The organism is Domibacillus aminovorans (assembly GCF_001643235.1).
GTDB classification, from domain to species: Bacteria; Bacillota; Bacilli; order Bacillales; family Domibacillaceae; genus Domibacillus; species Domibacillus aminovorans.
Genome location: NZ_LQWY01000038.1, coordinates 1 through 57,671, shown reverse-complemented (window position 1 = coordinate 57,671; position 57,671 = coordinate 1). Strand labels below are relative to the sequence as shown.

The 57,671-nt window shown below is 39.6% G+C and carries 56 protein-coding genes and 4 pseudogenes (1 of these 60 running past the window's edge); 26 read left to right on the top strand and 34 right to left on the bottom strand.

The genetic code is table 11. The annotated features are described in order from the left end of the window. Positions 1-63: the final stretch of a BMC domain-containing protein gene (locus AWH49_RS13135; RefSeq protein ID WP_063966077.1), read on the top strand. 297 nt of this gene lie to the left of the window's left edge; the window shows 63 of its 360 coding nt (coding positions 298-360); its start codon lies beyond the left edge, outside the window; the stop codon is at positions 61-63. 52 nt (positions 64-115) lie between these two features. After that, the gene (gene mdh / locus AWH49_RS13130) at positions 116-1,051 is read left to right on the top strand and encodes a malate dehydrogenase (RefSeq protein ID WP_063966076.1); all 936 of its coding nucleotides are present in this window, start codon (positions 116-118) and stop codon (positions 1,049-1,051) included. A gap of 77 nt (positions 1,052-1,128) precedes the next feature. On the opposite strand, the gene AWH49_RS13125 is transcribed toward mdh, so the two are convergent. From AWH49_RS13125 to AWH49_RS13115, 3 genes are all read right to left on the bottom strand, one after another. Then, positions 1,129-1,362 (bottom strand): hypothetical protein, encoded by a 234-nt coding sequence (locus AWH49_RS13125; RefSeq protein WP_063966075.1) that lies wholly within the window; start codon positions 1,360-1,362, stop codon positions 1,129-1,131. A gap of 163 nt (positions 1,363-1,525) precedes the next feature. Further along, positions 1,526-3,253, bottom strand: a complete 1,728-nt coding sequence (locus tag AWH49_RS13120; protein WP_063966074.1) for a glycine betaine ABC transporter substrate-binding protein — start codon at positions 3,251-3,253, stop codon at positions 1,526-1,528. A gap of 4 nt (positions 3,254-3,257) precedes the next feature. Continuing rightward, complete coding sequence (locus AWH49_RS13115; RefSeq protein WP_018393028.1) at positions 3,258-4,463, bottom strand: quaternary amine ABC transporter ATP-binding protein; 1,206 nt, start codon at positions 4,461-4,463, stop codon at positions 3,258-3,260. A 377-nt stretch (positions 4,464-4,840) separates the two neighbouring features. Here AWH49_RS13115 and AWH49_RS13110 point away from each other — a divergent pair, with 377 nt between their 5' ends. Beyond that, on the top strand, positions 4,841-5,872 hold the full coding sequence (locus AWH49_RS13110) for a zinc-dependent alcohol dehydrogenase family protein (RefSeq protein ID WP_094777176.1): 1,032 nt from the start codon (positions 4,841-4,843) through the stop codon (positions 5,870-5,872). Positions 5,873-5,921: 49 nt separating this feature from the next. On the opposite strand, the gene AWH49_RS13105 is transcribed toward AWH49_RS13110, so the two are convergent. Then, the gene (locus AWH49_RS13105; RefSeq protein ID WP_063966072.1) at positions 5,922-6,167 is read right to left on the bottom strand and encodes a YkuS family protein; all 246 of its coding nucleotides are present in this window, start codon (positions 6,165-6,167) and stop codon (positions 5,922-5,924) included. A gap of 180 nt (positions 6,168-6,347) precedes the next feature. On the opposite strand from AWH49_RS13105, the gene AWH49_RS19300 reads away from it, so the two are divergent. Beyond that, positions 6,348-6,476: a YuzL family protein gene (locus AWH49_RS19300; protein WP_018393031.1), complete on the top strand. Its 129-nt coding sequence runs from the start codon at positions 6,348-6,350 to the stop codon at positions 6,474-6,476. A 331-nt stretch (positions 6,477-6,807) separates the two neighbouring features. On the opposite strand, the gene AWH49_RS13100 is transcribed toward AWH49_RS19300, so the two are convergent. Next, positions 6,808-7,236, bottom strand: a complete 429-nt coding sequence (locus AWH49_RS13100) for a VOC family protein (RefSeq protein WP_063966071.1) — start codon at positions 7,234-7,236, stop codon at positions 6,808-6,810. Between the two features lie 314 nt (positions 7,237-7,550). Then, the gene (locus tag AWH49_RS13095) at positions 7,551-7,913 is read right to left on the bottom strand and encodes a winged helix-turn-helix transcriptional regulator (RefSeq protein WP_063966070.1); all 363 of its coding nucleotides are present in this window, start codon (positions 7,911-7,913) and stop codon (positions 7,551-7,553) included. Between the two features lie 338 nt (positions 7,914-8,251). Here AWH49_RS13095 and AWH49_RS13090 point away from each other — a divergent pair, with 338 nt between their 5' ends. Further along, a complete protein-coding gene (locus tag AWH49_RS13090) occupies positions 8,252-9,085 on the top strand; it encodes an aldo/keto reductase (protein ID WP_063966069.1) in 834 nt (277 codons plus the stop codon). Between the two features lie 215 nt (positions 9,086-9,300). On the opposite strand, the gene AWH49_RS13085 is transcribed toward AWH49_RS13090, so the two are convergent. After that, positions 9,301-9,855, bottom strand: a complete 555-nt coding sequence (locus tag AWH49_RS13085; protein ID WP_063966068.1) for a helix-turn-helix domain-containing protein — start codon at positions 9,853-9,855, stop codon at positions 9,301-9,303. A gap of 108 nt (positions 9,856-9,963) precedes the next feature. On the opposite strand from AWH49_RS13085, the gene AWH49_RS13080 reads away from it, so the two are divergent. The 3 genes from AWH49_RS13080 to AWH49_RS13070 all read left to right on the top strand — a co-directional run bounded on the left by AWH49_RS13080 (position 9,964) and on the right by AWH49_RS13070 (position 13,933). Further along, complete coding sequence (locus AWH49_RS13080) at positions 9,964-10,548, top strand: LysE family transporter (protein ID WP_063966067.1); 585 nt, start codon at positions 9,964-9,966, stop codon at positions 10,546-10,548. A 196-nt stretch (positions 10,549-10,744) separates the two neighbouring features. Beyond that, entirely contained in the window at positions 10,745-11,710 is a 966-nt protein-coding gene (locus tag AWH49_RS13075; protein WP_063966066.1) for a cation diffusion facilitator family transporter, read from the top strand. A 114-nt stretch (positions 11,711-11,824) separates the two neighbouring features. Then, positions 11,825-13,933 carry a sensor domain-containing protein gene (locus AWH49_RS13070; RefSeq protein ID WP_063966065.1) on the top strand — a complete coding sequence of 703 codons (2,109 nt, stop codon included), beginning with the start codon at positions 11,825-11,827 and terminating at the stop codon, positions 13,931-13,933. A gap of 21 nt (positions 13,934-13,954) precedes the next feature. Here the strand turns inward: AWH49_RS13070 and AWH49_RS13065 are convergent, their stop codons facing one another. After that, positions 13,955-14,254 carry a hypothetical protein gene (locus AWH49_RS13065; protein WP_018393037.1) on the bottom strand — a complete coding sequence of 100 codons (300 nt, stop codon included), beginning with the start codon at positions 14,252-14,254 and terminating at the stop codon, positions 13,955-13,957. A gap of 196 nt (positions 14,255-14,450) precedes the next feature. On the opposite strand from AWH49_RS13065, the gene AWH49_RS13060 reads away from it, so the two are divergent. After that, entirely contained in the window at positions 14,451-15,029 is a 579-nt protein-coding gene (locus AWH49_RS13060; protein ID WP_063966064.1) for a spore coat protein, read from the top strand. Positions 15,030-15,109: 80 nt separating this feature from the next. On the opposite strand, the gene AWH49_RS13055 is transcribed toward AWH49_RS13060, so the two are convergent. Next, on the bottom strand, positions 15,110-15,700 hold the full coding sequence (locus AWH49_RS13055; protein WP_063966063.1) for a YitT family protein: 591 nt from the start codon (positions 15,698-15,700) through the stop codon (positions 15,110-15,112). Between the two features lie 91 nt (positions 15,701-15,791). Here AWH49_RS13055 and AWH49_RS13050 point away from each other — a divergent pair, with 91 nt between their 5' ends. From AWH49_RS13050 to AWH49_RS13000, 11 genes are all read left to right on the top strand, one after another. Further along, the gene (locus AWH49_RS13050; protein WP_063966062.1) at positions 15,792-16,040 is read left to right on the top strand and encodes a spore coat associated protein CotJA; all 249 of its coding nucleotides are present in this window, start codon (positions 15,792-15,794) and stop codon (positions 16,038-16,040) included. After that, positions 16,033-16,296: a spore coat protein CotJB gene (locus AWH49_RS13045; protein WP_063966061.1), complete on the top strand. Its 264-nt coding sequence runs from the start codon at positions 16,033-16,035 to the stop codon at positions 16,294-16,296. Before AWH49_RS13050 ends, AWH49_RS13045 begins: the two co-directional genes overlap by 8 nt. A gap of 24 nt (positions 16,297-16,320) precedes the next feature. Continuing rightward, positions 16,321-16,890 carry a spore coat protein CotJC gene (gene cotJC, locus AWH49_RS13040; protein ID WP_063966060.1) on the top strand — a complete coding sequence of 190 codons (570 nt, stop codon included), beginning with the start codon at positions 16,321-16,323 and terminating at the stop codon, positions 16,888-16,890. A 188-nt stretch (positions 16,891-17,078) separates the two neighbouring features. Further along, positions 17,079-18,110 carry an FUSC family protein gene (locus tag AWH49_RS13035; RefSeq protein WP_034284585.1) on the top strand — a complete coding sequence of 344 codons (1,032 nt, stop codon included), beginning with the start codon at positions 17,079-17,081 and terminating at the stop codon, positions 18,108-18,110. 125 nt (positions 18,111-18,235) lie between these two features. Beyond that, positions 18,236-19,090 (top strand): dimethylarginine dimethylaminohydrolase family protein, encoded by an 855-nt coding sequence (locus tag AWH49_RS13030; RefSeq protein ID WP_063966059.1) that lies wholly within the window; start codon positions 18,236-18,238, stop codon positions 19,088-19,090. Between the two features lie 275 nt (positions 19,091-19,365). Then, a complete protein-coding gene (locus tag AWH49_RS13025; RefSeq protein WP_063966058.1) occupies positions 19,366-20,553 on the top strand; it encodes an acyl-CoA dehydrogenase family protein in 1,188 nt (395 codons plus the stop codon). 631 nt (positions 20,554-21,184) lie between these two features. After that, a complete protein-coding gene (locus tag AWH49_RS13020) occupies positions 21,185-21,388 on the top strand; it encodes a DUF1657 domain-containing protein (protein WP_018393045.1) in 204 nt (67 codons plus the stop codon). 98 nt (positions 21,389-21,486) lie between these two features. Beyond that, positions 21,487-21,966, top strand: coding sequence for a stage V sporulation protein AC (gene spoVAC, locus AWH49_RS13015; protein ID WP_018393046.1), 480 nt, complete (start codon positions 21,487-21,489; stop codon positions 21,964-21,966). Then, positions 21,966-22,976: a stage V sporulation protein AD gene (gene spoVAD / locus AWH49_RS13010; RefSeq protein WP_063966057.1), complete on the top strand. Its 1,011-nt coding sequence runs from the start codon at positions 21,966-21,968 to the stop codon at positions 22,974-22,976. Before spoVAC ends, spoVAD begins: the two co-directional genes overlap by 1 nt. Before the next feature lie 74 nt (positions 22,977-23,050). Then, on the top strand, positions 23,051-23,257 hold the full coding sequence (locus AWH49_RS13005; RefSeq protein WP_018393048.1) for a DUF1657 domain-containing protein: 207 nt from the start codon (positions 23,051-23,053) through the stop codon (positions 23,255-23,257). A 33-nt stretch (positions 23,258-23,290) separates the two neighbouring features. Then, positions 23,291-24,151: a DUF421 domain-containing protein gene (locus AWH49_RS13000; protein ID WP_063966056.1), complete on the top strand. Its 861-nt coding sequence runs from the start codon at positions 23,291-23,293 to the stop codon at positions 24,149-24,151. Positions 24,152-24,216: 65 nt separating this feature from the next. Here the strand turns inward: AWH49_RS13000 and AWH49_RS12995 are convergent, their stop codons facing one another. Then, a complete protein-coding gene (locus AWH49_RS12995) occupies positions 24,217-24,900 on the bottom strand; it encodes a DUF421 domain-containing protein (RefSeq protein ID WP_063966055.1) in 684 nt (227 codons plus the stop codon). A gap of 139 nt (positions 24,901-25,039) precedes the next feature. Here AWH49_RS12995 and AWH49_RS12990 point away from each other — a divergent pair, with 139 nt between their 5' ends. Next, on the top strand, positions 25,040-25,669 hold the full coding sequence (locus tag AWH49_RS12990; protein ID WP_063966054.1) for an MBL fold metallo-hydrolase: 630 nt from the start codon (positions 25,040-25,042) through the stop codon (positions 25,667-25,669). Positions 25,670-25,900: 231 nt separating this feature from the next. Here the strand turns inward: AWH49_RS12990 and AWH49_RS21305 are convergent, their stop codons facing one another. After that, a complete protein-coding gene (locus AWH49_RS21305) occupies positions 25,901-26,044 on the bottom strand; it encodes an IS3 family transposase (RefSeq protein ID WP_157723727.1) in 144 nt (47 codons plus the stop codon). Positions 26,045-26,147: 103 nt separating this feature from the next. Here AWH49_RS21305 and AWH49_RS12985 point away from each other — a divergent pair, with 103 nt between their 5' ends. Continuing rightward, complete coding sequence (locus AWH49_RS12985; RefSeq protein WP_063966053.1) at positions 26,148-27,107, top strand: aldolase catalytic domain-containing protein; 960 nt, start codon at positions 26,148-26,150, stop codon at positions 27,105-27,107. 844 nt (positions 27,108-27,951) lie between these two features. Here the strand turns inward: AWH49_RS12985 and AWH49_RS21455 are convergent. From AWH49_RS21455 to AWH49_RS12940, 10 genes and pseudogenes are all read right to left on the bottom strand, one after another. Further along, positions 27,952-28,522: pseudogene (locus tag AWH49_RS21455) on the bottom strand (PEP-utilizing enzyme); the annotation flags it as partial. A 115-nt stretch (positions 28,523-28,637) separates the two neighbouring features. Further along, positions 28,638-29,993, bottom strand: a pseudogene (locus AWH49_RS12975) (IS1182 family transposase). A 102-nt stretch (positions 29,994-30,095) separates the two neighbouring features. After that, a complete protein-coding gene (locus AWH49_RS12970) occupies positions 30,096-30,998 on the bottom strand; it encodes a sulfite exporter TauE/SafE family protein (RefSeq protein WP_063966051.1) in 903 nt (300 codons plus the stop codon). 18 nt (positions 30,999-31,016) lie between these two features. After that, complete coding sequence (locus tag AWH49_RS12965; protein ID WP_034284567.1) at positions 31,017-31,637, bottom strand: precorrin-2 dehydrogenase/sirohydrochlorin ferrochelatase family protein; 621 nt, start codon at positions 31,635-31,637, stop codon at positions 31,017-31,019. Next, positions 31,622-32,371, bottom strand: a complete 750-nt coding sequence (locus tag AWH49_RS12960) for a sirohydrochlorin chelatase (protein WP_063966050.1) — start codon at positions 32,369-32,371, stop codon at positions 31,622-31,624. Before AWH49_RS12960 ends, AWH49_RS12965 begins: the two co-directional genes overlap by 16 nt. Beyond that, positions 32,368-33,144 (bottom strand): uroporphyrinogen-III C-methyltransferase, encoded by a 777-nt coding sequence (cobA, locus tag AWH49_RS12955; RefSeq protein ID WP_018393062.1) that lies wholly within the window; start codon positions 33,142-33,144, stop codon positions 32,368-32,370. Before cobA ends, AWH49_RS12960 begins: the two co-directional genes overlap by 4 nt. A 118-nt stretch (positions 33,145-33,262) precedes the next feature. Next, the gene (locus AWH49_RS21290; RefSeq protein WP_157723733.1) at positions 33,263-33,373 is read right to left on the bottom strand and encodes a DUF3906 family protein; all 111 of its coding nucleotides are present in this window, start codon (positions 33,371-33,373) and stop codon (positions 33,263-33,265) included. Positions 33,374-33,386: 13 nt separating this feature from the next. Then, positions 33,387-33,980 carry an adenylyl-sulfate kinase gene (cysC, locus tag AWH49_RS12950; protein ID WP_063966049.1) on the bottom strand — a complete coding sequence of 198 codons (594 nt, stop codon included), beginning with the start codon at positions 33,978-33,980 and terminating at the stop codon, positions 33,387-33,389. Between the two features lie 14 nt (positions 33,981-33,994). Continuing rightward, complete coding sequence (gene sat, locus AWH49_RS12945; protein WP_018393064.1) at positions 33,995-35,134, bottom strand: sulfate adenylyltransferase; 1,140 nt, start codon at positions 35,132-35,134, stop codon at positions 33,995-33,997. Positions 35,135-35,196: 62 nt separating this feature from the next. Then, positions 35,197-35,910 (bottom strand): phosphoadenylyl-sulfate reductase, encoded by a 714-nt coding sequence (locus AWH49_RS12940; protein WP_063966133.1) that lies wholly within the window; start codon positions 35,908-35,910, stop codon positions 35,197-35,199. 205 nt (positions 35,911-36,115) lie between these two features. On the opposite strand from AWH49_RS12940, the gene AWH49_RS12935 reads away from it, so the two are divergent. Then, a complete protein-coding gene (locus AWH49_RS12935; protein WP_063966048.1) occupies positions 36,116-37,738 on the top strand; it encodes an ABC-F family ATP-binding cassette domain-containing protein in 1,623 nt (540 codons plus the stop codon). A gap of 119 nt (positions 37,739-37,857) precedes the next feature. On the opposite strand, the gene AWH49_RS20080 is transcribed toward AWH49_RS12935, so the two are convergent. The 11 genes from AWH49_RS20080 to abc-f form a co-directional block, all read right to left on the bottom strand. Next, complete coding sequence (locus tag AWH49_RS20080; protein ID WP_157723726.1) at positions 37,858-38,070, bottom strand: hypothetical protein; 213 nt, start codon at positions 38,068-38,070, stop codon at positions 37,858-37,860. 475 nt (positions 38,071-38,545) lie between these two features. Continuing rightward, a complete protein-coding gene (locus AWH49_RS12925; protein WP_063966046.1) occupies positions 38,546-39,601 on the bottom strand; it encodes an NAD(P)/FAD-dependent oxidoreductase in 1,056 nt (351 codons plus the stop codon). Positions 39,602-39,858: 257 nt separating this feature from the next. Continuing rightward, entirely contained in the window at positions 39,859-40,827 is a 969-nt protein-coding gene (locus AWH49_RS12920; RefSeq protein WP_063966045.1) for an ABC transporter substrate-binding protein, read from the bottom strand. A 65-nt stretch (positions 40,828-40,892) separates the two neighbouring features. Further along, entirely contained in the window at positions 40,893-41,873 is a 981-nt protein-coding gene (locus AWH49_RS12915) for an ABC transporter substrate-binding protein (RefSeq protein WP_063966044.1), read from the bottom strand. 81 nt (positions 41,874-41,954) lie between these two features. Continuing rightward, positions 41,955-42,791, bottom strand: a complete 837-nt coding sequence (locus tag AWH49_RS12910; RefSeq protein WP_063966043.1) for an ABC transporter ATP-binding protein — start codon at positions 42,789-42,791, stop codon at positions 41,955-41,957. A gap of 75 nt (positions 42,792-42,866) precedes the next feature. Next, positions 42,867-44,582 (bottom strand): ABC transporter ATP-binding protein, encoded by a 1,716-nt coding sequence (locus AWH49_RS12905; protein ID WP_063966042.1) that lies wholly within the window; start codon positions 44,580-44,582, stop codon positions 42,867-42,869. Positions 44,583-44,612: 30 nt separating this feature from the next. Continuing rightward, entirely contained in the window at positions 44,613-45,647 is a 1,035-nt protein-coding gene (locus AWH49_RS12900; protein ID WP_063966041.1) for a FecCD family ABC transporter permease, read from the bottom strand. After that, positions 45,648-46,706, bottom strand: a complete 1,059-nt coding sequence (locus AWH49_RS12895) for a FecCD family ABC transporter permease (protein WP_063966040.1) — start codon at positions 46,704-46,706, stop codon at positions 45,648-45,650. Between the two features lie 161 nt (positions 46,707-46,867). Then, the gene (locus AWH49_RS12890; protein ID WP_063966039.1) at positions 46,868-47,824 is read right to left on the bottom strand and encodes an ABC transporter substrate-binding protein; all 957 of its coding nucleotides are present in this window, start codon (positions 47,822-47,824) and stop codon (positions 46,868-46,870) included. 122 nt (positions 47,825-47,946) lie between these two features. Further along, entirely contained in the window at positions 47,947-49,443 is a 1,497-nt protein-coding gene (locus tag AWH49_RS12885) for a helix-turn-helix domain-containing protein (protein ID WP_169815998.1), read from the bottom strand. 680 nt (positions 49,444-50,123) lie between these two features. Next, a complete protein-coding gene (gene abc-f / locus AWH49_RS12880; RefSeq protein ID WP_063966037.1) occupies positions 50,124-51,752 on the bottom strand; it encodes a ribosomal protection-like ABC-F family protein in 1,629 nt (542 codons plus the stop codon). 675 nt (positions 51,753-52,427) lie between these two features. Between abc-f and AWH49_RS20790 the strand changes: the two are divergent. Beyond that, positions 52,428-52,600, top strand: a pseudogene (locus AWH49_RS20790) (IS6 family transposase); the annotation flags it as partial. Between the two features lie 142 nt (positions 52,601-52,742). Here AWH49_RS20790 and AWH49_RS12875 read toward each other — a convergent pair. Next, positions 52,743-53,636, bottom strand: a complete 894-nt coding sequence (locus AWH49_RS12875) for a DMT family transporter (protein ID WP_063966036.1) — start codon at positions 53,634-53,636, stop codon at positions 52,743-52,745. A gap of 865 nt (positions 53,637-54,501) precedes the next feature. After that, positions 54,502-55,083: pseudogene (locus AWH49_RS12870) on the bottom strand (MFS transporter); the annotation flags it as partial. 38 nt (positions 55,084-55,121) lie between these two features. Here AWH49_RS12870 and AWH49_RS12865 point away from each other — a divergent pair. Beyond that, a complete protein-coding gene (locus AWH49_RS12865) occupies positions 55,122-55,829 on the top strand; it encodes an IS6 family transposase (protein ID WP_063966035.1) in 708 nt (235 codons plus the stop codon). Between the two features lie 663 nt (positions 55,830-56,492). Next, entirely contained in the window at positions 56,493-57,620 is a 1,128-nt protein-coding gene (gene solA, locus AWH49_RS12860; protein ID WP_063966034.1) for an N-methyl-L-tryptophan oxidase, read from the top strand. Positions 57,621-57,671 lie beyond the last annotated feature (51 nt).

Below are 57,671 nucleotides of genomic sequence, written 5' to 3'. Positions count from 1 at the left end.
TTACCCGCAAAACGAGGGCCTCAGACAGGTACGCAGGCAGACAAAAAATCGGATAATGAGTAAACGTAAACAGTCCGTTATTCTCAGCTGAAAAGCGTGAAAGGAGGAATTGGTTTTGGCTTTTCGAAGAAACAAAATTGCGGTCATTGGAGCTGGTTATACTGGTGCAACCGTAGCATTGATGACAGCACAAAAAGAATTAGGTGATGTCGTGCTACTTGATATCCCTGACCAGGAGAACCCAACAAAAGGGAAAGCACTCGATCTGCTGGAAACCGGCCCTGTTCAGCGATTTAATGCGAAAATTACCGGTACGTCCAATTATGAAGATATTGCGGGTGCGGACCTTGTTATTATTACAGCAGGCATCGCAAGAAAACCGGGTATGAGCCGGGACGACCTCGTTACGACGAATGCAAAAGTGATGAAGCATGTAGCCGAGCAAGTAAAAAAACACGCGCCGGAAAGCTATATTCTAGTTCTTAGCAATCCAGTCGATGCGATGACCTATGTTTGTTATAAAACGACAGGTTTCCCGAAAAATAGAATTATCGGCCAATCAGGCGTTCTCGATACGGCTCGTTTTAACACATTTGTCGCAGAAGAACTGAACATCTCAGTAGAAGATATTTCCGGTTTTGTTCTTGGCGGACATGGTGATGATATGGTTCCGCTCGTTCGCTACTCGTATGTAGGCGGCATCCCAATCGAGAAAATTATTTCAAAAGAGCGTCTTGATGCAATCGTTGAACGTACGCGAAAAGGCGGCGGTGAAATCGTAGCTTTGCTAGGCAATGGCAGCGCTTATTACGCCCCCGCTGCAGCGCTTGTTCAAATGGCGGAAGCCATTGTCTATGATAAAAAACGCATTTTACCATCCATCGCTTATTTAGAAGGCGAGTACGGTTACAATGATTTATATTTAGGTGTTCCGACCGTTATCGGCGGTGATGGCATTGAGAGTATTATTGAATTGCCATTAACACCAGATGAAAAAATAGCGCTTGATCAATCGGTTCAATCCGTCCGAAGCGTGATGAGTATCCTATAAAAAAACGGTCCAAACACAAATTAGGAGATTAAAAGTGATCCATGCACTTTAATCTCCTTGTTTTTGTTTCTAAAGAATTATTTGTTTGCTATTGAAGAAATAGTTTCATATTCAGATTTTTTTACAACACTCGTGTGTTGACGTTCCTCTTTATCTTTTTTTTGAATCGATTGGTTAAGTAAGCCTTGAATCCCCATGATAAAGGCTAATTCCACTTTTGGGCTAAGTCTTCCTCCAGATACAATAAGATCGTTTAATTCCTCCGACTTGTCCAACATAATATCCCTAATAAATTCAAGATCTTCTTTCAAACACATCAGCTCTCCTTCATACGTAAATTATGTTTGATCTATAATCATCAAGTATATGCAGCTCCCCATAAATATATGCAACAAAACGAATGAACTTTGGTGTAGCATGAGTTTTGTCTGCAATAGGAATCCCCCACTTTAGCACTAGCTAAGTGGGGGGAGTTCAATTCAAGTCTTCAATTGAATCAATATCGACATATTCAGGTACAACTAATCCATTCTTCGTTCCCTGAAGGTTTGCTCCAAGGTCAACGATGTCGTCCTTATAAGTATTATAATATTCGAGATGGGTACCGGGCAGCCATGCAGCTACCATTGCATCTGCACTGCCGTTGGCAATACCTGCAAACATTGGGCCAACTTCAACTTGCCTCAGTGTAACAGTGTAGCCATTCTGCTCAAGAACCTTGCCAATGACATTTGTACTGGCTATTTCTGTGTCCCAGGCAACATAGACAAGGTTGATACTTTCACCATTCCCTGCTTGGGCACCCTTTGTCCATTGGACTACTTTGTCCTGATGTGCGTCTATCCATTTCACAGCAGCTTCGGATGGGTCCATGCCGTCTGCTATATCGACCATCACTTCTTCCATGTCACTCGTTTCCCAGGAGAATTGATCAAGGATTTTATAAGCTCCAGGAGCATCCTGTTCAAGTCCTTTTCGAACGATTGTATGAATATCTTCAGATCCACCAAAAGAATTATTCGGGTCTTCAAGATATTTTAAATTGAATGAGGAGAACATCCAATGCGGGGACCATCCAGTTACAATAATTGGTTCTTGATTATTATAGGCTTTCCGCAATTCAGCAACCATTGCTGCTGAAGAGCCTTCAATAAGCTGCCAATCATTTAGTCCGTAATCTTTAATCGCATCCCTAGTTAACTTCATCAATCCTGCTCCTGGTTCAATCCCAATGATTTCATAATCGGTTTGGGAACCGATTCCATTAGCATTCTCTTTCACAGTATTTTCTTTTGTAAACCCTAAAACGAGCGCAGTGATCACCACAAGCATAGCTAAAATTGAAAAAACAATTTTTCGATTAACGATATGCTCATAGGCTGGCTTGCGTAAGTTTTGCGTGATACGGTCGAGAATGATCGCAATGAAGACAATGGATAATCCAGCTTCAAAGCCTTGCCCCACATTAATTTGACTGACAGCTCGATAAACATCTGCTCCAAGTCCAGGTGCTCCAACTAATGAAGCAGTAACAACCATAGATAGAGCAAGCATAATACTTTGGTTAACCCCGGCCATAATCGTTGGAGTTGCCAAAGGTAATTGGACTTTGAACAATTTTTGCCTGCTACTTGAACCGAAAGCATTTGATGCTTCAATTAAATCTTTAGGTACTTCCTGAATTCCAAGATTGGTCATGCGGATTGTCGGAGCAATCGCAAAAATAAACGATGCAATAATCCCTGGTACAACTCCTATTCCAAAAAATAAAATGGATGGGATTAAATAAACAAATGCAGGCATGGTTTGCATAAAATCTAAAATGGGAGTAATGATGTTTCGTACCGATTTTCTTTGTGCACACCATATTCCGATTGGTACCCCTATTACTATGGTGAGCAATCCTGATAATATAACGATGGCAAGTGTTTGAATACTTGATTCCCAATAACCAAGATTATCAATCAACAGTAAGCTAACTATCGTAAAAATTCCTAATGGCCATTTGCTGGTATATGTAACCAAAAGGGCTAAGATAATCATTAATACGATAGGAGGGCCTGCACTTAATACATCAACTAGAATATTTAATGTCCCCTCGATCGCACTTGTTATAAATGAAAATAATCCAGCAAACGTAATGGTTAACCAATTCACTAGAGAATCGATCCATTCTCCTAGTGGGATTTTCGGCAAATTCATTGAATCAATCACTCTCCAAATCGTTCAAAGAATCTTTATTGCCTGCTAAAGCACCAATTACGGCTCCGCGAATAACGATTCCTTTAATTCTTTTCTCTTCATCGATAACCGATAAGGGAAGACTTGAGGTCGCCATCTCGTCCATGAGATCCTCAAGTAATGCATCCTCCCTAACGGTCGGTATGTCGGTTGTCATCACTTCAGAAATGGATTGGTTCTGATCAATTGCCTGACGTGCTTGTTCAGCCGTCAGTGCTCCCAATAGCTTCTGTTTACGATCAACGACAAAAATGCTGGAATAACCTTGTTTCCGCATAATTTCCAGTGCAACCCTTGGACCTCGGTCTACGCCGATCTTCTCTGGTCGTTTCATAACATGTGATGCTGTTAATACTTTGGATAAATCGACATCTTCAACGAACTTCTCGACAAATTCATTGGCTGGATTCATCATAATTTGTTCAGGGGTTCCCAATTGAATGACACTGCCATCTTTCATCAAAGCAATTCTGTCTCCAATCCGTAATGCTTCATCTAAATCATGAGTAATAAAAATAATCGTTTTTTTGTATTGATCTTGAATTTCAAGTAATTCATCCTGCATATCTTTACGGATTAACGGATCTAAAGCACTGAAAGCTTCATCCATCAATAAGATATTGGTATCACTAGCGAGAGCCCTTGCAAGGCCTACCCTCTGTTGCATTCCGCCGCTCAACTGTGAAGGCAGTTGGTTTTCGTAGCCTTTTAATCCGACGACTTCAAGCGCATTCATCGCTTTTTCTCGACGTTCATCAACAGGGACTTTCTGAATTTCGAGACCATACTCGGCGTTTTCCAATATTGTTTTATGTGGAAATAGAGCAAAGTTCTGAAAGACCATACTGATTTTTTTTTGTCTGACTTCCCTCAGTCTGGCGGCATTCATCTTAACGATATCTTCATTTTCAATCAAAATCTCTCCGATTGTAGGATCGATCAGCCTGTTAAACATACGGATTAAGGTTGATTTGCCGCTTCCGGATAAACCCATGATGACAAAGATTTCACCAGGGTAAATCTTGAAATTAACATTCTTCACGCCAACTGTCTGTCCCGTTTCTTTCAAAATTTCTTTCTTTGTTTTGCCTTGCTTCAATAAATCAATAGCTGCTCTGGGAGATTTGCCAAAAATCTTCGAGACATTCCTAACTTCTACATATGGATTCATCAAGTCACCTCATTATTAATTGCCCATATCATCTTCAGTTTTGCCGAGTCTTCTCGTTTTATGCTGATTTATCATAAGAAAGTGCAAGCGCCTATATGCTATAGATCCCTAGGCTATCATAAATTTACAAATATTTACTGAATCTCATTAGGATCTCACATAGCTTTACATGACATTGATTCCATAACATGTGAAAAATGAATGTAACATGTAATATTTCCATGATTATGTTAAATTGAGTCTAGGAAGGGCGCTTATATAATGGAGAAAGTGTCACCATGATATTTGTATTGCGATCGTGTGTCGTTTAGTATTATAGAATGGATAGCTTTGCTAAAATAGCGTTATGAAAGCGAATTCAAATAGGAGGAATGAAAATGAAAGCATTAGTAATTGAAGAACCATATAGAGCAATAGTGAAAGAAGTACCTTATCCAGCACCGTCGTTTGGGGAAGTGACAATTCAAGTAAAACACACTGGAATTTGCGGTACTGATATTCATATTTTTAAAGGCGAGTTTGTATCACCCTATCCAATTATTCCAGGGCACGAGTTTTCCGGCGTTATTCATGAAATCGGCAAGGGAGTGACAGGATTTGTAAAAGGAGAAAGAGTCACCGCAGACCCTTCTTTATTTTGTGGAGAATGTGAATTTTGTTTAACCCATCGTGGCAACCAATGTGAAAATTGGGGTGCTCTCGGAAACACCACTGATGGGAGTATGGCGGAATATGTAAAGGTTCCTGCGAGAAATGTTGTGAAAATTCCAGATTCACTTTCTTTTGAAGAGGCCGCGTTCATCGAACCGATGGCATGTGTTGTTCATGCGATGAACCGCCTTGATTTACAAGTAGGAGACCGGGTTCTTTTATTTGGAGCAGGAGCAATGGGCCAGCAGCTTGTCCAATCATTAAAAATGGCTGGTGCGTCTGAACTTGTCATTGTGGATATTGATCAAGCGAAACTCGATATGGCGCTGGAGTGGGGTGCTACGAAAGGCGTACTGAGTCAAGAAATCGAAAAACACCTGAATAAGGAAACATATCCGAATGGATTTGATGTTGTCGTAGATGCTACTGGAATTCCAGCTGTGATTGAAACGGCATTTGGCTATCTTGGAAAGGCGGCGAAATATTTACAATTTGGTGTTACGCCTCAAGATGCAAAAGTAACCTTGGATCCATTTAAATTATACAATCAAGATTGGACAATTTTGGGTTCTATGGCCATTAATCATACATTTCTACCTGCTTACCACTGGGTGAAAGAAGGACGAATTCAACTTAACCATCTCATTTCCGATCAGTTGTCTCTCGAGGAAACGATTGATTTCTTAAAAGGTCCACGCAGCAGCAGTCAATTTAAAGTACAAGTGCAAATCGAAAAGGGATACTTTGAAAAAATTTGAAAAAGAAACCGGGTGCCTAGGCAAAGTCTAGACCCGGTTTTATTTGTTATTAGACAGGTAACTCCTCCACTTGTCGGCAAACTTCATTAGCCGACAAGCCGCTTGCCTCAATGACAGGGGCTAGTGTTGAGATATCTTGTATCCCCATTACGTTTGAATCTATCCCCGTCACAACACAAGCAGAACAATTTTTTGCGTCCTCGGCCGACTTTAAATCCACCACATCATAGCCTTTTTCTCGAAGAGCCTCGGTAATATTTGTTAATGACTGTTCCACGGCAATTTTTTTCGCCATTCATTATACCTCCTCATGTTAATCCCGCATTAATGGGCAGTAAGTTTCTCACTTTTTTAAAAAACAAGTGGGGTCCAGCTGACCGTTTATAGATTGTCTTTTCAATCGTGTTTTTATACTGCATTTTTCAGAGAATAAAAATAGGAACTAATTGAGACAATTAAGGGAGGAGGTGATAAAATGGGAAAACGGAAAAAAGACCCATCAAAGGCAGAATTAGGTTCACCAGAAGTCAAAGGACAAGGTACGACGAATATAGAAACTGATGGAAGAACGGTATCTTCAGCCCGACATAAAAAAAAGAAATAGCTATATGATCATTAGTGATCAGAAAAGCGTTTTTGATTAAGAAAATAAAGCCATTAGTAGAAATAAATACAAACTAAATCGAGCAATTTACTAAATGGAGACAGTAAATAGGGCGATTCCACCAATAATGCGGAAAAGCTTTTCCACAAAAAAGCAGGAAGGGAGAATCCTTCCTGCAAATAGTATTATTTGTCCATTTCAGCTTATTAGTCATAATCTCATTACTTCTTTTAATCCCATCCCGTAACATCCTCAACTAGATAAAACAGGGTATAGCAGTATTAGAAATACAAAAAGTATATATATCCTTTTTGAAAATGTCTCGAGAAAATTACATTCTCATTTCTCCACTATCATAGTTGAATTGCCAATTAATTCCGAATTTATCTATTACTTGACCATAGAGCTTACTCCAGAATGTTTCTTGAAGGTCCATGACTACAGTGCCGCCTTCTCTCAGTTTATTAAAGATAGATTTAATTTCATCCATATTCTTATTAACTAATGCAAGGCTTATGTTGTTACCCTCAACAAAAGGCATACCAGGAAAAACATCAGAAAACATAACATTGCTTCCATCAATATCAAGCCTTGTGTGCATTACTAAATTTTTTGCTTCATCTGGCAGAGGAAATTCTGGGTTAGGTGGTGTTTCATCAAAGGTCATAATTTGTGGTTTTTCTGTTCCAAATACCTGTGCGTAAAACTCTACTGCTTCACGACAGTTCCCATTAAAATTAATATATACATCAACAGACATTTGTTTCACTCCTAAGTATTAAAATGTCAATCATTGCTAAATTCTTTATTTTTATATTGTATCATTTAATTGTACAGAATCAAAAATTTTATCAAAAATACCTAATGGAGAATCATTAAGTGTCCGGGAGAAAAACGTGTACGATGGTGCATTGCCATCCGGTAACAGTATAGCATCTCTCCAACTGTGGCATCTGGCAAAACTGACGAAAGATGATGAACTATTGCAGAATTGCAAAGAGATCGTCGGCCACTTTTCGTCCGCTATTAACGAACAGCCGATTGGCGTGTTATATATGATGCAGACGGTGGTAATTATTTGTTTAACACATTGTTCTCTAAATAATCTTCTTTATTACCATATACTTTGATAATATGCGCTTCTCCCCAACCACATAGGGCGTGAAGGATAGGTTCTAAGCTTCCTCCATATTCGCTTAATTCGTATTCTACTTTAGGAGGAAGCTCATGATAAAGCTTTCGATTAATCACTCCATCTTCTTCTAATTCGCGTAACTGTTGTGTCAACATTTTTTGTGAAATATTGGGCATTAATCGTTTTAATTCACTTGTTCGTTTTTTTCCATGTGTCAAGTGACATAAAATTACACACTTCCATTTTCCTCCAATCACTTCAAGCGTCGCTTCGACAGAAATATTATACTTTTTCTTTACCATATCAAACAGCCTCTCATTAGAGTTTATAGAACGTATATTCACAGGAACTAAAAGGTACCTATATAACAAAAAAGTACGTACTTTCTATTTAGATTTGTTTCATTCATAATAACATTTGTTCCGGAACATTTGGCAAGTAAAAGTTAACATATTGAATGCAGGAGACACTATGTAAGAAACTAGACAATGGAACTTGTATGCATTACTTGCACTTGCAGTCACAGCATTTGCCGGAAGGGCATTACACAGATTCAATGGATTTTATTCACACAGTCACTGGCGCCTTAATATTAACCGCCATTCGTGCAAATCAAGAAAAAAAGAGGAGAGTGTTCAATATGGATTTACACACAGCGACATTAAATAATGAAGTTAAAATGCCATTACTTGGATATGGGGTTTTTCGTGTAAACAATGGGTCTGATCTAGTGAAAGCCGTGAAGACAGCAATCAAAAAAGGATACCGAAGTATTGATACAGCACAGGTTTATGGAAATGAAGAAAGTGTCGGTCTTGGCGTTCAACAAGCGATTGAAGAAGGGATTGTCACCAGAGACGAATTGTTTATTACATCAAAAGTTTGGAATGATGGTCTGACTTATGAGGAGACCATTGCTGCTTATGAAACAAGCTTGTCAAAATTGGGGCTTGATTATTTAGACTTATATTTAATTCATTGGCCCGGAAAGAATAAGTATCTAGACTCATGGAAAGCACTTGAAACGCTCTATCAAGAAGGACGAGTACGAACAATTGGCGTAAGTAATTTCCAAATCCACCACTTGGAAAACTTACTTCAGAAGGCTGAAGTAAAACCGGTTATTAATCAAATTGAGTTTCATCCTCGTCTTACACAACTAGAACTAAGAGATTATTGTGAAAAGAATAATATACGGGTAGAAGCATGGTCCCCACTTATGAATGGTGAGGTTCTAAATGATGAAATTCTTCAAGTAATTGCGAAAAAATATGATAAAACAGTTGCACAAATTATTTTAAAATGGGATCTACAGCATGGAGTCATTACCATTCCTAAATCAATGACAGAATCACGTATTGAAGAAAACAGAAATATCTTTGATTTTGAATTAACGACAGAGGAAGTTAAGCAAATTGATGAATTGAATGAAAATGTACGCAGTGGTCCTGATCCAGATGAATTTGATTTTTAAAATGTCTTCTATGCGTCTTCAAGAATCGTATCACTTTTTAAGTGCTGCGGTTTTCTCCTTTGTATTACAAAAAGGATAGATAAAAGCTGATATGGTCTGCTATCATCTATCCTTTTGATTTCGATTCGGTTGGATAACATACAAATCCTTCCACCATCACCTTCGAAATGAAGACTTTGTCTACAAGCTGTCCCTTTCTGTAAGAACCAGGTTTTTTAAACTGGATAATATATAATCATACTTAATCGAGTTAATGTTTCCCCTGAATTATGATAGTTATGGGGTCTGTCAGCCTTGAATCTGATAGAATCACCACTTCTTACTATATATTTAATGTTATTTACACTGACAGTTAATTCCCCATCAAAAACAGTTAAAAATTCCTCAGTTCCTCCTCTGTGCGAATCCGCATTTAGAAACCCGCCTTTTTCTATCTCAACTGAATAAACTTCGAAGCGTCTATCATCTTGGAAGGGAAAATAGGGATAAACTCGATACTTTCCGTTATCTTCAGATAATGTTTGAACTTCACTTTTTAAAATAACTATGGTATCTGGTTGCGGATTATTTATTAGAGAAGTAAAAGAGATCTTTAAGCCATTTGCAATTTTCCAGATAGTTGTAATAGTGGGACTCGATTCGCCTCTTTCAATTTGACCAATCATTGTTTTACTTACTCCAGTCAGCTCTGCGACCCTCTCAAGGCTTAATTTTTTATCTTCTCTCAAGGCTTTTAAGTTTTTTGCAATGATAAGATTTATTTCTTCCATAAGTACACTCCTCGTTTACAATATAACGGTCATATTGTACAATAAAAAGTAAATCGTTATAATGTGTATTTTAGTCATTATAACATACGTTACAGAAGGAGGGCCAATATGCCTTTATTGTCGTTTTTTCTATATGTTTTTGTTACTAGTTTTACTCCAGGTCCTAATAACATTATGGCAATGTTATTTGCTAATCAATACGGGTTTAAAAAGACACTTAGGTTTTGTTTAGGAGTAGGTGCAGGCTTCTTTGTAATAATGTTATTGTGTAGTTATTTTAATCTACTGCTTAAAAATTTCATTCCAAAAATTGAATTTATTATGATTATCTTAGCTGCAATCTATATGTTGTATCTGGCTATAAAAATAATGTTAAGTAAAAATAATGATAAAGGCCATGAAGGGGACAAGAATAACAGTTTTTTTTCAGGTATGCTTTTACAATTCGTAAATCCGAAAGGTATTTTGTATGGCATAACAGCAATATCAACCTTTATCCTTCCATATCACACTTCCAATTTCAGCTTACTAGTATATTCATTATTTCTCGCTTTTGTTGGTTTTCTTAGTACTATGTGTTGGAGTGTGTTTGGTTCACTGTTTCAAATGTACCTAACAAAGTATAGAAGTCAGTTTAATATTATTATGGCTTTGTTATTAGTGTATAGTGCCGTATCGATTCTTGTAGAATAAAACAAGACACATGAAAAAGTCGATTTCCTGTATATTAGGGGATCGACTTTTTTAAGGATAGAATCGTTTATTTGTTAATTTATCTCATCGGTTTCTAAATTTTTTATTTATTCATTTATAAAAACCTTAATAAAGGTCAGGATATAAACAAACACTCCTAGGGTATAGGGATATATAGAAAAATAGGAGGGCAGATATGGCGATCGTTCAGCTATTGAAAAGGGGAAATACATCTTCAGGTATTGCAGCAATTGGCAATATGGTGTTAGCGATTTTGAAGTTTTTTGCGGCCTCGTTCAGCGGAAGCGGCACGATGTTTGCATCGGCTATGCATTCACTAGCAGATACTGTGAACCAGGGATTTGTGTATTTTGGCAGTGCACTGGCGGAGATGAAGCCTTCAAAACGGTTTCCAATCGGGTTCGGCCGGGTTGTTAACATCTTTTGTATGATCGCAGTCATCGTCGTCACAATTATGGCATACGAAACGATTTTAAAAGGATGGAAATTGCTTCAGCATCCAGAAGAAGCTACAGATTTTTTATTAAATGTAGCTGTTCTCGCAGCGGCCATCATCATTGATGGATTTATTTTATTTAAAGCGATGAAAGAAATTTTAGAAGAAGCACACGTTGAAAAAAGCGGCAATATTTTGACTCAGGTGTTTCGAAATGTCGGCAAAGCATCACCGGCAACGCGTCTTGTCTTTTATGAAGATCTCGTTGCGACATCCGGCGCATTTTTAGCGCTGATCGGGATTACGCTCGCACAGTTTTTTGGCGTTCTAGAAGCGGACGGTGTTATAACAATAATAATCGGATTATTGATGGTTTTTGTTGCCTTCCGCGTTGGGTATGACAACATGGTAGGCCTTATCGGTGTGGCAGCTCCTATTGAAGTAGAGGAAAAAGTAGCAAAGATTATTTTAGAAGACGCGGATACGGTAGACATTCATCATTTACGCATTTTACAGGAAGGCCGCTCGTATCATATTGACGGAATTATCGAACTGCGTAAAGGATTTTCACTTGCAGAAGCGGACGACATTAAATTCCGAGTCAGAGACCGATTGCTAAGGGAAAAAGAAATTGCAGATGTCGCGCTCGGCATTATTGAAGATGACGATAAATCGAGTTGGCAGCCGAAAACAACCAGCAAATAATGAAGAAAAATCGAATTGATCCATATCAATTCGATTTTTGTAGTTAAAAAGGACTATATGACTTATAATGAAAAATATGTATGTTTTTTCTTTTTATGAAAGGAAGATTTATAAATGGATAAAAGTTACACTCTTTTTTACTTAAGAACAACTCATTACGAAGTACCCATTCAATATGACCGTGTTGTGAAAGACTTGCATGATATTCATTACGCACTCGATCAGTCATCTATTTTAGTGATCACAAATGAAAACGGTGTCATTACTTATGTGAATGATCGTTTTTGTGAAATATCACAATATGAACGTAGTGAACTTATTGGACGAACGCACCGCCTCATCAATTCGGGTTTTCATCCCAAATCGTTTTTTCAGTATATGTGGAAAACGATCAAGCAAGGTGATATTTGGCAAGGCGATATAAAAAACCGGGCGAAAGATGGGTCAGAGTACTGGGTGAGCACAACGATTGTGCCGTTTCTTGATGATCATGGCTCTCCTTACCAGTTTGTCTCGATACGAAGTGATATTACCGACCGAAAAAAAGCGGAAGAACAACTGAAAACGGCACTGAAAAATGACTTTCGACAAACAGTGAAAAACTTGCAAAATGCCGTTTTTAAATATAGGCAGACGGATGAGGGAGAATTTCAGCTAATATTGCTTGAAGGGAAAATTTTGGAGCCTTTAGGCTATACGACAAGTTTTGTGCAAGGGAAGAAGCTAGATGAACTTTTTTCAGCAAAAGTGGTCAGAAAAACAAAATTCTATTTCGCTAAAGCGTATAAAGGAAAAGCTGTTGACTTTGAAGTCAGAATTTTCAAACATACGCTTCTTATTCACTTATCGCCTATCTTTGAGAAGGGCCAAATTATCGAAGTAGTCGGGACAGCTACCGATATTACAGGGCGAAAAAAAGCGGAAAAAGCGATCTATCATGTCGCTTATTACGATTACTTAACGGGGCTTCCAAACCGCCGTCTTTTTCAAAAACACATGAAAACAGTTGAATCTTCTGCCCGCCATGATCCGTTTGCAGTTGTATTCATCGATCTTGATCGAATTAAACATGTTAATGATACGATGGGCCACACCATCGGTGACCAAGTATTGAGTACGGTCTCAAGACGTCTTGAAGAGTGTCTTCGCGAAGGCGATATGGTCGCTCGCATTGGTGGAGATGAGTTCGCTGTTGTACTGCCTGGTGTATGCCGCAAAGAATCAGAAGGAATAGCAGAGCGCATGATCCGTCATATAGGGAAACGGATGTCCTTTAATGAAATAGAACTTTTCGTGACGGCAAGTATGGGCATTAGCATATATCCGGATGACGGACAAGACAGCGAGACACTGATTAAAAATGCCGATGCAGCCATGTACTTAGCGAAAGAGATGGGCAAAAATAATTATCAATTTTTTACAAAAGAACTCGATGAAAAAAATGCGAAGAAAATGATGCTTGAGCGAGAGTTGCATAAAGCCCTTGAACGTGGCCAATTTCAATTGCATTATCAGCCCCAATTCGATCTTCAATCGGGCTGCTTGTTAGGTGTGGAAGCCCTTATTCGGTGGGAACATCCGAAGCTCGGTACGGTCTCACCCGCTGACTTTATTCCGCTTGCCGAAGAAACAGGCTTAATTGTGCCGATTGGCAATTGGGTGCTGCAAACAGCCTGCCATCAAAATAAAAAATGGCAGGATGTCGGTTTTCCAGCTGTCCGGATCAGCGTCAATGTTTCTGTACGACAGTTCACACAGCCTAATTTTGTCGACAACGTGAAAGAGGTGCTTGAGCAAAGCGGTTTATCGCCTGACTGTCTGGACCTTGAAATAACGGAAAGCATGACAGTTGAAGGTGAATTTTTTCATTCTGTGCTGCGAAAATTAAAAGAGTTGAATATTCATGTTAGTCTAGATGATTTTGGGACAGGCTATAGTTCACTCAGTTCGCTTCGTCATTTTCCGATTAATCGGCTTAAAATTGACCAGACATTCGTCAAAACACTGGATGATACGAATAAAGCCATTGTGGCGATGATCATTACACTCGCTAAAAGTTTGAAAATAAATGTCATTGCAGAAGGAGTGGAAACGATGGAACAGGTCATCTTTTTAAAAGAAATGAACTGCCATGAGGCACAGGGCTACTTTTTTGCAAAGCCGATGCCCGCAGAACAAATAACTGTCTTTTTCGCACGGTCGTTCGCTTACTCTCTACAATAAAACCGGTCAAAAGACAGTTAGTTATTTTTTCCGTTTGTTCATTTCTTCCATCACGATAAACGACAGATCGTCATTTCCATATAGCGACAGCACGTTTAACAACGTTTCATTTGCAATAGTACCCGCTTCTTCTTTAGGTACGGTTAACTCGACGGCTTGTTTTAGTGCGTCGTTAGCCGCTTGATTCGGATAGGCTTGCGTATACAGTTCAATTGGATCAAAATCGTTATTGACACACCACTGAGCGAAAATAAATACCATCATTTGTTCATCACGCTGATAATTTTCAATTATACTGTTTTCTAGCTCTTTTTTATTCATTTATCTTATCCCTTTCCATTTGTAAATAGTTGACGTTATTGTTCATTTTCACATAAGGAAGAGGAAAAAGACAGCATTGTGATCGGCGTTATTTTCATTTCACAAGCAGCCAATGTCAGTAAATAATTTCATCGTATAAAAAAGAATCGTTGCTCCATAATAAGCGCGTACCACAATCTTGAGGAGGCGAATACACATGAATATTTCCCCACAGTTTAACCATGGTGCACATGAGATCTTTGATGTCCATGAAGTATTATCATGCACAATCGGCGCATTAAACAAATACACGGTGCTCCGGTCAAAAGTAAAGGATCAGGAATTGCTCGACATACTGGATCGTCAGCATCAATTTATGCATCAGACGTACAATACGATTGTAGATTGTTTCCAATCCGGTCAAGATCCGGCCGTACCGACGAAAACTTATATGATGAAAGAGAACAACACATTCAAATTTGGACTGACACCAACTCAGCCAAAAAAACCGATTCAATCAGAAAGTGAAATTAATGATGAGATCATTTCTGGATGGATGCTTGGCACGGCTAAATCATTAGCTACAGTAAAAACAGGTGCTGCGATGGAAACGACAAATCCTGTCGTACGCCGTGTGCTCGCTGATTCGATTCCAAACTGTATCGAAATGGCGTATGAGATCTCGATTTATCAAAATAAAAATGGCTACTATCAAGTGCCGCAGCTTCCAATTACAGATATGCAGGCGATCATGCAATCATATGCACCAGCTCCTGTGGCAGTTGCAGCACGTTAATTAAAAACAATCCCGTTGTCTTCATGACAGCGGGATTGTTTTTAATACTACATAAAAGTGTTTAGCAAAAAATCTTGATTTTACTTTACTGCTTTATTCTTTATTGAAAACAGGCTGGTCATGATCCCTACACAACAAACGGTGAGGCAGGATAAGAAGGGGGAACCCTTTAAAAAGATGATGCTTCCGGTAAAAACAATGAAGAAATCAAGAAGAAAAATCATGATTCCTGGATTCATGTTTAGATGCCTGGCGAACATTTGACCGAGCAAATCAGTTCCGCCAATACTCGTATCAAACCGAAGCATGAGGCCAATCCCCGATCCTACAAAGATCCCCCCGATCACAGCATTTGTAAGAGGAGCTAGATACAAATTAGTTCCTAAAGAATGCAGTGGATAGAGCACATCGATTATGAACGAGGAAAACATCATTCCATGAAGACTGTTATAAAAATAGGCGCGGTTATAAATCCATGCCAACATAAAAATAGGTATGCTCATGATAATCACGACGAACCCGATTTTTATGCCTGTCAAATAGTGCAAGATCAGACCAATTCCAATGGTTCCCCCATCCAGTAATTCATAAGGAACAAGAAAAACATTCACCCCAATACCTAATAAGAAGCTTCCTATCGTAATCGAGATTGTTTTGTGTAAAAAGGGCATGTTTTTCCCACCTTTAATATAATGTTCTAGCATATACAAGGAAGGAAATGTATATGATTACAAAGCAAGTCATTTAGTGAGGTGAGGAAAAATGAAAAGTAATCCAAAGACGTTTACAAAAGTAAAGTCGTACGTTCCATATCACAGTCCCTGTGATCCCTGTCCACCCATTGGACGCAAATATTATAGCACTCCACCAAACTTATATTTAGGATTTCAACCGCCAAATCTTCCGCAGTTTTCTCCTATAGAGGCATTGAAAAGAGGTACATTGTGGCCTGTTTTCTATGATTTTTACGAAAATCCTTATAAGAAGAGAGCGGGTAAGGAACATGAATAAAACATTACCTCAAGAGTACTATAAGCAGTTGGAAGAAATACAAGTGGCCGACTTTGTTCTCATTGAATTGACTCTATACTTGGACACTCATCCGACTGATACGCAAGCGATCGAGCAATACAATCAGTTTGCTCATTACAGCAAACAGCTTAAAGAAAAATTCGAGTCAGCATTTGGTCCTCTTCAACAAGGCAGCCTTAATCGTACACCTGAATTTTGGGCATGGAAAAGTGGTCCGTGGCCGTGGCAAGTATAACGAAATGGAAAAGGGGGGAATCCAATGTGGAGTTATGAAAAAAAGCTTCAATACCCTGTAAAAGTCAGCACTTGTAACCCCACTTTAGCCAAATATTTAACGGAGCAGTATGGTGGGGCAGACGGTGAACTTGCGGCTGCTCTCCGCTATTTAAATCAACGTTATACAATTCCGGAAAAAGTAATTGGTCTGCTAACAGACATTGGGACAGAAGAATTTGCTCATTTGGAAATGATTGCAACGATGATTTACAAATTAACAAAAGATGCAACGCCACAGCAGTTAAGAGATGCAGGACTCGGTGAGCACTATGTCGCTCATGACAGCGCTTTGTTTTATAATAATGCAGCGGGTGTCCCATTTACCGCTTCTTACATTCAAGCAAAAGGAGATCCGATTGCTGATTTATATGAAGATATTGCAGCGGAAGAAAAAGCGAGAGCGACTTATCAGTGGATTATTGATATGTCCGATGATCCGGATTTGAATGATTCGCTCCGTTTCTTAAGAGAAAGAGAAATTATCCACTCACAGCGTTTCAGAGAAGCTGTTGAAATATTAAAAGAGGAACGTGATCGTAAAAAAATATTTTAAGATCTAAATGGAACAGCATAATGAGAAAGTACGTTAAATATTCAGTGTTATAATACGAATGTCTTTATTTATACGGACACTTTCACTAAAATCAAGTGGAAGTGTCTTTATTTATACGGACACTTTCACTAAAATCAAGTGGAAGTGTCTTTATTTATTGGTATATTTAACAGAATGGAGATAGAGTGATGACTTTAGGACCACGTGTACTGAAAACAGGGATTGCTGTTACATTGGCATTATACATATGCTTTATTTTGAATTTGGAACCTGCTGTATTTGCAGGAGTAGCCGCGATATTCACGGTCCAGCCGTCGATTTATCGTACATGGAGACAAATGTTTGACCAGATTATAACGAATACATTAGGTGCAGCAGTTGCTCTCTTTTCAATTTATTTTTTAGGGGATAATCCAATTATAATTGGATTCGTCATCGTGTTGGTTATTTCTTTAAGTTTAAAATTGAAGATGGAAAGTACGATCCCGCTCACACTCGTTACGGTGTTAGCAATTATGAGTGCGCCAGGAAATGAGGAGCTCTTTTTTACGATGAACCGCTTTTTCATTATTATGGTTGGGATTGGATCAGCGCTGCTCGTTAACCTCTTCATATTACCTCCAAAATACAAGGTAAATTACTTGGAAAAAGCGCAGTCCATTTTCCAAAATATGTCGTTGCTTCTACGCACAGCTATTTCAAACGAGATGACTGAGACATCATTTCAAGAACACAGCAAAAAGTTACAGACTGACGTTCGAAAGTTAGAAGAGCAATTTAAGATCTTCGATGAAGAAAGAGCAAAAATGGCAAAATTAAAACCGGTCGATGTGAGAGAAATCGTTGTATTTAAACAAATGTTAAAAACGCTTCAACAAGGGGAAGAAGTATTAGAAAACATTGAAGAGCACTATTTTCAGAGCAAGGCGACAGACGAGGAAGATCATCTATTCGACGCACATCTTGAACAGCTGACGAGGTATCACGAATATTTATTTTTGAAATATGAGGGGAAAATAAAAGAGCAGGAAGATCGTATTGACCAGGGTATATCGGGCCAAAGCGGAATATTTTTCGAACAAGCATTGGAACGGTACATCCAAAACAAAGATCAAAAATTGCGGCTATTCATTATTGCCTCTTCTATAGTGGAATATACGTTTCATTTACAGCGATTGGACCAATTAATCGATCAGTATTATAAGGGAAGAAATAAGTAAAATTTAATATTCCTAAAATATCCTTTAATGGATAAGTAAATCATAAAAGGAAAGAACATTTGTTTACATTTGTATGACAGAAGGGAAGAATATATTGAAAATATATACGTCCTGGAGGGTACAAAATGATAGTTGTTTCAAATCAACCTAAGCGAATTCAATGTAATAACGAATATGATGAACTCCAAAAAGTCATTTTATGTGAACCTCAATTTATGGCCATTCGTGAGGTTATTAATGAAACACAGGAGCATTTTAAAAACGAAAATATTAATATTGGTCGTGCGATGAAACAGCACGGTCAATTTAGTCAATTGCTTAGCGATCACGGGGTAGAAGTCATTAAGCTTCCATCCTTCCAGCGCTACCCGGAACAAGTTTTCACAAGAGATATTGGATTTACAATCGGCCAAACAATTTTTACTGCTGAAATGGCAGCTGACATCAGGCAAGGAGAGGAAAATGAACTGCAAAAATGGCTTAAAACAGAGCATATTTCATTTCTTAATCTGAGTGAACATTCGATTGAAGGCGGAGATGTTATTGTTGATGGGAACATTCTCTATATTGGGATAAGCAGCCGGACAAATGAAGGAGCGATTCATCAGTTAAAAAGCATACTCCCTGATTACGAAATAATCCCCATTTCATTTAATGAAAAATATTTGCATTTAGACTGCGTTTTTAATATTATCTCGCCAAATGAGGCATTAATTTTTCCAGAAGCGATTGATCATAATACTGTAAAGATGCTATCATCGCGATTTGATTTGATCGAAGTGACTGAAAAAGAACAGTTTACACTTGGAACGAATGTGCTTTCAATCGGACGAAAAAAAGTGTTTAGTTTAATGGGAAATCATGATGTAAACAATCGCCTTACAGAGCGGGGGTATGATGTGATTGAGGTAGATATTTCAGAGATCATTAAATCAGGAGGCTCTTTTCGCTGCTGTACATTGCCAATTTTACGTAGATAAGACAAATAGTTTTCATCTGTCATTTCAGGAGGCTCCTACCCGAATCTTTGGTAATTTATTCATGTTTCAAAATCAAATATTAATTACCACTTGACTTATAGGTTTAATTTGTTTTAAAATGTCATTAAAGATTTTGAAAATTTAGCAGGCCAACCGGATTACTGGAGGCTCCCCATTCAAGATGAAATTTATCTTGAATGGGGAGCCTCTCTTTTTGAGAAGAGGTGCATGAAAATCAAAAATATATCTGATTTGAAAATGGAGGACTTGTATTAATGAATATAGCAACGACAGAAACAAAACGTGATTACCTTCAGATTGCCAATTCATTAGCAATGGAATTTGCTAAAACGGCAATCGAGCGAGATAAACGAGGAGGAACAGCAAAAGTCGAGCGCGATCTACTGCGTGATAGTGGATTACTTTCACTTCTTATTCCGACCTCTCTAGGAGGAAAAGGAGAAGAATGGAAAACTGTTTTTCAACTAACACGTGAACTCGCAAAAGTAGATGGATCGATCGCCCATTTATTCGGATATCATTTTTTATGTTTGACATCTGTCCATCTGTTCGGATCTCAACAACAGAAAGAGAAGCTTTACGCAGAAACAGCCGAAAAGAATTTGTTTTGGGGAAATGCCTTTAATCCTCGAGATGAAAATTTGCTGCTGAAGAAAGAAGGATCTCAATGGCTATTGAGTGGGAAAAAAAGCTTTTGTTCAGGTGCAAAAGATTCTGACCGTTTATTGATTTCAGCAAAGAGCCCAGATCATGATCGGCCGATTATTGCGGTTATTCCGACTAACCGGACAGGAATTATCATAAAAGATGATTGGGATAGTTTTGGACAGCGGCAAACAGACAGCGGGACTGTTCTTTTTAATGAAGTGTTACTGAAGAAAGAGGAAGTGCTTGATTTTTATGAACAACATCTCGAAAGTTTATTTCCTACATTACGGACACACATTGCCCAAACAATTTTAGTTCATGTGATGCTTGGCGTTGCGGAAGGGGCATTTGAAGAGGCAAAGAACTATACAAAAAAGGTGACTCGGCCTTGGCTGACTTCTCACGTAGAGAAAGCAACAAGTGATCCCTATACCATTCGCCAATATGGAGAATGGTTCGTTCAATTAAAAGCTTCAGCTGCACTGGCTCAACATGCCACAAATACCTTGCAAGATGTATGGGAAAAAGAAGGGTCGTTAACAGAGCAGGAAAGAGGAGAGTGTGGGATCATCATTGCAACAGCAAAAGTTGCCGTTGCGAAAACAGCCTTAGAGGTGACGAATCGGATGTTTGAAGTAATGGGAGCAAGGGCTACCTCAGCTCAATATCAGTTTGACCGTTTTTGGCGAAACGTAAGAACTCACACATTGCATGATCCGATTGATTATAAAATTCGTGATATTGGAAATTGGGCTCTCAACGATCAGTTGCCTGAAAAGACACCCTATTCTTAATAAATAAAGCAATGGATCAATGTATATTGGAGTGTAATCAAAAACAAGCAGATTCTTAGGAGCCTGTTTGTTTTTTGATGAATAATATATATGCTGAATATCTGTCTTGCAAAGGGATAAAAAAACAGACATTTCGATTCTTTTCCGGGAGTGAAAGGATGTTATAATGGAGAAACAATAGTATAGGTTTTCTCAAGGGTGGTCGGCGCATGCTTTCTCCATGTTTATTGTGGAGAGGAGGTGATGCCGTATGACAGTCTTTCAATCACTTATGTTCGCTGTTACGTTTGCAGGTCTGGTTGTGTCGATTCTGTCATTTTATAAAAAAGACTAAAACCGCCCTTGAGTTTCGTCGGCTCAGGCGGTTTTAGCTGCTTTGGTGTCGACTCCTATTAGGGAACCAACTATTGTATGACCGTTTCGATGTTGTAGCATCGAAACGGTCTTTTTTAATGTAATAAATTTATAACACCATTATACCCGATTTTCCAAAAAAATAAAACCGATTTAATTGAGCGAATGATCGATATGAGAAAATCGGCTTTCGTCAGTGGATATATTTTCAATTCATAAAAAAACTTTTTTACTTCATCCTAATATTGTTCTTAATGATTTCGAGGAGGAATTAAATATGACAGTAATTAATGATGTAAAGCAAACAATGGCCGGACTTAAAACGGTCCAAGCAAGCTTTGAAACGTTTGCGCTTAGTACGGATAATCAACAAGCGAAAACGCTCTACCAGAATGCTGCTCAGCAAGCACAGACAATTATTGATAATTTCTCTCCGCGCATTGAGCAAATTTTACAAGAAGAGCCTCAATACAAACAGTAATAGTGATCTGAAAAGGTTGGTTATTCTCACCAGCCTTTTTTTCCCATTTATCAATTTGAAGGCACATACAAGAAAAAAGAACTGGAAGTGGTACAAATATGTCAAATAATCAAAAGAAAGAATTAACACCTGTTCAACAGGAATACCAAGTTCTTCAAAAGCAGAGGGAAATAAAAAGACCTGTTGTTCGTAATTGCATAAAAGCTTTTTTTATAGGTGGTTTGATCTCTTTAATCGGGCAGGCCATCCAATTCTTTTATATATTTTTTTTCAATTTTACCGAACAAACAGCTTCACATCCAACGGTAGGAACTTTAATTTTCATCGTTATGCTTTTAACGGGCTTTGGTGTTTATGATCGACTTGCTCAATTTGCAGGAGCGGGATCGGCTGTACCAGTTACCGGCTTCGGAAATGCCGTCATATCTGCTGCTATTGAACACCGGACGGAAGGATTTGTGCTAGGTGTAGGCGGTAACATGTTTAAATTAGCCGGTTCTGTCATTTTGTTCGGCGTTTTTTCCGCTTTCGTGGTTGCTACGATTAAAATCATTTTGATACAGTGGGGTGGTTTTTAATGTTAGCGGGTCATCGTACATGGGTCTTTGATCAAAAGCCAGTTATTATCTCTACTGGGACGGTAGGTGGACCATTCGAGGCGAACGGGATGCTTGCGAATGATTTTGACCTTCTTCATTCTGATTTATGGTTAAAACAAGATACGTATGAACAGGCCCATCGAGTGCTTTTTGAAGAAGCTTGCCAAAAAGCAATGGAAAAAGGCGGTCTGAGAAAAGAGCAAGTTCAGTTTCTTCTTGGAGGAGACCTCATTAATCAAATGACACCGACAAGTTTCGCCAGCGGGACATTGGGGACTCCGTATCTCGGTTTATTTGGTGCCTGCTCAACCTCTATGGAAGGGCTCGCTCTTGGCGCCTATATCGTAAACACGAAAGGAGCCAAATATTTATTAACAGGGGCTTCGAGTCATAACGCAGCGGTTGAAAAGCAGTTTCGTTATCCGACTGAATACGGAGCGCAAAAACCGCCTACATCACAATGGACAGTAACAGGGGCTGGAGCTGCTTTGTTGAGTGATGAGGGAAAAGGTCCCCGCGTGACGTCTGCAACGATCGGCCGTGTCGTTGATATGGGGTTGACCGATCCATTAAATATGGGAGGGGCGATGGCGCCGGCAGCCGTCGATACGATAGAGGCGCATTTAAGAGAACGAAATCTCGATCCTTCCTACTACGACTTGATTGTAACGGGAGACCTTGGACGAGTTGGACATGAAGTTTCCCTTGATTTATTTAAAAAACATGGGACTCCTATACAAGAAGAGCAATATAAGGATTGTGGACTGATGATTTATCGGGAAGGGCAGCCGGTTCTGGCTGGAGCCAGTGGACCAGGATGTTCAGCAACGGTTGTGTATGGTCATTTGTTAAACCGCATGAAAAAAGGAGAATTCAAACGAATGCTCGTTGTCGCGACAGGGGCTTTATTGTCTCCATTAAGTTTTCAGCAAGGTGAAACGATACCTTGTATCGCTCATGCCGTGTCGATTGAATATGGGAATGAATAACACAATCTGATCGTATTCCGTTCTTTGTAAGGGACACCTTTGATATTTAAATGAAAAAGAAGGGAGAGTATAGGATGACTGTTGCATCAAGTGTGAAACAATGTCTAGCTAGCCTCAAAGGCGCAGAAGCCAGCTTATCTAGTTTAACTTCGCGAACGCAAGACGATGAATCCAGGCGGACTTTGCACGAAGCAATGATGGAAGTAAACGAAATTGTGACCGATTTAAAAAAACGGATTGGAGAATTAGAACGAGAAGAACCTCAGTATAAAGGTTTTTAAAAAAGGATTATAGTGTGCAGGAGGTGTTAGGCAGTGCCAGAGTGGTTACAAGTAGTACTGCGAAGTTTATTGTTTTTAACGGGTCTTTTTGCCACGACGAAGTTACTTGGTAAAAGGCAGCTCTCTCAATTGTCCTTTTTTGAATATGTTACTGGTATTACCATCGGAAGCATCGGTGGGGAATTGGTTACAGGGGTTGAAAAAAACATTATGCATGGTCTTCTAGGACTGGCCATTTTTGCAGGGATACCCTTTTTAGTTGGATTCATTTCATTAAAGAACAAAGCCTTTCGCGATTTTATGGAAGGAAGAGGGGTTGTCTTCATTAAAAACGGGAAAATTATGGAAGAAAATTTAAAAAAGGAAAGGTATACAATAGATGAATTATTGGAATTACTTCGAAAAAAAGATGTTTTTCAAGTTTCTGATGTTGAATTTGCTGTATTAGAGGCGGCAGGTGATTTGAGCATATTACTTAAAAAAGAAAACCAACCGTTAACGCCTAAAGATTTAAACTTACAAGTCGCTTCTATAAAAGAGCCACAAACTGTAATAATGGATGGGAAAATACTGGATGAGCCATTGTCCACCATCAATCAAAGCAGAAATTGGTTAAACACCGAACTGGACAAACTGGGCGTTACGATTGAAAATGTCTTTCTTGGACAGGTGGATTCTTATGGGCAGTTAACCGTTGACCTTTTTGACGATAAAATTGAAGTCCCGCCTCCTACAGAAATGCCTTTACTGCTCGCAACAATGAAAAAATGCCAGGCGGACTTAGAGCTATTTGCTCTTGGAACAGAAAAAGAAGAAGCCAAGGATATGTACAGCAAAAACAGTGAAAAGTTACAAAAAGTCATTGATAAAGTGGAACACATTTTAAAAGGGTAAATCATGATGAAAGCCACTATTTCGAGTTCGAATCAGTGGCTTTTTAGCTAAAAAGATGAAAATGTCTACTTAGGACTTATATGAATACCTTCACTATCCCGCCAATCTGCAAAAAAGATCCCTTTTTCATCATGATATCCATTAGCCTGTAATTCTTTCTTCAACCATTTTTGATCAAATCCAATTTCCTGTAAGTTATCCAACAAAATTTCGCCATCGATAATCAAGCTGACTGGCAAATCTACAGGGTTTTCTGGAAGATTAAGGTCTTGTCGTTTCGGATTTTCATACTTAGATTTCAGCAATATACTTATATTACCATTTTGTTCCAATATACCGTATTTGACTTCACGCACGGAAAATACATTATTTTGTCGAAGTAAACTTGCTACTTCATTGATATCTAATTTATTTTTACTAAGCATCTCTCGGTCCAAGATACCATCCCGGATGAGAATAGATGGATTCCCTTCTAATAGAAAACGTGTCGATTTCTTTTTTTGTGTGATAAACTCTATTCCCAACATGCAAAGTGTCCATAATCCGGTTGCGTATAAAAATTGATAAACCTTTACTTGTTCGTCATATAAAGTATTTCCTAATAAATCCCCAAGTACTAATACAAAAACTAAGTGATATGTACTTAATTGATTAATAGAGGTTTTACCTGTTAAGTTAATAATAAAAAACAAGAAGGCAAAACCGACAACAATTTTGATTGTCAGCATACCAATAAAAATGTTTTCCATCCTCCCATCTTATTTTCTCAGCGTTTTATCAGTATGGACATATAAAAGGAATGGTTATACATCTGAAGGGTAATTTAATGCGGCAATTCATTAAAATTTTATATAAATCATGGTACACTTATAACTAAGAGGTGACACGATGGAATGGATTCAGCTGCCACTTGGGCCGCTTCAAACAAATGCGTATATTGTCTATAACGATGAAAGGTCTTGTTTAATCATCGATCCTGGCGAAGAGGAACATAAAATTCGTCAGTTTATAAGAAAGAAAGGGCTGCAGCCAAAGGCGATCCTGCTTACACATGCCCATTTTGATCATATCGGTGCAGTAGATTCGCTCCGTGAATGTTACAGCACACCTGTGTATCTTCATCGAGCCGAAAAAAAATGGTTGTCGAATCCTTCATTAAATGGATCGTCTAATTATAAAGGGATTCAGCCAATCATTGTGAACCAGGCAGATCAGTTGTTTACAAAAGATGGACAGCTTTCAATTGGAGGTATCTCCTTTTATTTGTATGAAACTCCCGGTCATTCTCCAGGAGGCGTTAGCTTTTATTTTAAGGAAGATGGCTTTATTATCGTCGGAGATACGCTCTTTGAGGGTGGAATTGGCCGCACAGATCTGCCAGGCGGTCAAGAAGAACAACTTTTAAAAAGTATCCATAACAAACTTTTAATATTGCCTAAAGATACATATGTATTACCTGGACACGATGGTGTCACAACGATTGGTCAGGAATTAGATCACAATCCTTTTTTAAAGTAACTCGTGCTTTAAAGATATAGATAGAGCAACAACAAAATCAGTTCATTTGCTCCTGATTTGAATAGAAATACAGGGTGTTGAATATTTTGACGATAAATAGCGCATTTACATTCTGAGGGGTGAATATTAATCCAATGTGTGTGATGAAAAAATAAGGCCAATCGAATTTTAACATCATTCATGAATGAAAGGCTGAATGGTGTTAAAATATAAAGGCCCCTCCTTCAATAATTAAAATATGGAATGAGCGGACATCCAGAACTTTAGCTTGAATTCAATAAGGCTAACGTGACCCAGTGGTCCATGAATTCGAATGTTGTTAAACCAATGTACGTAATTGTCAATTCTCCCATTACAGTTTAGATCGTTCACCATTTGAAAAATAAGTTTGACACCTTTAAATGAATCATGATATAAAGCATAAATATTAAAAAATAATATGATTAATGAGCTTAATCAACAGGAGGAAGTTACAATTATGGAACACCGCAGCAAAATTTTAGACTGTACCATCCGTGATGGAGGTTTAGTCAACAATTGGGATTTCAGCATTGAATTTGTTCAAGACCTGTATAATGGCCTAAGTGCAGCAGGTGTTGAATACATGGAAATCGGCTACAAAAACTCAGCGAGGCTTCTTAACGCGACTGAGCCCAATCCGTGGAGATTTCTTGACGATAATTTCCTGAAAGAAATTATCCCTGAGAAAAAGTTCACGAAGCTATCTGCATTAGTAGATATCGGGCGTGTAGACTCAAATGACATTCTGCCGCGTGAACAAAGTGTTTTAGATATGATTCGAGTAGCATGCTATGTCCGTGAAGTGGATAAAGGCTTAGAGCTTGTACAAATGTTCCATGATTTGGGTTATGAGACTTCGCTCAACATTATGGCTTTATCCAGCGTGCCTGAGAATCAGCTTATTGAAGCGTTTGAAATGGTGAAAGAAAGCCCCGTAGATGTTGTGTATATCGTGGACTCCTTTGGGAGCTTGGATCCTGCGGATATTGAGCATCAAGTGAAAAAGTTTCAATCGATGATTCCTAACAAACAGCTTGGGATCCATACGCATAACAATATGCAGCTGGCATTCGCCAATACATTAACTGCGATGCAAAATGGGGTTACTTTCCTTGATTCATCTGTTTATGGCATGGGTCGTGCGGCGGGTAACTGTAACACAGAGCTTCTCGTTAGCTACATACAAAAACCACGTTATGAAATTAAGCCAGTTCTAGGCGTCATTGAAAAGCACATGTTAGAAATGCGTCAAAAGTGGGAATGGGGCTATATCATCCCTTACATGATCTCTGGTGTGCTTAACGAACACCCGCGTGTCGCCATGGCTTACCGTGACAGTGCAGATCGGGATAAATTTGTAGATTTTTATGACAAGGTAACAATACCCGAAGTCACTTTGGCCTCAGCATCGAAGTAGATTAGATTATTAACTGCAATTCATATTGGTATCTTACAATTGCCTGCGGGCGGTTCTTTTTATTATGGAACCAAGAGGCAGGTTAGCATGATTGTGAATGATTGTACTTGAACTAACGGGTGCTTTACTTCAATAAGAGAGGTTGCTGAGGCAGCCTTTTTCTTATGGCACTAACGGGGCAGATTAGTACTATAAGTATTGTATTAAAATTCGGATAGAAAAAAGGAAAAGGTTTTTTTAATAAATGGCTATGTTATCTAAGGCTAACGTGACCCAGTGGTCCATGAATTCGAATGTTGATTAAGGGTGTTCACGGAGTAATTTTTCTCAATCTCTAAATAAAAGAGAAAATCATCCGAATTATCAGACCTCCTGAGTTTTATACGGTCGATCCCTAAGAATTAAGTTCGATACCATGAATTATGTAATTTAGTCGACTTATGAGGATGGACCCCAAATTAAACAAAGTAAGGGGAGGATATAATATATTATAGGTACTTGAAGCGCTAGTTCCTAAATCCTCTTATGTTCGTTTGAAGTTAACATAATATTTATTATCATTAGTTATAAAATTATATCTCATTTCAAAAGTAAACTTTTAATATTGAGAAAAAATGAATTTTTTTATATGATTATTGAACTGGCAGCAAATTTATCCTGTTTGGCTTTTTCGCTGCCAGTTATGTGTATTTGTGTTATCGGTATTTAAATACTTGCGTAATGCCCATTGATAATCTTCGTGATCTTCAGGATAACGTACATTAGAAATAAGTACTGATTCAGGTCGGTGAATATTAACGTGTTTGTAGCAGTTGCAAAAACAAGTTCAAAAAAGATCACTGTTTTATTTACTAGAACTACCCTCCAATATTTGCACGAAGCCATTGGTTTCATCCACTCGTATATAGGCACCATCTTTAATAATTTCCGTATCTTTTTCGATTCCAACAACTGCTGGAATACCGTATTCACGTGCAATCACAGAGCCGTGAGTCATCATTCCACCGACTTCCGTTATGAGTCCAACAACTGAAGTAAATAATGGCGTCCATCCAGGATCAGTAGATCAGTATAAGGAGCAACTAAGATTTCGCCACGATTGAGCTTTGCATCCTCCGGTCCGGTCTGAGATTGACTCTTGCAACACCATCTACAACACCTGCAGAAACGGCTGTGCCTACGATAGCTCCTTCTGGTGCGTTAACATCCCGCAGTTTTCCAGTAATAATTTCTCCTTCACTGGTCATAACTCGAGGAGATTTTAGCTTTTGATTCAACTCATGCTGATTTTTTCTTTCTTCCACAACTTCTTGTACATTTCCTGAATAACGGTTTTCTAACTTTTCTAACAATGATATGAGTTCATCCAGTGTAAAATAGAATACGTCCTCTTCACACTGGAATATTCCCTTGCCAAAATGAAAAAGAGAAAACATCCATTAGGATGTTTTCTCAGACTGTAGACAAAGCCGCTTTCAAATCTCCGATTTGAGGCGGTTTTGTCTTTTTTACGTGTTGAAGCCCCTCTTCTCAAGCTGGCCGTGGAGACTTCCACGACCATCTGGCCAGTTTCTTGAGGTTCATGGCAGCAAAAGTAAGCATCGCCTGCATGGATAATTTCCCCAGTCCCCTGAGGGTTGTCCAGCGCATGCCATGCTTTTCTTTTGCGTCCGCAAAGACCCGCTCAATCGTTTCTTTGCGTTTCGCGTAGATTTCTTTATTATGCGGCGTATGGCGCATGTGGTCGGCTTCTTCAAGATAGCTCTCCCACACATGCCGGTGAATCAGTTTCAGGTGATTCTGACTTTACGTGCACATCGACAAAAGCGGGCAGTCCTGGCACTGTTTTGGATCAGAGGCATACTGCCTGTATCCATCACGGGTTGTAGTCCGGTAAGGAAGCACCTGTCCTTCAGGACAAATATAGCAGTCATAGTGTTCATCAAACGCAAAGTCGCTCTTTTTTAAATAGCCTTTTGGAGTCCGGGGTCTCGAATACGGCAGGACAGGCAGAATCTCCAGGTCCGTTACATACTTCGCAATATGCGGTGTTTTATATCCGGCATCGGCTGCGACAGCGACAGGCTTTGCGACTTTTTCCATAACGGTATCCAGAATCTCGGTAAATATACGGCTGTCATGAACATTGGCACCAGTGACATGGGAAGCAAGAACAAAACCGTTGGCATCACAGGCGGTATGAAAGGAATAGGCGAAGCTCTTTTCACGCTCATCTTTTACGTAGTAGCCACTTTCAGGATCGGTCGTGCTAACTTTGATCTCTTTCGTCTCTTCCTTTTCCTGTGGGGGAAATGGCTTTTTTCCGTGTTCTTCACGATCTACGTTAATTTCCTCATCCAGCTGTGCCTGGTAGCTTCTCGCTTCTACACGCACGACTTTCTTGTCGAATTTCTTTTTATTCGCACTCGCTTTTACATGCGTAGAATCAATGAAGGCAACAGAAGGATCAACAAAACCCTTTTCCATCGCTTCTTTCAGAATCCGGTAGAAAACCTGTTCAAACAGGTCGGTATCTTTGAAACGGCGGACATAGTTTTTACCGAAGGTGGAGAAATGAGGTATTTTCTCCGAAAAACCATAGCCAAGAAACCATCGATAAGCGACGTTCGTTTCGATTTCCTTAATCGTCTGGCGCATCGAACGGATGCCAAACAGATACTGCACGAGCACCATTTTGATGAGTACAACGGGATCAACACTCGGCCGTCCGTTTTCCGTAGAATACATACCCTCCACCAATGGATAAATGAAATCGAAATCGATCGCCGCCTCAATTTTACGAACCAAGTGATCGTTCGGCACAAGCTGGTTGAGTGCGACAACCTCCATTTGATTCCGATGATCTTCAAGTCGTTTGGATAACATACAAATTCCCCCACAAGATTTTGATGTTTTTATTATACAAAAAAAGCCTGCAGACATCGTCTTCAAAATGAAGACTTTGTCTACAAGCTGAGAAAACATCCATTAGGATGTTTTCTCTTTTACATTTATAGTCACGTGTTTATCCATTCCTGATATTCGCTCTTTTTTGATCATGTAACCAATAAGTGGGATCCAGATGACGACAAGCGCGATAAAGATATACTTCTCTGCTGAAACAGAAATGCTTGTGTAGTTTAAGATCGCATTTAAGTTTGTCATGATTAGCATACCGCTGACGATAACTGCTAAAACGCGTGTCGGTAAGCTTTTAACGATCCAGGCTGCAAATGGGGCTGCGATAATACCGCCAAGCATGATCGCTCCTGCCCAGAGCCAATTGATCTGTGATGGCCCTAAAGAAATCATAAAGCCGATTGTCGCAGACGCCGCAACGGCAAATTCGCTCGCTGCAACGGTTCCGATCACCATACGCGGCTGCATCCCTTTTTGAGACAAAAGAGCAGGCGTTGCGATCGGTCCCCATCCTCCCCCGCCGCTAGCATCGAAAAACCCACCTACAAAACCGAGTGGAACGTAAAAGCGGTTCGTCAGCTGTTTTGGATTTTGTTTGCGAGCGTCCTGAAAAAATAAAAACCGTGCCAGGATGTAGAGGCCAAGGCAAAGAAGAAAAGAGGAAACGTAAAGCCGCACGTTATCTCCCGTCAAATTGCTCAAAAAAGTGGCACCGGCAAATGCGCCGATTGAGCCAGGGATAATTAATTTTTTCAGCATTGCTTTATCTACGTTGCCAAAACGTCGATGGCTCATGCCTGATGCGGCGGTCGTGACGACTTCTGCCATATGGACAGAAGCAGATGCAATGGCCGGTGCAATACCTGCTGAGAGCAATAATGTGGTTGATGTGAGGCCGTAGCCCATTCCGAGTGACCCGTCAACGAGCTGAGCAGCAAGTCCGACGAGTGCGAGAATTAAAAAACGTTCCATAACTGTTCCTCCTGTTGTCTACAAAGCGGGATAAGCAGATGTTAGTTCTGTTATGTACCGCTCCCGCTCTTCCGGGTAATCGAGATAATGTGAATCTGCTGCTTTTTTCAGCCATATCCGCCGTTCATGGCGGCTGTCGACATGTTTTTTTATATACTGTCTTGTATCATATAAAAAATCAAGATACGTTTCATATCGTTCATCAAATTGATCTTCGAGATGATTGCGGATGTTTTTCGATAAAGTAGGGCTTGCGCCTCCTGTTGAGACGCTGATCATGAGCTTGCCACGAATGAGAACGGCTGGAATTTGTGCATTGCCAAGATCGTTGTGTTCGGCATGTACAACGAGCTTTCCATGTTCTTTGGCAAGTCCCGCCATTTGTTCATTCGCTTCTTTATCATCTGTTACAAGCATGATTAAAAAAGCATCTTTTAAATCGTTCCATTCCACTTTTTTTCGATGTAGAATGACTTTTTCTTTGGCGGCGAGCTGTTCAATCGATGGATGAAATTCAGGACTAATAATATGTGCACAAATACCGAAACGAAGCAGGTTTTCGATTTTATGAAGCGCGATCGGTCCGCCACCTGCAATAACAACCTTTTGATCAGTAAGGTCAATCATGATTGGAAACATGACGGTACCTCATAAAACGCTTCTTCAACACGCTGTGCCAGTATTTGACCAAGCATTGGGTCGTAGCCGAGATGACGGCATAAATGCACCTCTGCCTCTGTTTGAAGTTTTCTCACTTCACGATCCATTGTTTTCGTTAAAATGCCTGTAAAAAGCAAGTATGGGACGATAAAGAGCTGTCTTGACTTCATTGCAGCTAATTCATACAAGGCATCTTCAAACGTTGGTTCACAGGCTGCTAAATATCCGATATATACATCGGATAACTTGGTTTTTTCTTTAAAAAGACGGCTAATCTGGTCGAAGTCCTGTTTCGTTTCGGGATCACTGCTTCCACGTCCAACGAGCAATACACATGCATCTTCCTGAAAAGGTGCGGCTTCTTTCATTCGATCGATTAGTACATCAACAATATGTTCATGCACACCAAGCGGGCGTCCGTAGCGGATCATAAGATTAGGATAGTGCTGTGCTGCTTTTTTAAGTTCTTCTGGAATGTCTTTTTTCGCATGACCCGCTGTTAACAGAAGAAACGGCATGGCAATGATTTCCGTGGCCCCTTTTTGTACGCATCTCGCTAAACCTTCCGCAATCGATGGGTCTGAAAGCTCTAAATAACAGATTTCTTGAATTTGAGCATCGACAAGCGGCATTGTTTCTTCAATAAACGCCGCTGCTTGCTTAGCTCCTTCTTTTACACGGGTACCATGACAAATGTAGAGGATTGCTCTCATTGTTCACTGCCCCCTCGTGTCAAAGCTCCATCTTTTTCTTCAAACCATTGCAGTTGATCCCGCATTTTTACGACTTCACCGACAATGATCATACTTGGATTTGTAATGCCTTCTTTTTGAGCGACCTCATAAATGTTTACGAGTGTGCCTGTGACTGTTTGCTGCTTCGCCGTCGTCCCCCAGTGAATAAGAGCAGCTGGTGTTTCCGGCGGTTTACCATGCTTGATGAGTTGCTCTTGAATGTAAGGGAGATTTTTAACGCCCATGTAAATGGCGATTGTATCGATTCCTTTGGCAAGAGAGGCCCATTTCATTTCTTCATCCGCACCTGTCTTTCGGTGGCCGGTTACAATGGCAAACGATGCACCATGATCGCGGTGAGTAACAGGAATACCGGCATAGGCAGGGGCTGCAATACCTGATGTAATACCAGGGATTACTTCAAATGCAATGCCATGATGGGCAGCGAACGCTGCTTCTTCACCACCGCGTCCGAAGACATATGGATCGCCGCCTTTTAAACGGACGACTTGCTTGCCTTCTTTAGCATGTTTAACAAGAAGTTCGTTAATGTTTTCTTGTTGAACAAAATGACGGTCCGGCAGTTTTCCGCAAAAAATCAGCTCGGTTCCTGTTTTAGCATGATCAAGCAGTTCCATGCTGATTAACCGGTCATACAAAATGACATCAGCTTGCTTGATTGCATTTAAACCTTTTACTGTAATTAAATCCGGATCACCCGGTCCTGCACCGACAAGCCAAATTTTGCCCATCGTGCCACCTCCCCGTTCATTGTGCGTTGATCTTCTCTATTTCGAATCCGTTCCGGGAGCAGGCCATATGAAGCCTGCTCCACCGCGGATGCGTTTTTTCATACACCGTAATTTCTTCCTAGTCAGGGAGCAAGACATAAAACATCTCTAGCTCATCATCGACCTGGCTGAATACTTTTAAATCATCACCTGCGAGGATAACGGCCTGTACCGTTTCCCCGCTTGTTATACGATTTCTTTAATTATAACCAGTTATTACTCTTTAAATAATCAACAAGCTGATCGACACACTCATCAACAGTGAACTGATCGGTATTTAACACAAGTTCTGGTTTATCTGGTGCTTCATAAGGAGATGTAATTCCTGTAAACTCAGGGATTTCACCTGCTCGTGCTTTTTTATATAATCCTTTTGGATCACGCTCTTCGCATTTTTCAATCGGACATTCAACAAATACTTCAATAAATTCACCATCTTCAAGAAGAGCGCGAACGGTATCGCGGTCTTCACGGAATGGCGAGATGAACGCAGTAAAGACGAGCTGACCGCTGTCTACAAATAACTTGGCTACTTCACCAATACGGCGAATGTTTTCTTTACGCGCTTCATCGGAAAAACCAAGATCTTTATTTAAACCGTGGCGAACGTTATCCCCATCAAGGACGTACGTGTTCACACCAAGATCAAACAAGCGGCGTGCCGCTGCATTCGCAACAGTCGATTTGCCGGAACCAGACAGCCCAGTAAACCAAAGAACCGAGCTATGGTGTCCACTTTTTGTACGGCGTTCTTCTTTTGTTAGTGATTGTTCATGCCAGACGATATTTTCAGCCATTATGATTCTCCCCCTTAGCTATGCGCTGTTTCTTTCATTCCGCGAATCAATACTTCAACCACTTCTTTACGGCTAAATTCTGCCGGTGGAATTTGACCGGAACGAAGCATTTCACGCACCTTTGTACCAGAAAGAATCACATGATCTTCCTTGCCGTGCGGGCAAGTTTTCGAAGACGCCATGTTGCCGCATTTTTCGCAGTAGAAGCTATGTTCAAAGAATAAAAGTGTAATGCCGATTTCTTCTGCCGTAAAGTTTGAGAAAATTTCTTGTGCTTCGTATGTGCCGTAATAATCACCAACGCCTGCATGGTCGCGGCCGACGATGAAGTGAGTACAGCCGTAATTTTTACGGACAATTGCATGGAAAATTGCTTCACGCGGTCCAGCGTAGCGCATTGCGGCTGGGAATACAGCAAGCTTCACACGGTCCGCCGGGTAATAGTCACGAAGCAATACTTGATAGCTTTCCATACGAATATCAGCTGGAATATCATCTGATTTCGTTTCGCCAACGAGCGGATTTAATAGAAGCGCATCTACAATTTCAAGCGCTGACTTTTGAATGTATTCATGCGCCCGGTGAACCGGATTACGTGTTTGAAACCCAACAATTTTGTTCCATCCGTTTTCATTAAAAATGCGACGTGTTTCAGAAGGATCGAAGTAAAACTCTGCAAATTGTTTACGCTCAATGCGTTTGACAAGCGTCACCGGTCCACCAAGATAAATATGGCCTCGGTCATATAACTTTTTCACGCCTGGATGCGCTTCTTCAGTCGTCTTGTACACGTTTTGTGCTTCGAATTTTTGATCAGGTTTATAAATGTCGGTAATATTTAAAACGCCGTAAACAATGCCTTTTTGTTTTAATAGAACAGCATCACCTACTGTGTAGTCCGATGCATCTGTGACAGGAAGTGTAATCGGCAGGCTCCATACTGTACCGTTTGCGAGACGCATGTCTTTAACGACAAGGTCGTAATCTTTTTCTGTTAAAAATCCGGTGAGCGGGCTAAATGCGCCGGTTGCGATTAATTCAAGGTCGCTTAATGCTGTAGCGTCAAGCTCCACTTCTTTCGTAATTCCGGACAAATCAAGATCTGGCTGGTACTGATTAATTAGATGGCCTCCATGGGCAGCAATGTTTGTCATGTGTTAAACCTCCGATATAGTTAAAATCATATATAGATACTTGGTATTGTATTCAAAAAAAATTACGTTGTATGCAGACCACATTCTGTTTTTCCCGAACCGTCCCAACGGCCAGAACGAATGTCATCAATTGAAAATGCTGGTTTTGTGCACGGTGCACAGCCAATACTAGGATATCCTTGATCGTGAAGAACGTTGTAGTCAAGCTCATGCTTCGTTACGTATCGCCATACTTCTTTCCACGTCCAGTGAATAAGGGGGCACACTTTAATTTTTTCAAATCGTTTATCAAGATTTAAGTAATTCGTATTGGCTCTTGATTCCGACTGCTCGCGGCGAAGTCCTGAAATCCAGGCTGTCGATGGCGCGAGTGCTTTTTGAAGCGGAATGATTTTACGGATCTCACAGCATTTATTCGGATTTGTTTTAAATAGATCCGGTTCGAACTGTGCTGCCTGCTCTTCAATAGTCAGGTCAGGCTGTTGTATACGGATGTTTAGTTGTGGATACCGTGCTTTTACTTTATCAATCGTTTCGTACGTTTCTTTAAAATGATAATTGGTATCGAGAAAAACAATTTCAGCATCCGGTTTAATTTGTGCAATTAAATCAATAAGGACAATGCCTTCAATACCAAAGCTGCAAGCGTAAACGAGTTTCTCTCCATATGTCTCATAGGCCCATCGCAGCGTTTCAAGCGCACCTTTCGTTTCCGAATCTGCTGGAAAGTCAGGAATCTGTGCCTGCGCGTCATTCCATGATTCAAACGTAATCATTTGTTCCACCCCATTCATTATGTCTCTTTATGGATGAATTCAGTTTATCAGAAAATGGTGTAAAGTCAATCCCATTTATATACTCGGGATTAAAAAAACTCATTTTATCTTTCTAATAAGTGCATTCAATATTGTATATGTTCTTTTTTCAGTCAGGTGATGATATAATTAGATTTGATGAATTCATTTTGGGAGGATAAAAAATTTGATTACAGTACAAGATGTTAGTCTTCGCTTTGGCGATAAGAAATTGTTTGAAGATATTAACTTGAAATTCACACCAGGTAACTGCTATGGCTTGATCGGTGCGAATGGGGCAGGTAAATCCACATTTGTGAAAATCTTGTCAGGTGATCTTGAGCCGCAAACAGGCCACGTATCGATCCCGAAAGATTCACGGCTTGCTGTGTTAAAACAAAATCACTTTGAATATGAAGATTTTGGTGTACTTGAAACAGTCATGATGGGCCATGCCCGTTTATATGAGGTGATGAAAGAAAAAGACGCTATTTATATGAAAGCGGATTTCACAGATGAAGATGGAATGCGTGCTGCAGAACTTGAAGGTGAATTCGCAGATATGAACGGGTGGGAAGCAGAATCCGAAGCGGCGATTTTGTTGTCAGGTCTTGGAATTCCTGAATCACTTCACGATAAGAAGATGGCAGATGTAGACGGTTCAGACAAAGTAAAAATACTTCTTGCACAAGCTTTGTTCGGTAAACCTGACGTTCTTTTACTCGATGAGCCGACCAACCACCTTGATATTCAGGCTATTCGTTGGCTGGAAGAATTTTTAATTAACTTTGAAAATACGGTCATCGTCGTATCCCATGACCGTCACTTTTTGAATAAAGTGTGTACGCATATAGCCGATCTTGATTTTGCAAAAATTCAAATTTACGCCGGTAACTACGATTTCTGGTATGAATCCAGCCAATTAGCACAAAGACTACAAGCGGATTCGAATAAGAAAAAAGAAGAGAAAATTAAGGAACTTCAAGCGTTTGTTGCCCGTTTTAGCGCAAACGCATCAAAATCAAAACAGGCAACATCACGTAAAAAGTCACTCGAAAAAATTACGCTTGACGATATTCGCCCGTCATCACGCCGCTATCCGTACGTTCAATTTCAGATTGAACGCGAAATCGGCAATGATATCCTTCGTGTAGAAGGTTTATCAAAAACAATTGACGGTGTTAAAGTGCTTGATAACGTGAGTTTTATTATGAACAAAGATGATAAAATTGCCCTTGTTGGTACAAATGAAGCGGCGAAAACAACCCTCTTTAAAATTTTAGCAGGTGAAATGGCGCCGGACGAAGGCACTTACAAATGGGGTGTGACAACGACACAAGCCTATTTCCCGAAAGACAACTCCGATTACTTTGATGGATCGGATATGACGCTTGTGGAATGGCTTCGTCAATATTCTCCGGCAGATGAAAGTGAAAGCTTTCTGCGTGGATTCCTTGGCCGGATGCTTTTCTCGGGCGAAGAAGCATTGAAAAAAGCAAGCGTTCTTTCTGGTGGCGAAAAGGTTCGCTGCATGCTGTCAAAAATGATGCTGTCCGGTTCAAACGTTTTGCTTCTTGATGAGCCAACGAACCATCTCGATCTCGAATCGATTACAGCGCTTAATGATGGGTTGATCAACTTTAAAGGATCACTCATTTTCGCTTCTCATGACCATCAGTTCGTACAGTCGATAGCTAATCGTATTATCGACCTTACACCGAAAGGCATCGTCGATAAATCAGTCACATATGATGAATATTTAGATGATGATGAGTTGCAGAAAAAAGTAAAAGCGATGTATGCATCATAAGAAAAGAAGGTTCTTTTTTGTATAAGTACTAATTAACGATTAAGTAAAATAACGAAATAACCAATTTAAGCCTACTCTTTGTCAAAAGGAGTAGGCTTAAATTGGTTGGCTTTTCTTAATTATTTTTGATCGTCCGCTGTTATATTAAATTCTTTCTCCTTCGGGGCAAATGTTTCTGTGAACCCCACGGTCCACTGGTCGGTTTTTTCATTAAATGTCACATCGCTGATGGCTGCTGTAAAGCCACTGTCGTCCTGTTTTTTCTCAATCACCTGTCGGACGACTTCTTCTTCCGTTAAGTCCGCTCCTTTTAGCTGGTACGTCGGGAGCACGGTGACAAGTTTGGCTCCGCCCTGCCCCTGGGTATGATTCCAAAATAAAACCTGAAAACTCCACTAAGACCCGCTGGCCGAATTTGAGTTTTTCATTCGCTTTTGGAAATGTGTAATTCACAGCGTCGAAAAATAGTCCTTCTCCACTTGTTTCAGAAAAATCAGCAGAAGCGGCAGCGACAACGAGCATTCCATTTTCCGTAACGCCCTCCTTCTTTAGATGGCCCGCGGGTGACGGTATCTACTGGATACTCGACATTCGGTTCGCCTGACAGCGACGGCATCCGCCCATCCTGCTTAATAACCATGTCATATTCAGCAAATTGCTTTTTAGAGTATGATGAGAAACTGGTGGTTCCACCACGTGCATGGTTGATCAACTCAAAATCAACTTATTTCGAAATGAACTAGCTTCACTTTAATCGACGAAGGAAATCTTTGTCCCATTATAATGCCTTTAAGCAAGACTTCTCTATTATCCTTCTACATCTCTATAATTTTCGTCATCTAAACCAAGCTTTTTGTTTCTTTCTTTAAATCGGATATTATGTGAGGACACATACGCTACTTTCGGTGCATCCGGCTCAATACGTAACTTAGCGCTATTCAACGCAAGTATTCCATCCGTGAATGCCCCTGCAATCAATCTCACCTTGCTCTCATGGTCAATGAAATCTCCAGCACCATATACACCAGGAATATTTGTCTCCCTTTTGCTATTCACAATCGCTACATCCTCTTTCATTTCTAATCCCCATTCGGTTAATGGACCGTAATCACATTTCAAACCATGATTGACAATGACCGCATCCACAGTGATTCTCTCGACTTCACCTGTTTCTATATGGGACATGGATACCTGATCTATGGTATCTCCATTACCATGCAGCTGTACCACTTCATAAGGCGTACGTACATCCACAGAAGACTCTTTCATCTTGATGACATTCTTTTCATGTCCTCCAAAGTCATTACGCCGATGGACGACTGTTACACTTGCAGCGATTGTTTCTAATTCATTTGCCCAGTCAACTGCTGAGTTTCCACCTCCAGAGATCAGCACATGTTTGTCACGAAATACCTCCAGTTCTTGTACTGTATAGTGTAAATTTGTTACCTCATAGCGGTCTGCTCCTTCAATTTCTAGCTTTTGCATTGTTAAGACACCATATCCTACAGCTAATATCACCGTTTTCGAATGATGCTTCTCACCTGTTGCAGCCGTCAAAATAAAGGTTCCGTCCTTCAATTTCTCCAACCCAACGACTTGTTGATTCAACACAATCGTTGGATCGAAAGTTCTCGCTTGCTCTTCTAACTGAGCGATTAATTGTTCTCCTAGAATTGGGGTAACTCCACCAACATCCCAAATCACTTTTTCAGGATAAATGAGTACTCTGCCCCCAAGCTTTGGTCCATACTCAATAATTTTAGTTTTTAAATCACGCATTCCACTATAAAAAGCTGTATACAACCCTGCAGGTCCTCCGCCAATAATCGTTACATCAAATAACTCTAATTCTTCCGCCATCTCGATTCCCCCATACTTATTTATATTAGATTCCAAATTGAGCACGATGAAGCCTGCTGCGAGCTTCTTGTATAACTAACAAACTTATCATGACCTTCAACAATGCCACCCTCCATCATAAAAACAATGGGATAGCGGAGCTGGGTCTGTGTTTAACTCACTGATCTGACAGCTCCACTAACGTTAAGTGCCAGAAATGTTCAATACGTTAGAAACCCCACTTAATTTTCTGATGAAAATTAAGTGGGGGGATTATTCTATTTGGATAATAACTCTATCGCTTCATCCAATGACTTCTCGATGGCAATCGGTGCATACGTAAACCATGGATCATCATCAATGTAATTGACTTTATTATTTTGTACAGCAGCTAAGTTTTTCCACAAAGCGCTGTTTTCAATTTGATAGAACATACCTCCTTCATCTTTTGTTTCTTGATCATAGGCTAACATAATAATATGATCACCTGCATAGTCAGGCAGCTTCTCCATCGAGATATCATCATAAACAAACTCTGCAAAATTAGGATCTTTCACAAGCTTTTCCTGAATAATGGGTGGAGGGGTCAATTCTAATAATCGGTAAAACACATGACCTATATTCCGTGCACCATAAAGTCTTAAATTATCTTTACCATATGTCATGAAAATGGAAAAAACTTCATCTTCTCCAAAATCCCTAGCAATTTTTTCTCTACCTTCAGCTGCTTTTGTATTTAAATTTGCGAGCCAAGCATCCGCTTCCTTTTCCTTTCCTAAGATGCGAGCAACCTCATTTAGTTGAGTATATACATCGCCGTATTGCCAAGGAATCACAACAGTCGGTGCAATTTTGCTTAACTGTTCCACTTCTTCAGGATCCGCAGAAATTATTAAGTCAGGTGCTGATTCCAACACTTTCTCTATGGAAAAAGGACTTCCAATGTCTTCTACACCCTCTTGTAATTCACCTAAATAATCGTTATCCAATACGTGAGTAGGTGCTCCAATCGGCTTAACGCCAAGCGCTAACATTGCATCGAGGTATTGCGTCGTTAATACATGCTTCGGATTGATCGGAATCTCTACTTCTCTACCTGTTACATCTTTATAGATTCTTGTTGTTTCCTCCTGATTATCCTTGGGCTGTGTATCAGAGGTATTGGCTACTTTTTCACCACAACCGGCTAAAATAGCCGAAAGTAATAGTACAATGAATAATGGGTAAAAAATTGTTTTTCCCCTCATTTTGATTTCTCCTTTATGGCTAAATTACTATGATCCTTTAGTTCAAATTACTATTACGAAATGTTTTAATTCCCTTTTGCTAACATTTCAGCCATTTCCTCTGCTTGTAACAGTGCTGATAATGGATCACTAGTGAAATATTTTTTAATATTTAGTTCATATACATGATGATTTTTCACAGCATCGAGCGAATTCCAAACGCTCGGCAATTCTGGCTGGGTATCGTCACCTGTTGTGATCATAAAAATATAATCACCGGCATAGTCGTCTACTTTTTCCCATGATACATCGAGTCTGCTCTCGTTCTTATCAATGATTTCGCTTTTGACCAGCGGATGCGGCGTAACTCCTAAAATTTGATATAGGGCATCTCCACCTCGCTCTCCTGTTTCACCGACAACAATGGTCGATTTAGTCGTACCTACGTCAATAATAGAGAAGGTAGCGCCTTCTGGAATCACTTCTTTGATTTTTGCCTGAGTGGCTGCGACCCGTTCATCAAAATTAGCAAGCCATTCTTCTGCTTCTTTTTGTTTATTCAAAATTTCCCCAATTGCCGTCATTTCTTCATGAATGTTGTCATAATTTTGTGTTTCAAATACGACCGTTGGGGCAATTTTACTGTATTGTTCAACCGCATTACGGTCCCAAGTAATAATTAAATCTGGTTGTAATTCAATCATTTTTTCCACCGACACTTGTCCATCCTGTCCGATATCCTCTGTCCGATCGGTTACATATGGCGTAAGAAATTGACCATAATCTAGAATCGTTTTGGAAGCACCGATTGGTTCGACTCCAAGTGCAAGTACATGACCGAGATCCCAATCGACAATTACGCGTTCGGGATTGACAGGTACTTCAACATCGCCTGTTACCGTGGAAATGATTCGTGTCTTATTTGTACCTTGTTCTGTTGTCAGTTCTTCTTTCGCTTCATTTGTATTTGTACTGCTTGCTCCTTCACCTGAGCAAGCGGCAAGAATGAACATCAAGCATAAAATAAAAAGCCATGATCCTATTCTTTTTACATTCTGTTTCATCATATTAACTCAACCCTTCTTCTCTGTTTTACTAAGAGCGAGGTGTTTTTTGACTCTTTTCCAAGACAACCCCGCACTGATTTTTTAACAAACAGCTGCTGGTTCTTTTATGTTTATTTGTTTCTTTTCTACCCCATCTGTCAGCTCATAAGGCAGGCAAAGTGGACCGCCTGTGCGTGGGTCAGTGATAATATCCGCTTCGATCGCAAACACTTTGCGCAGCACATCAGGAGTGACCACCTCTTCTGGTGTTCCTGCGCTCACCACTGTTCCTGATTTGATTGCCACCATATGATGGGCAAATCTAGTCGCTTGATTCAAATCGTGAACAACCATAATAATCGTTCTTTGCTCTTCTTCATTCAGCTTTTGCAGCAATTTCAGAACTTCAAGCTGATGAGCCATATCAAGGAAAGTCGTCGGTTCATCAAGAAACAAAATGCTTGTCTGCTGAGCAAGCGCCATCGCAATCCATGCTCGCTGGCGTTGCCCTCCTGATAACTGGTCAACAGCTCGATCATAAAATTCTGTCATTCCAGTTACTTTAATCGCCCAATGAATGATATTCCGGTCTTCCTTGGTCATTGTGCCTAACCCTTTCTGATGCGGATAGCGGCCATAGCCGACCAGCTCATATACGGTTAATCCATCTGGTGCAATTGGATTTTGCGGCAAAATGGCTAAATCCTTAGCCACTTCTTTTGTTGACTTCTTATGAATCATCTGCCCGTCAAGCATTACTCCCCCATTAATAGGTATCATAATACGTGCCATCGTTTTCAAAATAGTTGACTTGCCAGAACCATTTGCTCCTACTAAAGCGGTAATTTTCCCATTCGGCACAGACAAATTCAGCTTATCGACGATGATATTTTCCCCATAGCCAATAGTTAAGTCTTTAGTTGATAAACGATCAGCCATTTTCTTTCTCCTCCTATCAATCTAATCATCTTCTAAAATCCGCTTTTTCCAGCGAATTATGGAAGGAACTACGAATTACATTTGAAACTGTGCATGATGCAGTCTGCTGTATGTACCTCCTGCTTCAAGCAGTTCTTTATGTGTTCCTTGCTCTTTAATGCCCTCTTCCGTGATAACTAGAATTCGATCAGCATTTTTAATCGTAGCAAGGCGATGGGCAATCACAAGCGTGGTTCTGCCTTGGGACAGTTTATTTAAGGCTTTCTGGATTGCTGCCTCCGTTTCAGTATCTAACGCAGATGTCGCTTCATCGAGAATGAGAATCGGCGGATTTTTCAGGAACATCCGAGCGATAGAAAGCCGCTGCTTCTGTCCTCCTGATAATTTGACGCCGCGTTCACCAATTAATGTATCCAATCCATCTGGCAGTCCGAGGATAATATCTTCCATTTGTGCCCGGTTTGCGGCATCTCGAATTTCCTCTTCAGTCGCATCAAGCTTTCCGTAGGCAATATTTTCCCGAATCGTTCCATCAAAGAGAAACACATCCTGCTGCACGATCCCAATTTGCTGGCGCAATGATTGAAGCACCATTTCCTGAATATCAATGCCGTCAATCGTAATGCTGCCTGACTCAATGCCGTAAAACCTTGGCAGCAAACTGCAGATCGTCGTCTTGCCAGCTCCTGATGGTCCGACAAGTGCTACAGTTTCTCCTCTACTGACAGTAAAATGAATATTATTGAGCACTTTCTCTTTTCCTTCATAGCCAAACGTAACATTTTTATATTCAATATCTCCGTTTAAATGTTTAACATCAATCGCATTAGGTATATCCTCCGTATCAGGCTCGGTGTGAAGCAACTCCTGATAACGGCGGAAGCCAGCTACTCCTTTTGGATAAGTTTCAATAACAGAGTTAATTTGCTGAATCGGTGTAAGAAAGATATTGGAAAGAAGCACAAAAGCCATAAATTCTCCAAATGTCATTTCTCCCTCGATCACAAACCATGTACCACATCCTAAAACGAATAACGAAACGACTTTCATCAGCAAATGGCTGACCGATGAGTTCCACGCCATCACCTTGTAAGTAACAAGCTTCGTTGTACGGAACCGCTCATTGTTTACACCAAATTGTGCAATTTCGTGATCTTCATTAGTAAATGCTTTTACGACCCGAATGCCGCTCACATTATTTTCAACTCTGGCATTAAAATCGGCAATATCAGCAAACATTTGGCTGAATGCACGCGACATTTTCTTGCTAAAATAAATGGATAGACAAATTAAGAATGGAATAATAATGAATGTCAGCACAGCAAGCTTCCAATTAATCGACAACATTAAACCAAAGGCTCCAAACAGAGTCATCGCCGCAATAAACAAGTCTTCCGGGCCATGATGGGCAATTTCACCAATATCCATTAAATCATTGGTCATCCGTGAAACGAGATGACCGGTTTTATTATTATCAAAAAATCGAAAAGACAGCTTCTGGACATGGTCAAATAATTTTTTCCGCATATCCCTTTCAATATTAATCCCAAGCATATGACCCCAATATGTAACAACGTAATGTAGGAAAGAGCTAAGCACATAAATCCCAAGCAAGCCGACACATGCCCATATAATTGAACTCCAGTTGCCGGCTGGCAGTAAGTCATCAATCACTTTATTAACCGCTAAAGGAAAAACAAGCTCCAATAAGGCCGCTAAAATTGCGCAAGTAAAATCGGCAGTAAATAACCATCTATATGGCTGGTAATAAGAAAAAAATTGTCTTAACATATTGAGTAAGATCTCCCTTCGTTAGAACCGTCAAGCTTTTGAGCGGGCAAGCAAGTATAAAAAGTAAGGCGCTCCAATCACCGCGACAACGATACCTGCTGGAATTTCCGAAGGCTGTATAATCCAACGTCCAATTGTATCAGCTACTAGAACGAGCAGTGCTCCTGCCAAGGCAGATCCAGGAAGCAGAAATTGATGTTTCGGACCAATCAGACGGCGAACAAGATGGGGAGCAATCAATCCGACAAACCCAATGCCGCCGCTGACAGAAACGGAAGATCCTGCTAATCCAACCGCTGCTGCAAGAAGAACCAGTCTTTCTTTTTCTACAGAAGTTCCTAGTCCGACAGCCATCTGATCGCCAAGGCTTAATATATTTAGCACGCGAGCTTTATAACATACAAATGGCAATAAAATCACAATAAACGGAAGCAGTGCCGCAACAAATTTCCAGTTAGAGCCCCAGATACTTCCGGCCATCCATGTTGCTACAAACTGATATTGCTCTGGTGAGAGGCGCAAAGTTAGCACAATCGTAAACGCACTGATACCTGCAGCAACAGCAATTCCTGTCAATAAGAGCCTAGTAGGTAACAAACCCTCGCCTTTTTTAAAAGAAAGGACGTAAATTAACGCAGCGGTCAGACCAGCTCCCAGCCAGGCTAATACTGGCAGGAGCAGCACAGAACTAACAGTTTGCGTTGGAAAAAAAGCAACGTACAGCATCACAACGAGCCCTGCTCCGGCATTGATTCCCAGGATTCCGGGATCTGCCAATGCATTTCGGGAAAGCCCCTGCATGACGCAGCCAGAAACAGCAAGTGCAGCCCCGACAAGAACAGAAATGATAATACGTGGAAGCCTAAAATCAAACAAAACCAGCTCCTGCTTGTCCGTACCCGCTCCAAATAAAGTTCTAATTAATTCTATTGGTGTTAATCGGATATGCCCTGTATTGACACTGATAATAAAGGCAACAACAATTAAAACTAAAAAAACAGACAATGTCGTTATACTCCTTTTTCTTCTCTTCGTTTCAGCAGGTGAAAAATCAGATAATTCCACTTATAGTCCTCTCCTTTCTTTGCGGGCAAGGTAAAGGAAGAATGGTACACCAATTAAAGCAATTAAAGCCCCGATCGGTGTTTCATAAGGGGGATTAATCATCCTAGCGGTAAAATCGGCCCATAGGAGCAATAAGCTTCCAAGTACGGCTGAACACGGAATAATATAGCGGTAATCTACCCCGACTAAATATCTGGTTAAATGCGGAACGATAAGCCCTACAAATCCAACTGCACCAACAACCGAAACAGCGGATCCAGCTAATATCAGGACAATAATCACTCCCGCAAACTTAACCGTTTTCGTTTTTTGCCCTAAACCGGAGGCAATCTCCTCACCAAGACTGAGCAGCGTGATAGATCGTGAAAGCATAATGGCAGCAAGAATCGCGGCACCAACCCAAGGAAGCATAATTTCCAATTGTTCCCACTTTGTCCCAGCTACTCCGCCCGCATACCAAAAGGCAAGATCCTGCCCGATCCTAAAATATAAAGCAATTCCTTCACTTAACGCACCGAATAAAGCACTGACAGCCGCACCGGCAAGCACGAGACGCAGCGGTGTCAAACCACCTTTTGTCATGGAACCAACTCCAAATACAAGTCCCGCTCCTCCTGCAGCTCCGATAAAGGAGAACATAATTAAGTACATGTACGGTAGCCCTGGGAAAAAAGCAAAGCAGAGCGCAAGCGCCAATACTGCACCAGAATTCAAACCGAGCAGCCCCGAATCAGCAAGCGGATTTCTTGTCATTCCCTGCATAATGGCGCCAGCAACCGAAAAGCTTGCGCCTACTATTACTGCCCCTAGTACTCTAGGCAACCGCAATTCCCTGATAATCTGATGATCATTTAAATTAGGATTAAAATGAAAAACAGATTCCCATACAACAGATAATTTAATATCAGCTGCTCCAAAAGAAATGGAGAGAGCTATACTAAATATAAGTGCGGCAATGCCTCCTGTCATAATGATCGTGGCGGCTAACGGACGTGAACGTAGCTGAGGTTCCGCTATCTCAATCTCCGTTTCTTCTATTTTCATTGCAGTCATTCCCATCATCCATTCACCTTTAACTTAAAATATTTACACCAAAACGAAATTGACTATCATTATCAATTAAAAATTATAAAACAACTCTTATGTTTCAAGATACTAGTGAAGCTTCTTTACATACGATTTCATCTGCGACGGCACATAGATGGTTTTATCAAATAAAACTATTTCTCAAGCGCTTCCAGCATGTCGGCAAATTCCTCAGCTTGGTTTGCCACAGAAATCGGATCATACGGCCAGAAGCGATCCGGGTCCGGGAACATTACATGGTTATTTTTTACTGCATCAAGATTGTTCCAAATCGGACTTTCCTTATCGAGTTTTCCACCATTAGACTCATCTACGAAGATATAATCTCCTGCATAATCCTCCAATACTTCATATGAGATTTTAAGGAATTCATCCGGATTTCCAATGACATTTTTAGCAATCGCATCAGTCGGTGTTAATTGCAAATGCTGATACAATGCTTCACCGCCCCGATATAAACTATCTCCATACACATAAATATCCTTATCATATGCTCCGATCAGCGATACGGTCCGATCACCGACGACTGCCCGTGCTCTTTCTCTAGCTGCTGCCATTCTTGCATCAAACTGTATTTCCCATTCCTTCATTTTCTCTTCTTCCCCAAGTAGTTTTCCGACTTCTTCCATCTCTTCTTTAACATTATTAAACGTTAAATATGGATAGACAATCGTTGGCGCAATTTGGGACAGCTTCTCATAGTTACTTGGATCATCATATTGAGTAATAATCAAGTCTGGTTCAAGCTCAAGAATTTTCTCATAGTCTGTTCCTTCACCAATATCCTCTACTCCATCAACTAAATCTTTAATATGGGGATTTTGAAGATACCTACTTGCTGCTCCGACTGGCTTTACATCTAAAGCCAGGAGCGTAGCTAACAATCCCTCCTGTGCCACAACACGCTTTGGATTTGCCGGGATTATCACCTCTCCATTAACCGTTTCGACTACCCGCGTTTCTTCAGCAGCAGCCTTATTATCTCCTGCTTTTTTCTCTGAACTTTGGCTACCCTCGTTACTGCTGCAGGCTGTCAATACAGCAAGAAAAATAACAGTTAGTAGTATGCATAGATTATTGTGTATTTTCATAAGTATGCTCCCTCTTTCGCTATAAATGATAATGATAACCATTTTCATTTATAATTGTAACAAGAGCGATTTAAAAAAGATATGGACAATCATAACTAACTCAATATGGACAAATGTCAGATTCACGACCTGCCCAAGATGTATTTCACTTGAATATCTAATTGTTTCTCCAAAGCGACACCTTCACTCGCCCAAAAATCTTCAAGGCGTAAGAGATAGATTTGTCCGTTTTTTGCTGCCGGTAGCTGACGCCAAATTTCACGTTCAAAGATTCTTGCTGCTTGCTCTACAGAATCGACCACAACAAACATATGGTCAGCTGCATAAGCAGAAAGTTCATTTTCGGAAATCATCAGATGCTTATTAGGCTTCAATACCTCCTTTTGAATACGCTTGGCAGGAGTCAACTTCAACATTGTATAAAGATTGAAAGCTCCTCTTGCAGTCGCTTTCCATATCCCTACATCCCCGGTCCAATATAACTCATAAAGCCCGACCGTCTCTCCCTCTTTTAGCACCCCTTTCAGCATTTCCCGTGCACATTCCGCTTTTTCCCGAAATGTCTGAATCCACTCATTCGCTTGCGTTTCTCTTCCAACGATTCGTCCGATCAGCTGTACTTCTTCCAAACGGTCATATGTATCCCAATCAAGCATCATTACTGGTGCTACGGACTCCATCTCCTCGATCATCTTTTGATTTGGATATAAATAAGTAGGAGCAATAATCAAATCCGGCTTAAGATCACGCCATTGCTCGATAGTAGGCAGTCTGTCAGGGGCTAATTGGATCGATGAGATTACTTCCTCTTTCAGCAGCTCAGGGACATTATCATACGATGAGAGAACAGCGACCGGCTTTATTCCTGTCGCCAGCAATGCCCCTGTAAACTGAAGGGTAGCGATTCGCTCAAATTTCCTTCCTTTTCTGAACTCAGTCGGCGACATCCCAGTCATTTTACGAAATTTTCTGCTTAAATAAAGACCATCCTGATAACCAACTTTGCGCGCAACCTCCCCAATCGTCAGACTATGTTCAAGTAAAAAGAACTTCGCCTTATCCATGCGAATGTGCGCTAAATAGTCAGAAAAACTCCAATCTGTTTCTTTTTTAAACCGCTCAGAAAAATAGTTTGGATGATAGCCAAAGTATTTTGCTACGGAGTCCCTTGACAAGGCTTGATGAGAATGTGAGTGAATATATTGCAGCACCGAATGAAAAGACGAATTAAATGTACGCTGTTGAAATAAATTGAATTCAACCTCAATTTTTGCAATTAATTCGTTCAACAAATAAATAGCTTTTGAATTATCAGCTTCTTTAGCAAATATTTTAATCAGCTGAGCTGCTAAATTTTTCACCTCTGCTGAAGCCGGATGATAAAACAAACCACTCTGCGGAAATAAATCAGCCGAGCGTTGATAACTTAGCTCTTCCTCTGTTACTCCTGTCAGCTTATAACTTGAAAAAAAGAACAAGTCATAAATAAGTTCAGTTCCCTCTGTATGTCGAATCTTTACCTTTTCCTGAGGTTTTATTAACAACACTGAGTTGTTCTCAAGATTGAACACTTGGTTTCCACATTGAACTTCTGCCGTTCCAGATAAAATAATGATCATAATCTCCAGTCCTGTTTCATATTCAACTTGCTTCCTCGTATTGGTACGAATATGAATGCCTTTTTTAAAGCAATAAACTCTTTTCTGTATTAACATCTTATCCTCCTTCAGCCGCTGCATTGATGCTTTAATGATCAGCATCGCTTTTGTAAATAACTTAAACATCAATGTGATTTTTTCAACAGGAATCCCAATAGATAAATCATTTATATACAAATAAACTTATCTCTTTTACCTTATCCACTTAAATGAAAATGATTTTCAATATCAGTTATTCATATTAAATTTTTTTAACGGATTTGTCAATAAGAAGTAACAGCCACTTATTTTGTGCTGAGGCCTGTGTCCGGAATCGAAAAAAACACAAAGAAAAACAGCCGTAAGACAGGATAAAAAGGTCGATTAATTATTGATATCGAAAGAATAAATATAATCATTTAATCTAGAGTTATCAAAAGAAAAAATCCAGAGAGAAATGAAATTCCTCACTGGATTTTTTCTTTACATTCATATAGGTGTCCTACCAGCAAACAGATTTTTTTCGAACATAAATAGTTCATCATTAGCATAATCAAGTTCGTTCAGATTTTAGCAAGCCCACGTTTAAGGATTGACTATAATAAATTATTTATCCTTACTTAACTAAGCTTATAAAAGTTTACAATTATAAGTTTCTTCGATTAAAGCTCATTTATTTGCTTCGTGAGTTCTTTAAATTTTTTGTCAAGTTCCGCGTATGCTTCATCTTTTGAAGTTAAAAAGCATAGCTTCCCTAAAACTTCTTGTCTTTCTGTTTCAAGCTTCAAACGTAATTCAGCGAGATTATCTCTTTTTTGAGATGTTTCTTTCAATTGCTTCTGTATGCTATTATTTGAAAATACCAGTCTACTGCTAGTCGTTTTTTCAAGGAAGTACCGATCATGTGAAACAACAAGCAGTGTACCATTATATTGTGCTAATGTATTTTCAAGATGTTCACGTGAAGGTAGGTCAAGATGATTTGTCGGCTCATCTAAAATAAGCACATCTTTTTCATCTAATATATACGCCATCAGCTTGCACTTTACACGCTCACCCATACTCATGTTCGTGATTGGCACTGTCCATTGAGACGCTGTAAATCCTAAATGCTTCATTAAATTTTGAACTTTTCCTCTCGCTTCGAATGTTTCTTTATAAAATAGCTGCTCGGGTGTTTGTTCAAGTGGTAAATCAAACACTTCTTGCGTTAAATAACCAATATTTGCAGATGGTGAAATCCATACATCGCCCGCAAAGGTTTCCTGTCCAACAATTACTTTCAATAAAGTTGTCTTTCCACTACTATTCGGACCTATTATTGAAACCTTCTCACCATGCTGAATCGTAAAATTGACGTTTTTAAATAGTGTTCGTCCGTCAAAAGCCTTTGTTAAATTCTTAACTTCTAAAAACCGTTTTCCTACCTTGTTATTTGCTTTAATTGAAAAGCGTACATTATATTCTGACTCAACAGGTTCAGCTTTTGCTTTTTCAAGCTCTTTTTCAAGACGCTTTCGTTTTGATTTTACTTGTGCATCCATGCGCTTTGCTTTTACGCGATAGTGTTCTTTAAAGCCTTCCTTTTTTGTCGATTGTGCATGAGCTTTTTTCGACCAAGAAGTGAGCTCATTCATTTGCGCTTCAATGCGTTCAACCATTTTTTGCTGTTTTTCATATTCTCGTTGCTGAGTAAGTCTTTTCTGTTCGCGAACCTCCATATAACTAGAATAATTACCTTTATGTTCAATAAGTTTTTTACCTTCAACCGACCAAATTGTTGTTGCAACAGCATCTAAAAAATAACGATCGTGCGAAACAATAATAATGGTACCTTTATAATTCTTAATTTGTTCATTGAGGAACTCCGTACTTTGTTCATCGAGATGATTTGTCGGTTCGTCTAATAGTAAAAGGTGTGCATCTTTTGAAAAACCTTTTGCAAGTCGTGCTTTCAATTTTTCTCCGCCACTTAATTGTGAAAAATTGTGGGTTGGTACATGCCATTTCTCTAGTAAAGTGCCTTCTAAATGTGTCACTGCTTCGGAAGAATATGACTCGGTTTCTTGTTCGACCAAAACAATTTTCAAGTTCTGTTGTAGCCATTGAATTTGTCCTTTTGCTGGCACTAAGCCATTGTTAATTAATTGCAACAAGGTAGATTTCCCAGCACCATTTTTGCCAATGACTCCGATGATATCTCCTTGTTGTACACTAGCTTTTACGTCTTCAAAAACTGTAAGATCCATTATTTCAAAGCTGATATTTCGTAATTTTAGTAATTCTTTCATAAAATCTATCCCTCTCTTTAAAGGGAGAATAAAAAACCCTCCCAATTCATTTGGAAGGATTAGTCGCATTTTCACATTGCTCAAATAAGCTATTTCATTAAATAGCTCTACAGTTTATAGAAAATGGGCAGACTAATCCTATTTCGTATCATTTGAAATATGCGATTTCAAATTTAAAAAATAAGATTATTTGTCCATCGTCCACCCATCATCCCTTCTATCATTTAATAAAAACATTGTAGCATAACTCATCTGAAAAAGGAAAAGTAAGTATGCTTCCTAAATGTTGTAAATAGACTTAACCAAAATCGTGTTTGTGAAATTTAGAAAAATGAAGAGACTCCCTATTCTTGCGTCCTCCATCCTACTGCATGCTCCCTCACCATACTCATAAATTCCCACGCTGTATGAGACAGCAAATTATCCTTATGATGGGACATAATCGTTGAAACGCTGCCCAAACCGGAATCCCAAGGAATGGATCGAATCCTGTTCTGGTCAAGGTCGTTTCTTAAAAAAGGGAAGGTTGGCATGCTACGGACTTTCAAAATAAATAAAAACGGTTCTGGTGCAAAAACTTAGGGACAGTTGCAAATCATCTTTAAATCTTGGAGATACTAATACTATTACTTTAAAAAAGGTGCGTGATCAGTATGGAAAAGCAACATTTATTCAAATCGTTTTATCAAGAAGCGAGTTCGTTCTATATTAGGATTGAAGTCCTTCCAAACGGCTAAACAGATTATTTATGGGGTCATATGCTGAAAAAGAAGCAACTTCTTCTAAGGGATAACTCTGTCAAAAATCAAATAACGTTCATCCATCAATTGTTTGGTCTATCAGCTTAACTAGCGATTCTGATAAAGTTTCATACGTCTTTTTTAATAACTACCATATTTGCACCAGAACCGTTCGACAGTAGACCGAAACTGTTGAGTATCTTATCATACAAAAACAGCGGGAACCAAATGGTTCTCGCTGTTTTGTACGTTATTTAATTGGGACTTTCATGAATCGTTTTGGAAATGTGATTGATTTATTTTCGCTAACAAATGTTGAGCCTAAAAGAAGCGCTCCACCAAGCATTTGAACAGCTGTCATTTGTTCTTGCAAGATAACAGCAGAAATCAGGATAGCTACGAATGGATCTACATAGCTGAGCATTGCAATGCTCTGTCCCTTTAGTTTTTGCATCCCTGAGAAAAATAACCAAAATCCAATACCCATGTTAACAATCCCTAATAGGATGATAAAAGGAATGGATGATCTTGCTACTTCCAAGATACTGACTCCCTCAGTAAAAAGCACATATGGCAAGAGAAGTAACGCAGTTGTTCCGAGCTGGATGATGGTAATTTCTAGCTTGTCCATATTGTAAATAAATTTATTTAATAACATTAATGCAGCGTAAAATGCAGCTGCGACTAATCCAAAAAAGATCCCAAGTAGATCCCCTTTTCCAGACGCACTGATACCATTTCCAACAATCAATACCATCCCTAATATCGCAACACCAATACAAACCATCTTTTTGATCGGTAATTGTTCCTTAAGAATGATTGGTGAGAGAATCATGACAAACACAGGAGCAAAGTAATACCCCAATGTTGCGTTAGTAATGGTTGTATGATCATAAGATTGATAGAGGAAAATCCAATTCCCTCCTAATGCTATACCAGAAAGAAATAAGACGAAAGCATTCGCTTCCACTAATTTCCACGGAATGGATTTTTTCATCGTAAAAAATACGAACATTAAAAATAGACACCCGATTGAACTACTTAGTAAAGCTGTTTCACTCGAAGATAAATCAATGTATCTTTGAACTAAACCAATCGTACCAAAGATGATCATTGATAATATAAACTGAATTTTAGATTTCATCGTTTACTCCTTCGAATCTGCGAAACAGCTTATATTTCGCAGATTCTTAATCTGTTTTAAATATAAGCTTATTCAGTGCTGACCCAACAGCTGGAGTAAACGGTGGTGGCGGTGATGTTGAAAATGGCTTCCAAGTGTATAGATTTATATTTGATAATGGCATAATGATCCCCCTGTTTCTATTAGCATATTTTGATGGTAAAAAGTTAATCATTTTTTATTGTCAAAGCTTTATATTCTCTCATTGTACTATATAAAAACTTATTCAACTAGCGAGTGCAATAGTTCAAGAAAGAAAAAACAAGATGGTTATTACTCAACAGTTCATTCATATTGCGGCATAGCTGAATATAAACTGCAAACACTACTAAATCAGCAGCGTTTGCGAAATAAAATATGTGACGTTGGAGAATTTATGACCCGGTATGTAGAGAAGAAAACTTACAAAACCAAGCATGATGAGGCCTAAAATAAGATCAACAAAAGTAAGAAGCTTCTTCTCATCTCTTTGGATACGATCTGAGCTTGAATCACGGGTGAAGCAGCCAGTAATATACCTAAAATAAATGCTGTATAACTGAGCCAAGAATATCTATTGGGATGTTTTATCATTTTTCCCACCTATATATCATTTCGTGAAATATATTGTATCATATTCTAGAACTTTAAAAGATAACTGGAAAAATTATGGTGGAATATTGAAACGTTATTTAAAAGAATTGATGTGCATTACGCCTATAAATGTAAGCAGGAATTACGTTGGCTTAACCAACAGTTGACCAAAACTGTTGAGTAAAAGGCTCTTTCGATAACTGACTTAAAAGAAAGACTCATTAAAGAATAAGGAATTTGATTAAGAAAAACTTTATATCAGCTCTTTGCTTTGAGCCTTACGAGACCAAACAATTACAGGAATAAGCAACAGTGACAAAACAGCTCCAGAAAGTGATAGTGCTGCATAACTAGAGTGAGCAACTACCATTCCTGATAGCGCACCTCCTGAGGCACCTGATAATGCAAGCAAGACATCAACCGATCCCTGTGTTTTTGCGCGGATAGATGGATGTGCTGCGTCTACAATGAGAGCCGTTCCGCTTATTAAGCCAAAGTTCCAGCCAACACCAAGCAAGACTAATGCGCAGATCAGCAGCACCATTGAGTCTGCCGGTGCAAAAGCCGCTAGCATACCAGAGGCCAGAAGTGTGACACCCGAAGCAACAGCCACAGTAGTACGACCGACTTTATCTACCAGCAGGCCTGTCAAAGGCGAAGGAAAATACATGGCGCCTATGTGAAAACCTATGACCAACCCGACTTCTCTCAAACCATGGCCATGGTGTCCCATATGAACCGGTGTCATGGTCATAATAGCCGCCATGACAAATTGAGTTAAAACCATAATTGTAGCGCCTACGACAATTCCTCTTTTGTTTATTGGAGCACTTTTCTCATGTACTATTACTTTAAAAAAGGTGCGTGATCAGTATGAAAAAGCAACATTTATTCAAGTGGAAACATGATCAGCCTGACATTATTTTGTTAACAGTGAGGTGGTACCTGCGGTACAACTTAAGCCTTCGTAATGTGGTGGAGATGATGGAAGAACGGGGCTTATCGATGGCTCACACAACGATTATGCGTTGGGTTCATCAATATGGACTGGAATTAGATGAAAGAGTACGGCGTCATCTTAAGCAAACAAATGACTCCTGGCGAGTCGATGAAACGTATGTCAAAGTAAAAGGTCAATGGATGTACCTGTATCGTGCTGTCGATTGGAAAGGAAACACCATCGATTTTCACCTAAGTAAAACAAGAGACTACAAGGCTGCAAAACGCTTTTTCAAGAAAGCTTTGCGGTCTTTTCATGTTTCGAAACCTCGTGTCATAACAGTGGATAAAAACCCTGCTTATCCTCTAGCCATCAAAGCCTTACAAGAAACAAAAAGCATGCCGACAGGCATGCAACTCAGACAAAAGAAATATTTAAACAATATCGTGGAACAGGATCATCGTTTTATCAAAAAGCGAGTTCATTCTATGTTAGGATTGAAGTCCTTCCGAACGGCTAAACGGATTATTTATGGAGTGGAAGCGATGCATATGCTGAAAAAGAAGCAACCCCTTCTAAGGGATAACTCTGTCCAAAATCAAATAACGTTCATTCATCAACTATTTGGAATTGTTGCTTAAGACCAGATTCCACTAGGAAACTTTTCGCCTCTTTATATCTTCCCCAATTATTTGCACCAGAACCCGCCTTTCTTTGTTAGCTTGCGGTCATTTACACTTTTTTCACTACAGAAGCGATTCCTTGGCTTCGCAGTTTATTTTAAAACCGATAAAGAAGATTAACTACCATGCTTGATTCATGGTTTTATCAGAACATCATCAATACATATTTTTTTATTGTTTTTGTCGTGCTTTTTGCATCTGGTATAAACGTAAAGTATTATTACTATTAATAAGTATTTGTCCAGTATTTAACGCATCCACACCAGCAATCAAATCGTCTGATGGAAAAGAACCAATACTAGAATCTATTACATCCATAGCTGCATCATAAACTGAGTTATAAGCACCTTCGTGGTACAAAACGAGAGAGTGAGATCACATCGCCTGCCCAGCCACCATAGTCAGACAACTGTGTTCCAACTAAAAATACTACGCTGTTTAAAGCAGCTGCAAAGTGATGAATTCCAATTGCTTTCTTACTGATTGGATCATAAATTTTTTCTATTGGCATAACAACATTATTCTTCACTAAATCCACAAAATTTTGATTTCAGGAGAATATTTGCCAATACTTAATACTTTAGTTACAGGGGGATTTATTACAAGGAGGGGTAACGTACTATGCATTATGACGTAATTGTAATTGGAGCAGGTTCGATGGGGATGGCGGCAGGTTATTTTTTATCAAAGAGTGGGAAAAGAACGTTATTAGTAGATTCCTTTAACCCGCCCCATAACAAAGGGAGTCATCACGGAGACACGAGAATTATTCGGCATGCGTATGGTGAAGGTGAAGAATATGTTCCGTTGGCGCTCAAGGCTCAAGAATTATGGAACGACTTAGAGAAAGTGACGGGAAAACAATTATTTTTCCCAACCGGGGTTCTAAACGTGGGCCACGAAAAAACGGATTTTATCCAGAACATCATCTCAAGTTCAAAAACCTATTCATTGCCACTTGAGATTTTAGGTTCAATTGAAGTGAATAAGCGTTGGCCGGGCATCACTTTACCGAACAAGTACATTGGTTGCTTCGAACCAACATCAGGAGTGCTGAAATGTGAGGAATGCCTTGAAGCATATCGAGAACTTGCAGAGCGACACGAAGCTACCATCTTAACCAATAGTAAAGTGAAAGAATTATTGGTTCATGATAAAAGAGTTACCATCAAAACCGAGGATCAAACTTTTAGCGCTAATGCGTTAGTGGTTTCAGCAGGAGCGTGGTCAGGAAGCCTCCTTTCCATGTTGGATTTAAATCTTCCTCTAAATCCAGTAAGAAAAACATTTGCTTGGTTTGATGTCAATGAAGATTTATATAATCATAAGGATTTTCCAGCCTTTTCGTTTGAGACATCTCAAGGACAATATTATGGTTTTCCAAGCATCGATGGTTCCGGATTAAAAGTAGGCCGACATGATGGAGGAGAAACAATCAATCCAGATGATGCCATCCTGGGATTTGGTGAACTAGAGAGAGACGCGACAGATTTAAGACAATTTTTACATCACTATATGCCTTCTACACAACAATTGAAGTACGGTAAAACCTGTATGTATACACTGACTCCTGATGAAGATTTCATTATCGATTTGCATCCTACCTATTCAAACGTTGCCATTGCATCAGGCTTCTCAGGACATGGCTTTAAATTTAGCAGTGTAGTTGGACAGATTTTAAGTGAATTGATTATTTCAGGGAAGACTGAACAAAACATTTCCCCTTTTTCAATCAATCGATTTAAATAAACTTCTTTAACTCCCATGAAAATTAAAATCTCCGATTTAGAGAAAAAGGCA

Excerpts from the sequence above, each read along its gene's own strand:
- AWH49_RS13120 (WP_063966074.1), bottom strand. The coding sequence starts at position 3,253 with ATGAATTTGCCGAAAATCCCACTAGGAGAATGGATCGATTCTCTAGTG.
- AWH49_RS13115 (WP_018393028.1), bottom strand. The coding sequence starts at position 4,463 with ATGAATCCATATGTAGAAGTTAGGAATGTCTCGAAGATTTTTGGCAAA.
- AWH49_RS13110 (WP_094777176.1), top strand. The coding sequence starts at position 4,841 with ATGAAAGCATTAGTAATTGAAGAACCATATAGAGCAATAGTGAAAGAA.
- AWH49_RS13105 (WP_063966072.1), bottom strand. The coding sequence starts at position 6,167 with ATGGCGAAAAAAATTGCCGTGGAACAGTCATTAACAAATATTACCGAG.
- AWH49_RS19300 (WP_018393031.1), top strand. The coding sequence starts at position 6,348 with ATGGGAAAACGGAAAAAAGACCCATCAAAGGCAGAATTAGGTTCACCA.
- AWH49_RS13100 (WP_063966071.1), bottom strand. The coding sequence starts at position 7,236 with ATGTCTGTTGATGTATATATTAATTTTAATGGGAACTGTCGTGAAGCA.
- AWH49_RS13095 (WP_063966070.1), bottom strand. The coding sequence starts at position 7,913 with ATGGTAAAGAAAAAGTATAATATTTCTGTCGAAGCGACGCTTGAAGTG.
- AWH49_RS13090 (WP_063966069.1), top strand. The coding sequence starts at position 8,252 with ATGGATTTACACACAGCGACATTAAATAATGAAGTTAAAATGCCATTA.
- AWH49_RS13085 (WP_063966068.1), bottom strand. The coding sequence starts at position 9,855 with ATGGAAGAAATAAATCTTATCATTGCAAAAAACTTAAAAGCCTTGAGA.
- AWH49_RS13080 (WP_063966067.1), top strand. The coding sequence starts at position 9,964 with ATGCCTTTATTGTCGTTTTTTCTATATGTTTTTGTTACTAGTTTTACT.
- AWH49_RS13075 (WP_063966066.1), top strand. The coding sequence starts at position 10,745 with ATGGCGATCGTTCAGCTATTGAAAAGGGGAAATACATCTTCAGGTATT.
- AWH49_RS13070 (WP_063966065.1), top strand. The coding sequence starts at position 11,825 with ATGGATAAAAGTTACACTCTTTTTTACTTAAGAACAACTCATTACGAA.
- AWH49_RS13065 (WP_018393037.1), bottom strand. The coding sequence starts at position 14,254 with ATGAATAAAAAAGAGCTAGAAAACAGTATAATTGAAAATTATCAGCGT.
- AWH49_RS13060 (WP_063966064.1), top strand. The coding sequence starts at position 14,451 with ATGAATATTTCCCCACAGTTTAACCATGGTGCACATGAGATCTTTGAT.
- AWH49_RS13055 (WP_063966063.1), bottom strand. The coding sequence starts at position 15,700 with ATGCCCTTTTTACACAAAACAATCTCGATTACGATAGGAAGCTTCTTA.
- AWH49_RS13050 (WP_063966062.1), top strand. The coding sequence starts at position 15,792 with ATGAAAAGTAATCCAAAGACGTTTACAAAAGTAAAGTCGTACGTTCCA.
- AWH49_RS13045 (WP_063966061.1), top strand. The coding sequence starts at position 16,033 with ATGAATAAAACATTACCTCAAGAGTACTATAAGCAGTTGGAAGAAATA.
- cotJC (WP_063966060.1), top strand. The coding sequence starts at position 16,321 with ATGTGGAGTTATGAAAAAAAGCTTCAATACCCTGTAAAAGTCAGCACT.
- AWH49_RS13035 (WP_034284585.1), top strand. The coding sequence starts at position 17,079 with ATGACTTTAGGACCACGTGTACTGAAAACAGGGATTGCTGTTACATTG.
- AWH49_RS13030 (WP_063966059.1), top strand. The coding sequence starts at position 18,236 with ATGATAGTTGTTTCAAATCAACCTAAGCGAATTCAATGTAATAACGAA.
- AWH49_RS13025 (WP_063966058.1), top strand. The coding sequence starts at position 19,366 with ATGAATATAGCAACGACAGAAACAAAACGTGATTACCTTCAGATTGCC.
- AWH49_RS13020 (WP_018393045.1), top strand. The coding sequence starts at position 21,185 with ATGACAGTAATTAATGATGTAAAGCAAACAATGGCCGGACTTAAAACG.
- spoVAC (WP_018393046.1), top strand. The coding sequence starts at position 21,487 with ATGTCAAATAATCAAAAGAAAGAATTAACACCTGTTCAACAGGAATAC.
- spoVAD (WP_063966057.1), top strand. The coding sequence starts at position 21,966 with ATGTTAGCGGGTCATCGTACATGGGTCTTTGATCAAAAGCCAGTTATT.
- AWH49_RS13005 (WP_018393048.1), top strand. The coding sequence starts at position 23,051 with ATGACTGTTGCATCAAGTGTGAAACAATGTCTAGCTAGCCTCAAAGGC.
- AWH49_RS12995 (WP_063966055.1), bottom strand. The coding sequence starts at position 24,900 with ATGGAAAACATTTTTATTGGTATGCTGACAATCAAAATTGTTGTCGGT.
- AWH49_RS12990 (WP_063966054.1), top strand. The coding sequence starts at position 25,040 with ATGGAATGGATTCAGCTGCCACTTGGGCCGCTTCAAACAAATGCGTAT.
- AWH49_RS21305 (WP_157723727.1), bottom strand. The coding sequence starts at position 26,044 with ATGGTGAACGATCTAAACTGTAATGGGAGAATTGACAATTACGTACAT.
- AWH49_RS12985 (WP_063966053.1), top strand. The coding sequence starts at position 26,148 with ATGGAACACCGCAGCAAAATTTTAGACTGTACCATCCGTGATGGAGGT.
- AWH49_RS12970 (WP_063966051.1), bottom strand. The coding sequence starts at position 30,998 with ATGGAACGTTTTTTAATTCTCGCACTCGTCGGACTTGCTGCTCAGCTC.
- AWH49_RS12965 (WP_034284567.1), bottom strand. The coding sequence starts at position 31,637 with ATGTTTCCAATCATGATTGACCTTACTGATCAAAAGGTTGTTATTGCA.
- AWH49_RS12960 (WP_063966050.1), bottom strand. The coding sequence starts at position 32,371 with ATGAGAGCAATCCTCTACATTTGTCATGGTACCCGTGTAAAAGAAGGA.
- cobA (WP_018393062.1), bottom strand. The coding sequence starts at position 33,144 with ATGGGCAAAATTTGGCTTGTCGGTGCAGGACCGGGTGATCCGGATTTA.
- cysC (WP_063966049.1), bottom strand. The coding sequence starts at position 33,980 with ATGGCTGAAAATATCGTCTGGCATGAACAATCACTAACAAAAGAAGAA.
- sat (WP_018393064.1), bottom strand. The coding sequence starts at position 35,134 with ATGACAAACATTGCTGCCCATGGAGGCCATCTAATTAATCAGTACCAG.
- AWH49_RS12940 (WP_063966133.1), bottom strand. The coding sequence starts at position 35,910 with ATGATTACGTTTGAATCATGGAATGACGCGCAGGCACAGATTCCTGAC.
- AWH49_RS12925 (WP_063966046.1), bottom strand. The coding sequence starts at position 39,601 with ATGGCGGAAGAATTAGAGTTATTTGATGTAACGATTATTGGCGGAGGA.
- AWH49_RS12920 (WP_063966045.1), bottom strand. The coding sequence starts at position 40,827 with ATGAGGGGAAAAACAATTTTTTACCCATTATTCATTGTACTATTACTT.
- AWH49_RS12915 (WP_063966044.1), bottom strand. The coding sequence starts at position 41,873 with ATGATGAAACAGAATGTAAAAAGAATAGGATCATGGCTTTTTATTTTA.
- AWH49_RS12910 (WP_063966043.1), bottom strand. The coding sequence starts at position 42,791 with ATGGCTGATCGTTTATCAACTAAAGACTTAACTATTGGCTATGGGGAA.
- AWH49_RS12905 (WP_063966042.1), bottom strand. The coding sequence starts at position 44,582 with ATGTTAAGACAATTTTTTTCTTATTACCAGCCATATAGATGGTTATTT.
- AWH49_RS12895 (WP_063966040.1), bottom strand. The coding sequence starts at position 46,706 with ATGGGAATGACTGCAATGAAAATAGAAGAAACGGAGATTGAGATAGCG.
- AWH49_RS12890 (WP_063966039.1), bottom strand. The coding sequence starts at position 47,824 with ATGAAAATACACAATAATCTATGCATACTACTAACTGTTATTTTTCTT.
- AWH49_RS12885 (WP_169815998.1), bottom strand. The coding sequence starts at position 49,443 with ATGATCATTATTTTATCTGGAACGGCAGAAGTTCAATGTGGAAACCAA.
- abc-f (WP_063966037.1), bottom strand. The coding sequence starts at position 51,752 with ATGAAAGAATTACTAAAATTACGAAATATCAGCTTTGAAATAATGGAT.
- AWH49_RS12875 (WP_063966036.1), bottom strand. The coding sequence starts at position 53,636 with ATGAAATCTAAAATTCAGTTTATATTATCAATGATCATCTTTGGTACG.
- AWH49_RS12865 (WP_063966035.1), top strand. The coding sequence starts at position 55,122 with ATGAAAAAGCAACATTTATTCAAGTGGAAACATGATCAGCCTGACATT.
- solA (WP_063966034.1), top strand. The coding sequence starts at position 56,493 with ATGCATTATGACGTAATTGTAATTGGAGCAGGTTCGATGGGGATGGCG.